The sequence below is a fragment of the Gordonia sp. Z-3 genome (assembly GCF_036233855.1).
GTDB classification, from domain to species: Bacteria; Actinomycetota; Actinomycetes; order Mycobacteriales; family Mycobacteriaceae; genus Gordonia; species Gordonia tangerina.
Genome location: NZ_JAZARS010000007.1, coordinates 57,672 through 114,363, shown reverse-complemented (window position 1 = coordinate 114,363; position 56,692 = coordinate 57,672). Strand labels below are relative to the sequence as shown.

The window sequence follows — 56,692 nt, the reverse complement described above, 5'->3', positions numbered from 1 at the left end:
ACCGATGTGGACCTGGTGGGCTCACAGCTGCGCATCGCGTCGGGTGAATCGCTGGACGATCTCGGATTGTCGCAGGACACTCTGGCGATTCGGGGTGCGGCGATGCAGTGCCGGATCACCACCGAGGACCCGGCCAACGGGTTCCGGCCCGACGTCGGACGCATCACCGCCTACCGCAGTCCGGGTGGTGCCGGGGTGCGTCTGGACGGCGGTGCGGTGCTCGGTGCCGAGGTGACCGGCCACTTCGACTCGATGCTGGTGAAACTCACGTGTCGCGGTCGGGATTTCGCGACCGCGGCGCGCCGTGCGCGGCGTGCGGTGGCCGAGTTCCGGATTCGTGGAGTGGCCACCAACATCCCGTTCCTGCAGGCGGTGCTCGATGATGTCGACTTCCGCGAGGGCCGGGTGACGACGTCGTTCATCGAGGACCGTCCGTGGCTGCTGACCTCGCGCAGCTCGGCCGACCGCGGCACCAAGATCCTGTCGTACCTGGCCGATGTGACGGTCAACAAGCCGCACGGCGAACGTCCGACGAAGGTGTATCCGCGTGACAAGCTGCCCACGCTGGATCGCGCCACCCTCGCCTCACCGCCGGACGGTTCGCGTCAGCGGTTGTTGGAGTTGGGGCCGGCCGGGTTTGCCGCGGATCTACGGGATTCGAAACGACTTGCCGTCACCGACACCACTTTCCGGGACGCTCATCAATCGTTGCTGGCCACCCGGGTCCGTACGACCGGGTTGATGGCGGTGGCGCCCTATGTGGCGGCGATGACCCCCCAGTTGTTGTCGCTGGAATGCTGGGGTGGGGCCACCTACGACGTGGCGTTGCGGTTCCTGAAGGAAGACCCGTGGGATCGGTTGGCGCAGTTGCGTGAAGCGGTACCCAACATCTGTTTGCAGATGTTGCTGCGGGGCGCCAACACCGTCGGCTACACCCCGTACCCGACCAAGGTGACCACCGCGTTCGTCGCCGAGGCCACCGCAACCGGTATCGACATCTTCCGGATCTTCGACGCGCTCAACAACATCGAGCAGATGCGTCCGGCCATCGACGCGGTACGCGAGACCGGCACGGCGGTCGCCGAGGTCGCCATGTCCTACACCGGTGACCTGGCCAACCCGAACGAGGACCTCTACACCCTCGACTACTACCTGCGGTTGGCCGAACAGATCGTCGATGCCGGCGCGCACGTGTTGGCGATCAAGGACATGGCCGGGCTGTTGCGGGCGCCGGCGGCGACGAAGCTGGTGTCGGCATTGCGCAGCAACTTCGATCTGCCGGTGCATGTGCACACTCACGACACCCCCGGCGGGCAGCTCGCCACCTATCTGGCGGCGTGGGAGGCCGGGGCGTCGGCCGTGGACGGCGCCAGTGCGGCGTTGGCCGGTACCACCAGCCAGCCGGCGTTGTCGGCGATCGTGGCCGCCGCTGCTCATTCCGAGCGTGACACCGGCCTCGATCTGCAGGCCGTCTGCGACCTCGAGCCGTACTGGGAGGCGCTACGCAAGGTGTACGCGCCGTTCGAGTCCGGACTGCCCGCGCCGACCGGACGGGTCTACACCCACGAGATCCCCGGTGGGCAGTTGTCGAACCTGCGACAGCAGGCCATCGCCCTCGGACTGGGCAACCGGTTCGAGGCCGTTGAAGAGGCCTACGCCGCCGCCGACCGCATGCTGGGTCGAGTGATCAAGGTGACCCCGTCGTCGAAGGTCGTCGGCGATCTCGCGTTGGCGTTGGTCGGCCGCGGCATCACCGCCGACGAGTTCGCCGCCAACCCGCAGGGCTACGACATCCCCGACTCGGTGATCGGTTTCCTGCGTGGCGAACTCGGCGATCCCGCTGGCGGCTGGCCCGAACCGCTACGCTCACTGGCGTTGGAGGGCCGCGCCGAGGCGGCGGCCACCGCCGAGTTGTCCGACGACGATTCGCAGGCGCTCGACACCCCCGGCCAGAAACGCCAGCACACTCTCAACCGGTTGCTGTTCCCCGGCCCCACCAAGGAATTCGACGACCACCAGGAGACCTACGGCGACACCTCCCGGCTGTCGGCGAACCAGTTCTTCTACGGGCTGCGTTACGGCGAGGAACACCGCGTCGAGCTCGAACCCGGTGTCGACTTGCTGATCGGGCTCGAAGCGATCAGCGAACCCGACGAGAAGGGCATGCGCACCGTCATGTGCATCCTCAACGGACAACTACGTCCGGTGCAGGTGCGTGACCGTTCCGTCGATGCCGAGGTCGCCGCGGCCGAGAAGGCCGATCGCGGCAATCCGCACCACATCGGCGCACCGTTCGCCGGAGTCGTGTCGCTGAGTGTGGACGTCGGCGACGAGGTCGCCGCCGGCGCTGCCATCGGCACCATCGAGGCGATGAAGATGGAAGCCACCATCACTGCGCCCGTCGGCGGCAAGGTCGTCCGCGTCGCCATCGGCCAGGTCACCCAGGTCACCCCGGGCGATCTGCTCGTCGAAATCGGGTAGCGGGGTCACGCCCGCGACAGTTCCCCATGTGAATCGGTATCCACATGGGGAACTGTCAATTACGGGGGTGATTTCCGGCGTATCTGTCAGTCCTCCGTGTGGTTGGCTTGGCCGTCGACGACGAGATCTGCAAGGTGCCTGCTCGCGGCGACCAGCCGGGCGTTGGGTTCGTCGACGGAGTCGACCCACGCGGCGGCATCGGCAAGGCCCTTGCCGGCGGCGCGGTGGCGACGTAGCAGCCGTTCGCGTCGGAGGGGACCCGGCGCGTCGATGTAGTAGAGGCGGCGTAGCAGTGGACGCACCGCGGACCATGGCGGGTTGTCGAGAGCAAGGTAGTTGCCCTCCACGACAATCACCCGGGCAGTGGGTGCGACGACGAGCCGCGCGGCGATCGGTTCGCCCATGACATGGTCGAAGTCGGGGCAGTACACCGGTCGGTCGCCGCACGCGGTGATCCGTTCGAGCAGCGTGACGAAGCCGTCGGCATCGAAGGTATCCGGTGCGCCTTTGCGGTCGCCGCGGCCGACGTCGGCGAGCACGCGGTCGGATAGATGAAACCCGTCCATCGGGACGTATGCGACCGTGTCGGGTCCGCGTCGGGCTCCGAGGATGTCGATCACCGCGCGCGTGATCGTGGTCTTACCGCCGCCGGGCGGGCCGGTGATGCCGACGAGTACCCGCTCCGTTCCGGACAGGAGGCCGGCGATGTCGTCGGCGACTGCGGCGGCGGGTCCGTCAACGGCGTCGGGCATGCGATCGACGGTAGTCGCCATCAGTAACGCGGGTCGGGGCGGACAGCGCGAGCCGTCCCGGTTCCCGCGGGCCGTCGACGGTCCGCGGGAGCCGAGACGACCCGCGCGAGGCTAGCTCGACCGCCCGAACCAGCTGACGTCGTCGTTGCCGATGAGGTCGGGGACCGTCCAGCCGTCCAGGTCGTACTCGGACAGGCACTGTTCGGCGAGACCCTTCATGGATTCCACACCACCACGGTTCTGCGCGGCGAACAGCAACTCTGCCTTCACATTCTCGTGGTTGCCCGAGTAGTTGCGTTCGTAGAGTTCGTGCCGGCCGCCGAATTCGGAACCGATCGAATCCCACAGTGCCTTCATCACCTTCACCCGATCGACCGCGGTGATGCCGTTGGAACCGCGGACGTACTTGTCGAGGTACGGGCGCACGTCGGGGCTCTTGAAGTCGGCGGCGCTCGACGGCAGATAGATCAGGCCCGATGCGACGTCCTGCTCGATGATCTCCTTGATACGCGGGTAGCCCTGCATCATGAACATCCGGTAGGTGAGGCCGTATTCGAGGCGCGGGATCACGGTGTCGCCGATCCACGGTTCGGGGTTGTGGGCCATCGCGTCGGTGAGCGTCCAGAACAGGTTGCGCCAGCCGATCACCTCACCGACCCGGGTCTGCACGCCGCGAAAGCCGCCGGAACCGGTGGCGTCGAGTGCCTTCATCAGCAACCCGGCGATGAAGTCGAGTTTCACCGCGAGACGGGTGCAGCCCTGGAAGGTGAAGCGCGGCAGGAAGCCGGACTGTGGGAAGAAGGCGTTGATGCGCTCGACGTCGCCGTACATGAAGACGTTCTCCCAGGGCACGAGCACCTTGTCGAAGACGAAGATGGTGTCGTTCTCGTCCATCCGGCTCGACAGCGGGTAGTCGTACGGGCTGCCCATGACCGCGGCCTGTTCGGTGTAGGAGGTCCGGCAGATGAGTTTGATGCCGGGTGCGTCCATCGGCACGGTGCAGATGAGCGCGAATTCCTTCTTGCGGATCGGCAGCCCGTAGTGGGCGATGAAGTTGTAGTTGGTGATGGCCGAGCCGGTGGCGACGACCTTCGCTCCCGAGACGATCAGCCCCGCGTCGGTTTCCTTCTCCACCTTCATGAACACGTCGCCGACCTCGTCGGGCGGCAACTGACGATCCACCGGCGGATTGATGATGGCGTGGTTCCAGTACAGGACCTTTTCCTGTGACTCGCGATACCAGCGTTCGGCGTTGGCCTCGAACGGTGCATAGAGATCCTTGTTGGCATGCAGGGTGCCCAGGAAGCTGGCCTTGTAGTCGGGGGAGCGTCCCATCCAGCCGTAGGTCATCCGTGCCCATTCGGCGATCGCATCACGTTCTTTGACCAGATCTGCCGAGCTCGTGGGCGCCTTGAAGAACGGCATCGTCACGCCGCCGTTGCCGGTGTCGGTGGGCGCGGTCACCTTGTCGCGGGTGGCCGGATCGTGCATCGAGTCGTAGAGGCGAGCCGTCATCCGGATCGGGTTGCGGAAGGCTGGGTGGGTGGTCACATCTTTCACGCGCTCGCCGTGTAGCCAGATCTCGCGCCCGTCCTTGAGTGACTCGATGTACTCGTCGCCGGTCATCGGCCGGGAGGCGAAATTGCGCGTCTTGTTGGCCGCACTGTCGGCTGCCGGGTTGGTGGTCGGTGCGTCGGTGTCGGGCCGCTCGTCGAGAGTGGTCATGATTGATACCTCTTTCTGATCGATCGATCGTGACTGGTTATGAAAACGGTTCAGGCGGTGCGGGTTCCGGCCAGATGAAACGGGGTGAACGTGGTGGTCGAGTCGAACCATCCCGAATGCGGATCGTCGGCGCACAACGTCCACAGTGAGTTCACGCTCGGCTCGCCGAGATCGTGAAAGGTGCTGCGGTAGTACAACAGTGGTGACTTCCCGCTCGACGATGCGTCGACGATCTCGCCGATGAAGATGATGTGGTCGCCGCCGTCGTAGCTACGCCATGGGAGGCAACTGAGGGTGGCGGCGGCGCCCTGCAGGACCGGTGCGGTCGGCCCGTCGTCCCATCGGGGTCCCGGGTCGGCCGGCCTGCCGGCGAAATGCATTGCGATGTCGAGTTGATCGGCTGCCATGATGTTCACCGCGAATGGTGCATCGGTGAGGTACCCGCAGGCCTTGGACTTGCGCGTCAGGGTGACCTGGCAGAGGCGAGGTTCGAGCGAGACGGCCGTGAATGCGGTGACGGTTGCGCCGTGCGGCTCACCGTCGGCGTTTGTGCAGGTGATCACCGTGACGCCGCTGGCGAACTGGCCGAAGATGTTCTGTAGCGCCGTGCGTTCCATGTGACTACTCCTTTCGATGATCGCTAATGTGAGGTAGAACATATTTCGACGTCGGCCCCTTGACGATCCGCTGAACGCGACAGCGATCCGGAATGCGCGGCGAGGTCGTGAGGAGTGTCGATGAGTCAGCTGCAACAGCTTTCAATACCGGGTGATCCGGATTGGGATGCAGCGTCGGATGCGGTGTCCGCAGCCTATTTCCCACACGTGCTGCGGCCCCGTGTCGCCCGCAGCACAGCGACCGAGGCCGATGTCGCGGTCACGGTGCTCGGCCCGCTGCGTATCGCGCGGATCGGATGGGGCGCGGAGGTATCGATTCACTCCGACCATCCCGGCGCCTACGGCATCAACGTCCCGCTCAACGGTGTGCTCGAGACGTCGGTCGCCGGACATTCGGTGGTGTCGACCAGCGGGTCGGCGACGGTCAATCCGCCCGACACCCCCACCGACATCACCCGCTGGTCGAGCACTTGCACGATCGTCGGCGTCAAGATCGACCGCGACTTCCTGCACCACGAGATGTGTCGGGTGACCGGGCAACCCGACACGTCCATACCCGATCAGCTCGATCTTCGTTCACCCGAAGGCGCGAGTTGGTTCCGTCTGGTGCAGTCGATCGCCGGACAGCCCGCCGACGACCCGCTACTGGCCAACCCGTTGGTCGCCGAACAACTCGCCGGATCGTTGACCGATGCGTTTCTCTTGGCGGCCGTCCCCGACGATCGGGGCGATCATCTGCTGCCTCGACCGCGGATCGTGACCCGAGTGCTCGACGCCCTGCGCGCCGACCCGGCACGGCCCTGGACGGCCGCGGACATGGCCGAGTCGGCCGGGGTGAGCGTGCGTCGCCTTCAGGAGGGCTTTCGGCAATACGTGGGGAAGACGCCGCGTGAATGTCTCACCGAGATCCGACTCGCTGCGGTTCACGACGACCTCATGCGCGGAACGTCGGCGTCGGTGACCGACGCCGCGATGAAGGCGGGTTTCACCCACACCGGACGGTTCGCCGCCGCGTTCCGACAGCGATACGGCGTCTCGCCGTCCCAACTACTCACCGACCGCTGAGCGCGCGACCGGTGGGGGAGTTCTGGACGCAGTTTCGAGTTCCGGCCAGGAGCCCGAACTGCGGCCAGAGCCTGCAGGTGCGGCCGGCACCGGGTCAGCTACCCCGATATGTCGAGTAGGCGTACGGGCTCAGCAGCAGCGGCACGTGGTGGTGGCGCTGCGGATCGCCGACCTCGAAGCAGATGTCGACCTCGGGGTAGAAGCCGGTGAGCTGCTGATCGGCGAACCAGCTGCCGGTGTCGAAGACGAGATGGTGGATGCCGGCGATGAGCGCGTCGGTGTTGACCTGCGCGATCCGGCCGTCACCGTCGGTGACGCCGGCAGCGAGTTCGGTGCCGGAGGCATCCTGCAGGGACACCGCGACGCCGACGGCGGGTGCGCCGCTGACGGCATCGAGGACGTGGGTCGACAAACCGGTCACGCCTGGGCCTCCTCGTCGAGGTAGATGCTTGCCGGTGTCAGCATACGGATCAGTCGGCTGCGGTTGATCTTGGCGAGTTCCATGCGCATCACCCGACGTTCGGTCTCGGGGTCATTGCTCATGCGCTGCTTGAGGATGTCGAGGAGCTCCGCGGCGGGGCGGCCGTTGGCGAACACCAGGTAGACGTGACCGAACCTCTCCTCGTAGGCCGCGTTGAGTTCCTTGATCTCGGCCAGCACATCGGCGTCGGCGCCGGTGACCCCGGACTGTTCGCGTTTCGACGACGGATTGTCGGCCCGGTCGCCGATCCGCGGGTGTCCGGCCAACGCGTCGTCGAGATCCTTCTCGGTGAGCTCGGCCATGATCAGGTCGGCGTACTCGAGCAGCGCCTCGTCGTCGGAGAACGGCCGGGCCGACGCCACGCGCACTGCCCAGATCCGGGAGCTGCAGCATTCGAAGAGCTGATTGATGGCCTGGCGTTCGGACAATTCGTTGAAACTGGACAATCCTCGCCAATCGACACGACGCATGCGCCCCAGCCTAAGAGAGTTCCGGTTGTCGGGTGAATCGGGCCGACGTGAACGGGTTGGCGTCAGCGACGAGATCGTCGAAGCGGTAGTTCGCGATCTTGGCGATCTCGATCAACGCGAACGACTTCTCGCTCGTCTCCGAGTTGTCCATGCGTGCCCAGCCGTTTCGCAGGACCCGGTCGTAGCGTTCGGTCTCGCGGGCACAGATGACGAGCGGGAACCCGAAATGCTCCTGGTAGGCGGCAGCCAGATTCACCACATTCTCGTGCTCGGTCTCCTCGAGGTGAGACAGCCCCTTGTGGTCGACAGCAACCAGCTCGCCGGTCTCCTCGTCCTCGGCGCCCAGATCCGGGAAGGCGCGGATGAGCGCCAACTGTTCCTCGTCGCTGCCGGTGAGCATCGCCTCCTGGAACGCGCTGCGCAGGTCGTGGACGTCCTCGAACGGCTTCTGATCCCAGGCCCGGTCGAGCACCCAGTCGACGTTCTGTACGACGCCGCCGAAGGTGTCCCGGAACTGCTCCTTGGACATCGTGTTGACCTCGTCAAGGGTGATCGCGCCGCCACCGGCCACCGCGGGCCCACGGCCACCCACGTGGAAAAACAACAGATTCAACAGGATGGCGGTGATCGCGCCCATGGTGATCCCGGTGGAGAACGGGATCTGCAAGAAGATGTTCGGCATCGCCTCGTCCACTCCGGGCAGCGCAGGCACGTCGACCTGCTCACCGGACTTCTCGATCACGGTGGTCGGGGCGGCTGACTGGGAGAACTGCACATACAGCGCGACGGCCAGCGACGTCGCCGAGATGATCAGGTTGCGATGATCGGTGAAATCGACCGAGGTGAGTGTCTGGATGCCGACAATCGCGACGGTGGCGAACATGATCAACGCGGCACCGCCGAGGACCGGCGCAGGAATCGACTCGACCACCTTCGCCAGCTTGGGCAGCACCCCCAGAATGATCATGATGACGCCCGCGCAGGCGACCACCCAGCGACTCTTGACGCCGGTGAGCCGGACCAGACCGACGTTCTCGGAGAAGGCCGTATACGGGAACGAGTTGAACGAGCCGCCGATCATGGTGGCCAAGCCGTCGGCGCGCACGGTGGCCGCGACGTCCTCTTTTTTGATGCGCTTGCCGACGATCTCGCCGGTCGCGAAGACCGACCCGGTCGATTCCACCGCGACAACGAGGAGCACCACGATCAGTGAGACGATTGCGACGATGTCCCACTGCGGCCAGCCGAACGCGAAGGGCGGGGTGAAGCCCAGCCACGACGCCTCGCCGACCGAAGAGAACGAGGCGTCGCCGAGGAGCCACGCGATGAAGGTGCCGACCGTGAGGCCGAGGAGCACCGCGATCGTCGCCATGAACCCGCGGAAGAAGCGTTGCATCAACACGATCAGCAGGATGGTGCCCAGTGCATAGCAGACCCAACGCCAGTTGGCGGAGTCGTGTAGATGGGTGGCGGGATCGCTCACCGCGTCGCCGGCGCCCACCGGGATGAGACAGATACCGATGATGGTGATCAGGGTGCCGGTCACCACCGGCGGCAGGAATCGGATCAGCTTGGCGAAGAACGGCGCGATCAGAAAGGTGAACACGCCGGCCGCGATGACCGCGCCGTAGACGGTCTGCAGCCCGACACGTCCGCCGCCGTGATTGTTGGCGATCTGGATGACCGGCGCCAGGGTCGCGAAGGTGATTCCTTGCAGCAGTGGCAGCCGGACGCCGATCTTCCAGAATCCGACGGCTTGTAGCAGCGAGGCGATGCCGCAGGTGAACAGGTCGGCGGTGATCAGCATCGTCAGCGCTTCGTCGTCGAGGTCGATGGCGCGTGCGATGAGCAGGGGGACGAGGACAGCGCCGGCGTAGAAGGCCACCACGTGCTGGGCACCGAGCGCCACCAGTTTCCCGGGTGGGGGTACCTGGTCGACCGGATGCACCCGGCGTTTGCGCTGCGGTGCCCCGATGGGGGCGCTGGAATCGGTTGCCATTGGCCTCATCACCTAGAGTTCGTAGCCCTGCCGTGAACGATCGCCGCGCACAGCAGATAAATAGTGAACCTCGATGCGGATTCCCGCTCGGCGGTGGATCGTATATTTCGACGTGGTAAAAGGTGCGGAACGGACAGGAGGCCAGTGCGGTGGCGATGACGGGACCCGAGAGCCGTGACCTGCCGGACACGTCTGCGAGTCGCGTCGGTGCGGTGTGTGGCGTGGTGCTCGCAGCCGGCGCCGGAAGTCGCTACGGAATGCCGAAAATCCTTGCACACCAAGGTCAGTGGCTCGCGATCGCGGTGCGGGCGCTGCGCGACGGGGGGTGCGACGAGGTGGTGGTGGCGATGGGGGCGAGCACTGTCGAACCACCCGGCGGGGCATCGGTGCTCCACGTCGACGACTGGGCGACGGGTCTGTCGGCGACAGTGCGCGCCGCCGCGGGGTGGGTGGCACAGCGGCGGGATCCCGCCGCGATGGTTTTACATGTTGTTGACACACCCGATGTGGGGCCGGAGGTCACCGGCCGCGTCGTCGACGCGGCGCAGCGTCGGCGGGATGTGGTGGCACGCGCGGTGTTCGACGGACGGCCGGGCCACCCGGTGTACATCGGGTCCGACCATCTCGACCCGCTCGGTGCTCATCTGCAGGGTGACGTCGGGGCGGGACGGTATCTGGCGACCGTCGCGGGTCTGCGCACCGTGGAGTGCGGCGACCTGGCCACGGGCCGCGACCGCGACCTGCCGGACTGATCTCGCTCTCAGAGCCCGGGTAGGCCGTCCGGCACGGTGTGTGGCAGGGCCACGTCGAGTACGCCCGCGGCGAAGCGGGTCACCGGGCCGCCGGCGGCACGCAACGCGGCATCGTATCCGGCGCGTGCGCGACCGCAGTAGTGGGTGGGCTGACCGTGGGTGACGTCGAGTCCGATGACGGCGATCGTCTCGCCCGTGGTGGGGATGCAGATGCCCCACACGAACAGATTCTCCGATTCCCATCCACGCGCGACGACCTCGGTGTATCCGAGCGGATCGGGCACACCGAGGTCGTCGAGTGCGGGGACGTCGGAGATCCGTTCATCGGCACGCAGCGCGCGCAGATACCAGGCTCCGGCGTTGATCTCGACCGGTTCCATGACCGGTGCGTCGCTACTTCAGTTCGAGCAGCACGGTGCCCTGGGTGACGGCGGCGCCGGCCTCGATCGCGAGTCCGGTGACCACACCGTCCTTGTGGGCGGTGACGGGGTTCTCCATCTTCATGGCCTCGAGCACGACGACGAGTTCGCCGGCGGAGACCTGCTGGCCCTCCTCCACGGCGACCTTCACGACGGTGCCCTGCATGGGCGCTGCCACGGCGTCACCGGAGACGGCGGCATTGCCACCCTTTTTGCGGGACCGGGCCTTCGGCTTCTTGCGGACCACGCCGTTGGCGCTGCTGCCACCGCCGCCGAGCGCGAGATCACCCGGCAGCGAAACCTCGACGCGTCGGCCGCCGACCTCGACGACGACGTTCTGGCGCGGCAGCGACTCGTCGTCCTCGATCGGCTCACCACCGGTGTATGGCTCGATCGGGTTGTCCCAGTCGGTTTCGATCCACTTGGTGTAGACATCGAAGGTCTCGACGCCGTTCTCGTCGGTGTGGCCGTGGAAGGCCGGGTTCTCGACGATATGGCGGTGGAACGGGATGACCGTGGCCAGGCCCTCGACTTCGAACTCGGCGAGCGCGCGCGCCGAGCGCTCGAGCGCCTGCTCGCGGGTCTCGCCGGTGACGATGAGCTTGGCGAGCATCGAGTCGAACTGTCCGCCGATCACGTCGCCGGCAACGACGCCGGAGTCGACGCGCACGCCGGGACCGGTCGGCTCCTTGTACACCGTGACCGGCCCGGGGGCGGGCAGGAAGTTGCGGCCGGCGTCCTCGCCGTTGATGCGGAACTCGAAGGAGTGCCCGCGCGGCGTCGGATCCTCGGAGATCTCCAGCTTCTCGCCGTTGGCGATGCGGAACTGCTGACGAACCAGGTCGATACCGGAGGTCTCCTCGGTGACCGGGTGCTCCACCTGCAGACGGGTGTTGACCTCGAGGAAGGACACCAGGCCGTCGCTACCGACGAGGAACTCGACCGTGCCTGCACCGTAGTAGCCCGCCTCGCGGCAGATGGCCTTGGCCGACTCGTGGATCTTGGTGCGCTGCTCGTCGGTGAGGAACGGCGCGGGGGCCTCCTCGACCAGCTTCTGGAAGCGACGCTGCAGCGAGCAGTCGCGGGTGCCGGCGACGATCACGTTGCCATGCTGGTCGGCGATCACCTGGGCCTCGACGTGACGGGCCTTGTCCAGGTAGCGCTCGACGAAGCACTCGCCGCGACCGAAGGCGGCGACGGCCTCGCGGGTGGCCGACTCGAACAGGTGCGGGATCTCGTCGATGGTGTAGGCCACCTTCATACCGCGTCCACCGCCGCCGAAAGCCGCCTTGATCGCGACCGGTACGCCGTGTTCCTCGGCGAACGCGACGACCTCGTCGGCGTCCTTGACCGGGTCCTTGGTGCCCGGCGCCATCGGTGCGTCGGCCTTGAGCGCGATGTGGCGGGCGGTGACCTTGTCGCCGAGGTCGCGGATGGACTGCGGCGACGGGCCGATCCAGATCAATCCCGCGTCCAGCACAGCCTGCGCGAAGTCGGCGTTCTCGGAGAGGAAGCCGTAGCCGGGATGGATGGCGTCGGCGCCCGACTTGGCCGCGGCGTCGAGGATCTTGTCGAACACGAGGTAGGACTCGGCCGAGGTCTGGCCGCCGAGCGCGAACGCCTCGTCGGCGAGCTTCACGAACAGCGCGTCGGCGTCGGGTTCGGCGTACACGGCGACGCTGGCCAGACCGGCGTCCCGAGCGGCCCGGATCACTCGCACCGCGATCTCGCCACGATTGGCGATGAGGACCTTGGAAATACTGTTCGCAGAGCTACTTGGCACTTGTTCTCCTGGGCGTCGTGACGCTCGGTGGAGCGGCACTTGGTCGTTATGAATCACATCACGCGTCTGGGGTTTCACCCGTCCGGCCGATCGTGACGGCCCTCGGAGTGAGGCACGACACTCGAGTCTAAGTGTCACGCGTTCAGGGCAATACCCTAGCCCACCGATCAAGCGATCGGTCGCCCCCTCCGGTTACTCGTCGGTACGAAAAGTGCTCGCGTCGCCGAGCTCCCGGATCAACCGGGCGAAATCGTGCAGGTAGGCCTGGACGGGACCGACGGGACCGGTGTCCGTGTCGCCGGGTTCGGCGGCCGGAGTGGGATAGTTCACGTCGGCGCCCGGGACGTTCTGACTATCAGGCGACGCTGCGGGTTCCGGTGGGAAGCGGGCCGACACCCGCATGCCGCCGGGTGTCCGATTGATCCAGATATAGACCTCGTGGGGTGCATAACTGTGGCTGCGCAACACCTTCGCCCGGCCCGCGTCGGCCTCGGCCGCCCCCGGGGCATATCGCGTGTCGATGAACGAGATCACGAACAAGGGTTCGCCGCTGTGGCCGAGGAGTTCGGCGACCCGCAGGAACGGCAGCCCGGCGCCCTGGCGGGACCGTTTGAGTTCGGCGGTCGCCCGTGTGACCGCCTGATCGAAGGTCGGTGAATCGGAGACGTCGAGGGTGAACGGGGCCACCGCAACGAACCAGCCCAGCGCGGTGAGCCAGCGAGCGTCGTCGCGGGTGTGGCGGGGGAGCACGCAGCGGAACTCGTCGTCGCCGGTGCGATCGTGATGCACCAGGGCGCACGCCGCGAGCACGCCTGCGGTCAGCGTGCCGCCGGCCTGCGAGCAGACCGCGGTGAATCTGTTGGCGGCCGCGTCGTCGAGGATCAGGCCGTACAGCGATTGCTGGGCGACGGCGGATTCGTCGCTCGGATCGGGGGCGGGTGACTCCAGCTCGGCGCGGTCGATGGTCGCGGCCTCGGAATCGGCGGTGAAGGCCGGCATGCCGCCGTGGCCGGCGCGCAGGAAATCCGTCCACGTCCGTACCGCTGGGTGGTCGCCACCGGTCTGGTCGGCCATTCGGCGTTCCTGGGCGCTGAAGTCGACGTAGCTGCCGACGGGCGCCAGTTCGGGTTGCTCCTGACGCCGTGCTGCGCGGTAGAGGGTGACGAGTTCGTGTTGCGCCATGATCAGCGAGTAGCCGTCGACGAGCGAATGGTCGGCGGCGAACAGCAGGGTGAACGAGTCCTCCCGGCCGACGGTGGCGAACATGTAGGCCGGCCAATGCAGCGGCGCCGTCGCACGGTCGAAGGCGCCGGCGATCTGTTCGACCAGCGGACCCGACTCGGTGTACCAGCCGATGCGGCCCATCTTGAGCTTGACGGTGCCGGGCTCTGTGCTGAGTCGTTGAAGGCCGTCACCGCGGATGATGACGTGGCTGCGCAACACCTCGTGTCGGTCGATCCACTGCAGCAGGGTGGTCCGGATGGCCGGGATCGACAGCGGTTCGGCGAATTCGATGGCCAGACCCAGCCAGGATTCCCGGCCGCCCTCGCGTCGGGTGCGCAGCCGATAGTCGAACGCCGACCGCAGATGCTGCTCGTGATTGTGCGACGTGAGGCGGGAATCGCGGCTCCAGGAACCCAGGCCACCCGAGACATACGGCATCCACTCGACGAGTCCGCCAGGCTCCACCGACTCGTCGCGGATCTGGACGAACTTCATGTCGAACTGGTGGGGGTGCCGGGTCCGTCCCCGGCCTGACGTCGCACCTGTCCTTTGATCCGGGCGAGCATGCCCGCCATACCCCGCAGTCGCAGCGGACTGACCGCCGAGCCCAGCCCCAGATCGTGATAGAAGTCCGCCGGCACCGCGAGGATCTCGTCGGCGGGCGCGCCGTCGAGGCCCTGATACAGGATCGAGGCGAAACCTCGGGTGGTCGGAGCCTCTGCCGGCGCCGTCAGGTACAGCCGCACATGATCAGTGTCGGCGGCGTCCACCGACAGGAATACCGGCGACTGACACTCCGGCACCGGCTCCATCGCGTCCTGTTGGAGGTGGGACGGGAGATCGGGCAGTTCACGCGAGAACTCCAGCAGTAACGTCACCTTGTCGGCATCGCCGAGTGCGCCGAAGTCGTCGACGATCTCGGCGAGAGCAGCCGGCAGTGTCATGTCGTCGCCGGGGCGGCGCCCGGCTCGGGGCCGATGGCGATGGGCACCCGCACCGCGTTACCCCATTCGGTCCACGACCCGTCGTAGTTGCGCACCTTGTCGTAGCCGAGCAGATGGGTCAGCACGAACCAGGTGTGGCTCGACCGCTCGCCGATGCGGCAGTACGCGATGGTCGGGGTTGACGGATCGAGGTCGGCGTAGATCTCCTCGAGTTCCTTACGGCCGCGGAAGCGGCTGTCCGGTGCGGCGGCCTTGGCCCACGGGATGGAGATGGCGGTGGGGATGTGGCCCCCGCGTAGCGCACCCTCCTCTGGGTAGTCCGGCATGTGCGTGCGTTCGCCGGTGTACTCCTGCGGGGAGCGCACGTCGACGAGCGGTTGGGTACCGAGCGCCTCGAGCACCTCCGGCGCGAATGCGCGGATTCGGGAGTCATCACGCTCGACGACGGGGTAGTCCGATCGCGGGTACTCGGGCACATCGAAGGACGTGTCGCGATCCTCCGACATCCAGGCGTCGCGGCCACCGTCGAGCAGCCGGACGTCCTCGTGGCCGAACAGCGTGAACACCCACAGCGCGTAGGCGGCCCACCAATTGCTCTTGTCGCCGTAGATCACCACGGTGTCGTCGCGTTCGATCCCCTTGCTACGCATGAGCTCAGCGAACTGTTCACCGTTGATGTAGTCGCGGGTCACCGGATCGTTGAGATGAAGATGCCAGTCGATCTTCTGCGCGGTCGGGATGTGACCGATGTCGAAGAGCAGGACATCCTCGTCCGACTCGACGATCTTGAGTCCCTTCGCACCGAGATGCGCCGACAGCCACTGGGTGCTGACCAGACGCTCCGGATGCGCGTACTCGGCGAATGCCGGATTCGGATCGGTCTCCACGCTCAACTGCGGTCCCTTCAATCTGTGGTCGCCGATGCGGCATCGGGCGGTCTGACGGACACGGCGATCCGGTGTCTGGCAATGAGCCTACCCACTGCCGAAGTCGCGTGGCGTGCCGACTCACGGTCGTGTCGGCGAGCTGAGAGCTCAGCCGACGCGGTGCCCTTCCATGGACAACTCGCCCAGCCGATGTGACACGGCGTCAAGGACATCGTCGAGGGTGTGTGATCACGACGACGACCCTGGACACTGATGCCGGAATCCGTGCACTTGCCACGACATGCAGGTGTGTCGGCCCAGATCAGTTGTCCGATTTGCCAGTTGGGTCCGACAGCCACAAGTCGACGACCGACACCCCCACCTCGCCGAGCAGACGACGAACGGTCGGCAGGCCGATCCCGAGCACCGATGACGGATCGCCGTCGACGGAGTCCACGAACCAGCCGCCGAGCCCATCGAGGGTGAAGGCGCCGGCCACCGAGAGGGGTTCGCCGGTGGCGACGTAGGCATCGATCGTCGCGTCGTCGACGTCGGCGAATCTGATGGTCGTCGACGCCGCGGCGTGCGCGGAGGCGGCCACCAGGCCGTCGTGGATGCGGGTGACACAGTGCCCGGTGATGAGTTCGGCCGAGCGGTTGCGCATGGTGCGCCACTGGCTCTGCGCGACCTGTGCGGTGTGCGGTTTGCCGCTCAGCCGGCCGTCGAAGAACAGCATCGAGTCACAGGTGAGGACCACCACATCGGAGGCGTCGCAGTCGGCGAGGACATCGGCCACCACGGCGTCGGCCTTGGCCTGCGCCAACCGGACGACGATGTCCTCGGGTGGAAACGCCGCCATGGTGGTCAGCAGGGCGTCCTCGTCGACGTCGGAGACGATCACCCGCGGGTCGAGTCCCGCGTCGCGCAGCACCCGGAGGCGGGCCGGCGACGCCGACCCGAGCACCACCTCCGGTGCGCTCACCACCTCAGATTGGTGAAGCTGCCCGGTGCGCCCCAGATCGGCCGCAGCCGGTCCTCAGGGCGTCCCCAGTCGTCGCGTGGCCCGGCGTCGGCGATGCCGCCACCGGAGGACCCGGCGGCGGAGGCGACGACCGCGACGAGGGCGGCGAGTTCCTCATCGGTCGGGTTACCCCGGACGACGCGCAAAAACGGTGCGGACTGTGTCTGCGTTTCGGCGTCGGCGCCGGTCTCGATGTCGCTCACAGCGGAATGTTCCCATGCTTCTTCGGCGGCAGCGTGACCATCTTGCGCTCGAGCAGGCGCAGCGCGGTCGCCACCTGGCCACGGGTGTGGCTGGGCGGGATCACCGCGTCGACGTAGCCACGTTCGGCGGCGACGTACGGATTGACCAGAGTGTCCTCGTACTCCTGCTGCAGTTCGAGGCGCAGTGCGTCGACGTCCTCGCCGTTCGCCGCAGCTTCCTTCAGCTTGCCGCGGTAGACGAATCCGACCGCGCCGGAGGCGCCCATGACCGCGATCTGGGCCGTCGGCCAGGCCAGATTGACGTCGGCGCCCATGTGCTTGGACCCCATCACGTCGTAGGCGCCGCCGTAGGCCTTGCGCGTGATGATGGTGATCTTGCCGACGGTGGCCTCGCCGTAGGCGTACAGCAGCTTGGCGCCGCGGCGGATGATGCCGTTGTATTCCTGGTCGGTGCCGGGCAGGAAGCCGGGCACGTCGACCAGGGTGACGATCGGGATGTTGAAAGCGTCACACGTGCGGACGAACCGGGCGGCCTTCTCCGACCCCTTGATGTCGAGGCAGCCGGCGAACTGGGTCGGCTGGTTTGCGACGATGCCGACGCTGCGGCCGTCCACCCGGCCGAATCCGACGATCACGTTGGTCGCGTACTCGGCCTGCACCTCGAGGAACTCGTCGTCGTCGAGGATGCGCCGGATGACCTCGTGCATGTCGTAGGGCTGGTTCGGCGAATCAGGGATCAGCGTGTCGAGTTCGAGGTCCTCATCGGTGAGGGTGTCCTCGATCGAGCCGGCAGCCGGCTGGTCCACCGGCAGGCGCGGGGCCTCGGCCCGGTTGTTGCTGGGCAGGTAGCCGAGCAACTCCTTGACGTACCCGAGCGCGTCTTCCTCGTCGGATGCCACGTAGCTCGCGGTACCCGACTTCGTCATGTGGGTGTTGGCGCCACCGAGGTCCTCCATGGTGACGTCCTCGCCGGTGACCGTCTTGATGACGTCCGGGCCAGTGATGAACATCTGACTGGTCTTGTCGACCATCACGACGAAGTCGGTCAGGGCGGGGGAGTAGACGTGGCCGCCGGCCGCAGCGCCGAGGATCAGCGAGATCTGAGGGATCACGCCGGAAGCGCGGACGTTGCGGTGGAAGATCTCGCCGTACAGGCCCAGGGAGACCACACCCTCCTGAATACGTGCGCCGGCACCGTCGTTGATGCCGATCAGCGGCCGTCCGGTCTTGATCGCCAGGTCCATCACCTTCACGATCTTCTCGCCGTACACCTCGCCGAGGCTGCCGCCGAAGACGGTGGCGTCCTGGGAGAAGATGCACACCTCGCGGCCGTCGATGGTGCCGTAGCCGGTCACCACTCCATCGCCTACCGGGCGGCGCTCGGCCAGTCCGAAGTTGGTGCTGCGATGCCGGGCCAGCGCATCGAGTTCCACGAACGAGCCCTCGTCGAGGAGGTGAGTGATCCGCTCGCGCGCGGTGAGCTTGCCCCGCTCGTGGATTTTGTCCACCACGGCCTCGCCCACGGGGTGCTTGGCCTCATCGAGGCGGTTACGCAGATCGGCGAGTTTTCCCGCCGTCGTGTGGATGTCGGGGGCGGAGCCGTCCTCGCGCGAAGCAGTCGTCATGGACACCGATGCTAACGACCCGGGTGTGAGCCACGTCAAGCGGATCAACGTGAGATATGCCTCAGGTTCCCGAGCGATCGGTCGGGGAACGCGGATATGGCGTTGACCTGCACCTGTGGCGCGGTAGCGTCATCACCTATGAGTAACCATGCCGCCGATCTCGATGCCGATCGACTCCTCGAACTCCTGTCCGGTACCCGTTGGCGAGCGGTGGAGGTGGTGGCATCGACCGGCTCCACCAACGCAGACCTGGTCACACAGGCGGCTTCCGGCGACGTCGACGGCACGGTGCGGTTGACCACCGATCAGACGGCCGGGCGCGGCCGCCACTCCCGGGTGTGGTCCGCGCCGGCGGGGAGTCAGCTGGCCATGTCTGCGGCGGTCGCGGTGGGGTCCGAGACCGAGCATCTGGGTTGGTTGTCGTTGCTCGCCGGACTGGCGGCGGTCGACGCGATCGATGAGGTGGCGGGTCGACGGCCAAAGCTGAAATGGCCCAACGATGTCCTGATCGACGACCGGAAGGTGGCCGGCATCCTGGCCGAGTACACGAACACACCTCGCGGGGGTCTCGCGGTGATCGGGATCGGGATCAACACCTACATGTCGGCCGAGGACCTGCCGGTGCCGACAGCGACGTCCTTGCAGATCAGCACCGGAACCGAGGTCGCGCACACCGAACTGGCGGCGGCATTCCTGCGTGGGCTCGGGGATCTGTTGACCCACTGGCCCGACGACCTGGACCGACTGAGCGCTGCCTATCGCGATCGCAGCGACACCGTCGGCAGGCGGGTACGGCTGGTGATGCCCGGTGACCAGACAGTGACCGGCACCGCGGTCGGCGTGGACGCGATGGGTCGGATCGTCGTCGACGCCGAGGGCCGCCAGGTGGTCGCGGCGGCCGGCGACGTCACCCACCTGCGGCCGCTCGACGACTGAGACCTCGCGCGTCGGTCGTCTGGCTGCTTCAGCTGTCCTGGATGCTCTTGTGTCCCATGGCGGGGATCAGCGAGATGATCGGTAGCCCGATGATCAGATGGAGAATGGCGGTGGCGATGCCGACCGACAGTTCCGCGGACAGGATCAGCGGGATGATCACCGCCGCGGCGATCAGCAGACCGACGATCCAGCGGAAGAACTGATTCGGCGACGGGGTCACCATCTGCAGCACGTACCACAGCGCGCCGGCCGCGAGTGCGCACAGGAACGCAACCACCGCGAACCAGAACTCGTCACGCGCCAACGGATTCCACACCCCGAACCGGCCCGCTTCGTTTACCCGCTGCACGATCGCGCGGATGATCCACGCGGCCAGCCATGCGGCCAGGCCGGTCACGACACCGGTCATCACCACACCGCCGACGAACATTGTCGGATTGACGTTGGGTCCCAGCCGCGGTTTCTGGCGTCCGGCGTCGGCGGGCTGATACGGGTCCGCCGCATACGAGTAGGTCGGATCCGAGTGATCGGATCTCGGGGCGGGCTGCTGGCTGTAGGCCCGGGACTCGGGGTACCCGGGTTCATAACGCGCGGTCCGTGGATCGCGCGGGTCACGTGGATCGTGGTAGCTCATGTCTGTCGGACCTCGAGACTTCTCGTCACCTGCACGGCTTCACCGGAAGTGTACCCACGCCCGGTCGGAGTTCGGCCGTCCCGTGCTCGCCGGACATTAAGCTTTAGGCCATGTCCTATCCACGGGAGAACCTCGCCCCGGGCGAGGAGATCGTGCTGCATCGGCATCCCCACTGGAAGTGTCTGATCGGCCCGTTCCTACTGTTCCTGGTGGTCACGGCCGCGGTCGGGCTGCTGGGCGGCGTGATCACCGGTGCCGACCTCGGTTCCACCACTCGACTGATCCTGTTGGGCATCGTCGGCGTGCTGTGGCTCGCGGCATTGGGTTGGTTCTTCGTCCGGCCGCTCGTGTCGTGGGGGTCGACGCATTTCGTCCTCACCGACCGGCGGGTGATCTTCCGCAACGGCATCATCACCCGATCGGGGATCGACATCCCGGTGCGCCGCATCAACACCGTCGAGTTTCGGCACGGTCCCATCGACCGGCTGCTGCGCACCGGCACCCTGATCATCGAGTCGGCGTCGGACGAACCGTTGGCTTTCGACGACATCCCGCAGGTCGAGCGTGTGCATGCGCTGCTGTACCACGAGGTACTCGACGTGGCCGAGAACGAGCCGTTCACCGACGGATACGACGGTGAGGCGGCCGACGACATGCCGCAACGTCGGCACGACGAGGGGAGCAGGCGATGACCGACGTGCTGTTGGCCGAGGATGACGCCGCGATCGCGGAGCCGCTGGCCCGGGCACTCACCCGCGAGGGGTACGGCTGCGAGGTCGTCACCGACGGCGCGCAAGCACTCGATCAAGCCCTGGACAGTCGGTTCGAACTGTTGATCCTGGATCTCGGGCTGCCCGAGATCGACGGGCTCGAGGTGTGCCGCCGGGTGCGCTCGGAACGGCCGACGCTGGCGGTGCTGATGTTGACCGCGCGCACCGACGAGGTGGACTTCGTGGTGGGCCTCGACGCCGGCGCCGACGACTACGTCGGCAAACCGTTCCGGCTCGCGGAGCTGCTCGCACGGGTCCGGGCACTGCTCCGTCGTCAGCAGAGCGCCGACGTGGTGCTCGACGGGGGCGATATCCAACTCGACACCCGCGGACGGCGGGTACTGGCCAACGGTGCCGACGTCGTGCTGGCCAATCGCGAGTTCGATCTGCTGCGTTTCCTGATGGAACGCTCCGGGCAGGTGGTCAGCCGTGACGAGATCCTCACCGAGGTGTGGGGGTCGGCGGATCTGCGCTCGTCGAAGACCCTGGACATGCACATCTCCTGGTTACGGCGCAAGATCGGCGACGACCAGTACGACCGCCCGAGGCACATCGTGACGGTGCGCGGCGTCGGCTTCCGATTCGACCCCTGACTCGGGTGACCCGCGATGCGCCGCCGGATTCTGAACACGATGATCGCCATGTGTCTGGCGGTCGGCCTGCTGCTGGGTGTACCGCTCAGCGTGATCGCCTGGTGGTGGGTGTCGGACAACGCGCATCAGACGCTCGACGGGCGCCTCAAACTGATCTCCGATCAGTTGATCCGCCAAGAGGGTGAGGCCGGCAGCCTCGCGCCCGGGCAGCTGGATGTCGACGCCTTCCGGCTGCTGATCCCCGAGAACGGTCGACTGACCGTGCGCTACCCGGTCGACGGTGGTGCCGACGCGATGGTGGTGATCGGCGATCGGATCGACGGAGCGGCGATGGGTGACTCGATCGGACTCGGCAACGCGGGGTCACTGCTGCTGGAGATCCCGCTCGAGCAGGTGCGCGACGACCAGTTGGTGGCCGTGGGGATCGTGTTGCTGGTGGTGGCCAGTTCGATCGCGGCCGGCACCATCGTCGCGGCAGTGACCGCCGGAAGGATCGCCGATCCGCTCATCGACCTCGCCGACCGGGCCGCGGCCATGGCACGGGGCGACTTCCGCTCGGAATGGAAGTCCTACGGCATCGGTGAACTCGATCGGGTCTCGCGCGCACTGGGTGATGCGAACGCCGAGATCGCGCTGCGGCTGGAACGGGAGGGCGAGATCGTCGGCGACGTCTCACATCAGCTGCGTAGCCGTCTCACCGCCATCCAGTTGCGCCTCGACGAGTTGTCGATGCATCCCGACCCGTCAGTGGTCGGCGAGGCGGAGGCGGCGTTGGAGCAGGTGGAGCGACTATCCAGAGAGCTCGACGAGATGGTCGCGGCGTCGCGGAACGACCCGGCGGTGCCCGACGACATCGACGTGGCGGAGCTGGTGAACACGCTGATCGGCGATTTCCGTGCGTCCTTCGAGGCGGCCGGACGCACCATCTCGGCGCGGTTCGACGGTCGGGCGACCGCGGTGAGTGCGCGGCCCGGACGCCTACGCGAGGCGTTGAGTGTCCTGGTGGACAATGCGTTGCAGCATGGTGGCGGGACGTGTCACATCCAGGTCGACGATCTGCCGTCGGGCGAGATGTTGCGCGTGTCGGTCTCCGATGAGGGCGACGGTGTTCCCGACCCGTTGGTCGGTCACATCTTCCGGCGGGGATTCTCTGCGGGCCGGGGTAATGGGGTGGGATTGTCGCTGGCACGGGCCTTGGTGGAGGCCGACGGCGGGCGCCTCGACCTCACGTCACGTCGGCCCGCGGTGTTCTCCCTGGTGATTCCGTCGACCCACGGCAGCCGCCTCGGCGGCGCGGTCGACGGTGATCCGCCGACCGGGGAGACCGAGATCAGGCGTGACCGAGTTCCTCATCGATGAGTTCGGCGTCGCTCGGATGCAGGTCGGTGGAGCCCGCGTCCCCACCGCGCAATTGTTCGACCGGGAAGGCGAATTTGCGCAGCGCCCAGAAACGGAACGCCATCTGCAACAGGTTGCCGATCAAGAAGCCCAGGACGAAGTCGAGTACCACCAGCTCGGTGGTGGTGACATTGCTGCGCAGCTCGAAGACGTTGTTGGCCACCCATAGTGGTGCCGCGGCCAGGATCACGCCGATTCCGCTGATCGCGAAGAACAGCAGCGCCTCGTGATGGCGTTCGCGGCCACCACGGTTCTTGAACGCCCACTCCCGGTTGAGGATGTAGCTCAGGATCGTGGCCAGGGTCCCCGAGATGATGCGGGCCACCACCGGCTTCGGTTCCAACACGGTGAAGGTCAGCGCGTAGAAGATGACCAGGTCGAAGACGAACGTGGTGCCCCCGACGAGAGCGAACTTGATCAGCTCGTGGTGTTGCATCGCGAGCCGACGAACCGGCTCGGGGAGTCGAGCCACGAGCTCGTCGATGAAGGGCACAAGATCCGAGTGTACGAAATCAAACCGAAGAGTAACTTCGCCGGTCGGTCATGCGCACGACGTGGCGAACGTGCCACGATGTTCGGCGTGACATCCAGCATGCCAACCGTGACGATGATCGGCGGTGGTCAGCTCGCCCGTATGACCCATCAGGCGGCCATTGCGCTCGGACAGTGTCTGCGCGTGTTGGCGTCGAGCGAGACCGATCCTGCCGCCCAGGTCAGCGCCGACATCGTTCTCGGCTCACACAACGAGCTCGCCGACCTCCGCCGCGCCGCGCAGGGCGCCGCCGCCCTCACTTTCGACCACGAAGGTGTGCCGCTGAGCCATCTGCAGGCGCTCGAGGCCGAGGGCGTGGCGGTGCGCCCGCCGTCGGCGGCGCTGCACTTCGCGCAGGACAAGCTCGCGATGCGGGTGCGGCTGGCTGAGCTGGGCTTGCCGGTCCCGGACTTCGCCGACCTGACCGACGCCGGCTCGGATGCGCGCGCACGGTTCGTCGAGTTCGGACAGACCCACGGTTGGTCGATCGTGCTCAAGGCGATCCGCGGGGGCTACGACGGGCGTGGTGTCTGGCTGCTCGACAACCGTGACGAAGCGCTGTCGGTGTTCGACGAACAATTCGGTGCCGGGGTCGGTCTGATCGCCGAGCAGAAGGTCGCGATGCGTCGCGAGTTGTCGGCGATGATCGGACGATCCCCGTTCGGGCAGGGCGCCGCGTGGCCGGTGGTGGAGACGATTCAGCGCAAGGGGCAGTGCGCCGTGGTGTTGGCACCGGCGCCGGATCTGTCCGACGAGGTCGCCGAGCAGGCGCAGCAGATGGCGCTGCGGTTGGCCGAGGCACTCGGCGTCGTCGGGGTGATGGCGATGGAACTCTTCGAGACACTCGACGGTGAGCTGCTGGTCAACGAACTCGCGATGCGGCCACACAACAGCGGGCACTGGACCATGGACGGTGCGGTGACCTCTCAGTTCGAGCAGCATCTGCGGGCCGTGCTCGACTACCCGCTCGGGGACACTGCGGCGCGGGCGCCGGTGATCGTGATGGCCAATATCCTGGGTGCCGAAACGGCGCCGGAGATGACGATGGACGAGCGTCTGCATCACCTGTTGGCCCGCATGCCCGATGCCAAGGTGCATCTGTACGGTAAGGGCGAACGGCCCGACCGCAAGGTCGGGCACGTCAACATTGTCGGTGGCGATACCGATTCGCCCGCGAACGTGCGGGAACGTGCGGAACGCGCCGCGCACTGGATGTCTCACGCCGAGTGGACCGATGGATGGGATGCGCACGCATGACCGAGACCGAACCCCACGACGCGGGGTATCACGAACCGATCCGGCCGCGGGTCGGATTGATCATGGGCAGCGATTCGGACTGGCCCACCATGGAAGCCGCCGCCGAGGCGTTGGCCGAGTTCGAGGTGCCCTTCGAGGTCGGTGTGGTGTCGGCGCATCGCACGCCGCAGCGCATGCTCGACTACGCCTCTGGCGCAGCCGATCGCGGGATCTCGGTGATCATCGCGGGCGCGGGCGGTGCGGCGCATCTGCCCGGGATGGTCGCCTCGGCTACCCCGCTGCCGGTGATCGGCGTGCCGGTGCAGCTGCGCACCCTCGATGGTCTGGACTCGTTGCTTTCGATCGTGCAGATGCCGGCGGGTGTGCCGGTGGCCACCGTGTCCATCGGTGGGGCGCGCAACGCGGGGCTTCTGGCGGTGCGGATCCTGGCCTCGTCGGACGCCGGATTGCGTTCGCGCATGGTCGATTTCCAGCAAGGGCTCCAGGCCATGGTGCTGGAGAAGGACGAGGCGCTGCGCACCAAGCTGCTCGGGGACGACTGAGCGGTCACCGACGGCCACAAGTGCCGTAGATCGGTGTCGCCAGGTGACTCAGATCTACGGCACATTCCTGTCCGCAGCTCTAGTGGCGCAACTTCTCGGCGAAGAAGTCGAGCACCTGCTCGCGTGCGTCATACGTGGGCTGCCCCGGCTCGTCGATGAGGTCTTCGGTCAGCACCGAATGTGGCTGCGGCAACATGGAATCCGGGTTGGCCGAGGAGTCGGGTAGCTCGACGGCCAGGAACGCGTCACCGAGTTGTTCCCGGAGGAAGTCGAAGCGCGACCGCGGGGCCAGACGATCACCCTCGAACCGTAGGCCCATCACCTGCAGCCCGGCGGCGCACCGACTCTTCACCCGCGCCAGGTCGGCGTCGCTGAGATCGATGGACCGGTTGCGTGCCGGTATCACACCGAACGGTAAGGACGGCTGGGACAGCACCGGGGCAAGCAGACGGTCGTCGGTGGCCATTGCCAGTGCGAAGCCGCCGGTGAAGCACATCCCGACGGCGCCGACACCGGGTCCGCCGCACCGATCGTGTTCCTGGGCCGCGAGTCCACGCAACCAGTCGGCGATCGGTGAGGTCTTTCCGGTGGCCAGCACGGTGAACTCCCGGCTGATGCACGCCCGGGTGATCGTCTCGGCCATGTACCGTGTGGATCGGACGCGGCCGAGCGCGTCGGGCCGCGGATCTCGGCCGTCGACACCGAACAGTGAGGGCATGACCGCGGTGAGTCCGCGTGCCGCCACCTTTCGGGCGAAGTCGGCGACTTTTGGGCTGATGCCGGGCATCTCGGCGATGACGATGACCGCTGGGCCCTCACCCTTGGCATACACCGTCTTCGTGGCCGTTCCGACGGTGACATCGCGGGTGGTGAAATCGTCGAGAGCATCGTCGGGCACCGCGGTCACCCTTCGACGAGAGTGCCGATGAGGACGGACTCGAACATGCGGGCCGGGATGCGCGCACCGGACGCCACATCCGGTGAGTCCGACGGGATGATGCGCGGCCGAACCACCTTGTAATGCTTGGATTTGCGCACCAAACCGAATTCATTGGCAGCCTGCACGTTGCGTACCCAGTCGGTGTGGCGTCCGTAGGTCAGCACGATCGAGAGCCGGTCGTCGTCGACCCAGGCGAGCACCGGGATCGAGTACTCCTTTCCAGACTTGCGCCCCACGTGTTCCACCATCGCCCACGGCGCCAGCCGCGGAGCCCATTGGCGCTGGATCGGATTGGTCACCTTCTTGTTGAATCGCGCAACTGCCTTGGGGATCTTCATGCCTACGAGGATGCCCCACGCGAGCGGATTTGAGGACCCTCTTCGGACGAATCCGCACGCGTCAGCGCAGTGTGATGTCCGCACGTTCGGTGTCGGCGAGTCCGGCCAACCGGTCGTCGTCGGGATGCGACACGGTGACGAGAGAGGCGCCAACGGCCAGCGGCGCAACGAGATTGCCGATGACGCCGCGAGCATCGTGCCACCGGCGGGCGGTGAGGACACGTGTCCCGGCCGAGACGCCGTCGGCGGCTGCGGCGCGCCGTGCGGTGGCGAGCACCGTGGCGGTGTCGTCGTCGTCGAGCACCGGTCCGGCGGGCACACCGGTGGGGGAGTACTGGTCGCCGTGGACGCGTACCGCGGTCGCGAAGTCGGTGACCCCAACGGGCAGGTCGCGCACGCCCATCGCGAACGGGTCTAGTGAGGCGACGAGCAGCTCATCGACATCGTCGTGAGCGTCGATGCGTTGCGCCGACGTCACGGCGACGCCGACAGCGCCGGTGTCGCCGGAGCTGCCCGGCAAGCGGACGCGCGCACCGGCCCACCACGCGCCGAGCAGGATCGCTGCGGTCTGCCAATGCTCCGGAAGGTCGACAACGACCTCGTCGCCGGGCGCGAGGCCGAGTTCGTCGACAAAGAAGTTCGCCGACTTCGCGGCCCAATTCCCCAGGGTGGCACCAGAAAGCTCGGTACGTTCACCGCTTCGGTGGTCGTAGTAGGTCAGCAACGGTTGCGACCAGTCGGCGACGGCGGCGAATACGGCGGCAGTGATGGTGGTGTCGGTCATCGATCAGTTCACACAGGTCGGGCCGTCGGTGCCGGCCGTGATGGGTGGGCGGTTGTTGCCGACGCGCTCGCTGGCCGGGACGTTGTCGACCTGGGTTCCGGTGTCGAGGATCGAACCCGGGCCCTCGTAGGTGTTGGTGAGCACGGCCTTCAGATGCTTCTCCGGTAGTGAGGAATCCACGCGCACCTCGGCGCCGCCGAGATCCTTGGCCAGTTGGCGGGCCCCGGCGTCCTCGGCGTGGGTGTACACGACCGTGTCGCGGTCGTCGGCACTGCCGCTGAGGGTGTCGCCGGACTGGAACCCCTTGGTGGTCAAGATATTGGCGACGTTCGATGCGAGACCGTCGATAGTGCCAGCGTTGACCACGTCGACAGTGTAGTCGGCGCGTTCCGGTGTGCCGTCGTCCTGCTTGCGGTTGAGGAGGTTGTCGGTGAAGGTCCGCACCTGGTTGGGGTCGACCTCGACGACGCTCTGCTGGCCGTCCTCGCTCCACCCTTGCTCGGTGACCACCGGGATGGTGGCGAACTTGACGCGTCCGCCGCTGAGGTCCTTGAGTTGTTCGGCGAGTTTCACGACATCCCAGTTGTCGTCGATCACGACCGACCGGGAGACCGCCCGCTGCAGTTCGGACAGCTTGCCAGGGTCGGCGAGCATGTTGGCCGACAGCATCTTGTTGGCCAGCGAGGCCATGAACACCTGCTGCCGAGTGATGCGATCGAGGTCGCCGCGCGGCAGCCCGTGGCGTTGCCGGACGAAACTGAGTGCCTTGGGGCCGTTGAGGGTTTGTTCGCCGGCGCGGAACCGTGCCCCCGAATACGGTTCGTTGACCGCGTCTTTCAGGCAGACGTCGACGCCGCCCACGGCATTGGTCAGCAGCACGAAGCCGAGCAGACCCACCTCGGCGTAGTGGTCGACGTGCACGCCGGTCAGGCCGGTCACGCTGTCGATGAGGGCCTTGCGTCCGGCCTGCGTGCCGTCGTTCTCGGCCGCCGCGGGCGTCGCACCGGCCTCGACCGCGCGCTGGCGCACACCCTCCTTGGTGGTGCCGTATGCCGCATTGATCTTCGACATCCCGATGCCGGGAACCTCGACGTAGGAGTCGCGAGGGATCGAGATCGCCGTCGCCGACGATCCGTCGTTCGGGATCCGGATCAACAGGATGGTGTCGGTGTTGGTGGCGACTTCCTCGCCCGAGCGCAAGAGTTTGAGTTCGTCCGCCGACAGCGGATTGCCCTTGGCATCGGTGCGTGAATCGGTGCCGACGAGCAGGATGTCGACCGCGCCGTCGTCGGCGCCGCCGAGACCCAGGCCACCCAACTGGGTGATGTTGGAGTTGAGATTGTTTACGTTGTTCCACGCGTAGCCGGTGCACAACAGCACCGACACCGAGAGCAGCGCGACGAGCCCACGACCGATGCCGGCCCGGCTGGTCTTGGCCCGCCAGGACGGGCGCGACGGCGGGGTCGGGCCGGTTCCGTCTGGACGCGGTTCGCGGGGGCGCCGATTGGAACCCGATGTCGCGGTCGCTGCTGCTGCCGGCCGATCCGGTCGGTCTCGCCGTTCGGGCTGCGCCGCCCGACGTCGAGAGCGCGGGTGTCGGGGGTCGGAGGGGCCGCCACCACGTTGATCGGCCTCGGCTGCCGGGCGTCGTCGCCGCCGCGGTGAATCTGTGGCGCCGTCGGTGTGGATTTCGTCGGATGCGGTCGAGACGACGTCGGGCCGGCGGCCCCGGACACCTCGGCCCGCGGGAGGTGAGGACACGGGTCGCCGGCGTGGCGGAGGTGCCGACACATCATCAGGGCTCGGTCGGCGGCGCTTCGGCTGCCCGGACGCGCGCGGGTCGACGCGGTCCTCCGGAGAGGGCCTGCGGCGGCGTTGCTCGGGTCCCGACCCCGGGGCCTGTTCCGGCGGCCGCCGGCGAGGTGTGCGTGGCTGCTCCCGGCCACCTGTCATCCTCCGGTCATCAGCCGGCGCCCCCTCTGGCCTCTTTCGGTCGGTTGGCTTCCGGTCCGTCGATGACATGGGACGTGGCGTGGACTCGTCGGGGCGTGTGCGACCACCGTGACGTCGGCGTGCATCACCAGGTCGAGACTCCACGAGCGGGTCATCACCTTTCGTCGTCGGTCACCACGGCTCTGCTTGCCTGCCGGTCACTGTTGGGTGTGACGCATGTGTGTGCAGATGTCGGTGATGTTGGCGTTTCAGATGTTGCAGTTCTGACGCCAGGCTATTGAAGTGGCGTAGGAAATCCGGGAACGCCACGCCGTATCAGTCCCGCGAGACTCACATCACCGACCGCCATCGCGTCCCGGCGGCCCGCGTGCGGCACGATGGCAGCCATGAGTCCGACGTTCTTCGTCATCGGTGCGACCGGACAGCTCGGCACCGCGCTGCGGGCCGACGCGGATGCGCCCGCCAACATACGTGCGCTGGGGTCGGCTGACGTCGACATCGCCGACGCGGCGTCGGTGTCCACGGCGTTGTCCGATCTGGGGCCGGGTGATGTGGTGCTCAACTGTGCGGCCTACACCGACGTAGACGGTGCGGAGTCCGACACCGCCCGCGCCTACGCGATCAATCGCGACGGACCGGCGAATCTCGCGCGAGCAACGCGTGCGGCGGGGGCCTGGCTGATCCACGTCTCGACCGACTACGTCTTCGCCGGCGCGGCGGCGACCACCACCGCCCCACGCCGCGCGCAGCCGTACCAACCCGGCGACGTCACGGGTACCCCGGAGACGGTGTACGGCGCGTCCAAACTCGCCGGCGAGCAACTCGCCGTCGAGCTCGATCCGGCCACCACGATCGTGCGGACCGCGTGGGTCTACACCGGCGGTCCGAACAGTCGTGACTTCGTCGGCACCATGCGGCGCCTGGAGTCGTCCCGCGACACGGTGTCGGTGGTCGACGACCAGACCGGATCGCCCACCTACGCCGCAGATCTGGCGGCCGGGCTCTGGGAACTCGCGGCGCGCGGCCGCGACCGGAGGGTGGCCGGCGCGGTGCTGCACGCCACCAATTCCGGCAGCGTCACCTGGTTCGCCGTGGCACGCGCGGTGTTCGCCGAGGTGGGGGCCGATCCGGACCGGGTGCATCCGTGCACCACCGCGCAGTTCCCTCGTCCCGCGCCGCGACCGGCGTACTCAGTGTTGTCGCCGACCGCGTGGGCCGAGGCGGGCCTGGCCCCATTGCGTGACTGGCGGGCAGCCCTGCATGCCGCCGTGACGCTCGATCACGCTTCGGTGGACTGACACGTGTCGCAGCCGCGCAGGACATCCGTCAACGTTGGTTACCCTTACCCGGTGACCGCTGAGTTGGCCGTCGTGACGGTGACGTATTCGTCGGGGAGGCATCTCTCGACCTTCCTGGAGAGTTTGGCGAAGGCCACGTCGGCGCCACCGCCGCGAGTCGTCATCGCCGACAACGGTTCCACCGATGGCGCGCCGGAGACGGCAGCCCGCGAACACGACAACGTGACGCTGGTCCACACCGGCGGCAACATCGGCTATGGCGGCGGCATCAATCGGGCCGTCGCCGAACTCGACCCGTCCGTCGAGTTCATCGCAGTGGCCAACCCCGACGTCGAGTGGTCGCCCGGCTCGCTCGACGAACTCCTCGCGGCGGCCCGACGGTGGCCCCGTGCCGGTTCGCTTGGTCCGCTGATCCGCGAACCGGACGGCTCGGTCTACCCATCCGCGCGCCGGGTACCCGATTTGATCTCCGGCGCCGGACACGCCGTTTTCGGCTCGATCTGGAAGTCGAATCCGTGGACGACGGCCTATCGCGCCGACAACGCCGAGCCCAGCGAACGGTCCGTCGGGTGGCTGTCGGGGTCGTGCCTGCTGGTGCGGAGGGCGGCGTTCGACTCGGTGCAGGGCTTCGACTCCCGGTACTTCATGTACATGGAGGACGTGGATCTCGGCGACCGGCTCGGTCGGGCCGGTTGGCTCAACGTCTACGTGCCCGGCGCGGAGGTCGTGCACACCAAGGGGCATGCGGCCGGACGTGATCCGGACGCCATGTTGCCCGCCCATCACCGCAGCGCGTACCGCTTTCAGGCAGACCGACACCCCGGGGTGTTGCAGGCGCCGGTGCGGCTCGCGTTGCGGATCGGACTCGCACTGCGTTCGCGGGTCGCGGTCATCGCGGCCCGCAGGTCTGGGGAACGACACCGAGGAGGAAGCCATGACCAGTGACAACTCAGTCGACGCGCCGTCGGGAGGCGACGGCGTGCAGGCCGTGGTCCTCGTCGGCGGGAAAGGCACGCGGTTACGTCCGCTGACATTGTCGGCACCCAAGCCGATGCTGCCGACGGCCGGCGTGCCGTTCCTCACGCATCTGCTCTCCCGCATCAGGGAAGCCGGCATCGTCGACGTGGTGCTGGGCACCTCCTTCCAGGCCCACGTGTTCTCCGAGTACTACGGCGACGGATCGAAGCTCGGACTGAACCTGACCTATGTCACCGAAACCGAGCCGCTCGGCACCGGTGGGGCCATCCGCAACGTGCTCGACCAACTCACCGCCGACACCATCCTCGTGTTCAACGGTGACGTCCTCGGCGGCACCGACGTCCGTGAGGTCCTTGCCACACATCGGCGCAGTGGGGCCGACGTCACCATGCACCTGGTGTCGGTGAGCGATCCGCGCGCCTTCGGCTGCGTGCCCACCGACGACACCGGCCGGGTCACCGACTTCCTGGAGAAGACCCAGGACCCGCCGACCGATCAGATCAACGCCGGTACCTACGTTTTCCGGCGTGCGGTGATCGAGGAGATCGAACCGGGCCGACCGGTGTCGGTGGAGCGCGAGGTGTTTCCCAAGCTGCTCGCCGACGGTCGGCACATCCAGGCTCACGCCGACCACGCCTACTGGCGGGACATGGGGACGCCGGAAGACTTCGTCCGTGGGTCGGCCGACCTCGTCCGCGGCATCGCCCCATCGCCGGCGCTCGGTGACCGCCGAGGTGAATCGCTCGTGCACGAAGGTGCCGGCGTGGCACCCGGCGCGGTGCTGATCGGCGGCACGGTGGTCGGTCGCGGCGCCGAGATCGGTCCGCGCGCCCGCCTCGACGGCGCCGTCATCTTCGACGGGGCGGTCGTCGAGGCCGGGGCAGTGGTGGAACGCAGCATCGTCGGCTTCGGTGCCCGGCTGGGTCCCCGGGCGCTCGTCCGCGACACCGTGATCGGTGATGGTGCCGACGTCGGTGCCCGTTGCGAACTACTCCGCGGCGCCCGCGTGTGGCCGGGGGTCCAGCTGCCCGACAACGGAGTTCGGTTCTCGACCGACGTCTGATCGACAGGACCGAGGGGCGACTCTAGCGGGCTTTGGCGGCCGCCAGCACACCCGCCCCGAGCGGGATCACCACCGGCAGTAGGCGCTCGTCGTCGGCGATCAGCAATGCGGCCTCGCGTGCGGCGACCGCGGCGGGCTCCGTGCGGGTGGGGTCGGCGACGGCGCCACCCGCGGTCGCATTGTGCACCACCACCACGCCGCCGGGCCGCAGCATGCGCACCGCCTCGGTCACGTGCCGGGGGTGGTCGATCAGTGGCCCGTCGACGAAGACCAGGTCATAGGACTCGTCGGCGAGTCGCGGCAGCACGTCGCGCGGGGTGCCGTTGATCAGCCGAGTGCGGCCCGAGGCGATGTCGGCGCCGGCGAACGACTGGCGGGCTGCGCGATGATGCTCGGGCTCCGGGTCGATGGTGGTCAGCACACCGTCCGAGGCCATGCCGTTGAGCAACCACAATCCGCTCACCCCGACCCCGGTCCCGATCTCGACGACCGCATGGGCGTCGCAGCTGCGCGCCAACAGCGCCAGCAACGCACCCACCGCCGGCGCGACGGCCGCGGCACCCAGCTCGTCGGCCCGGGCGCGGGCCGCCAGCAAGGCGTCGTCCTCGACGATCGCAGATTCGGCATAGTCGATCAGCGTGTTGCCCGCCGAGGCGGCCGCATCGTCGGCGCCTCCTTCTGAATCCGTCACCCTTCGAGGTTATGTCCCCGCGTGGCCTTTCCGTGCGCGGCGCGCCACTCGTGGTACAGAACGGCGTGGTCAGGCCCCATTTGTCGACCGGCCAGACATCCTCAGCGAAACCTCAGGTCTCTCATACGGCGACCACAACACGATGGGAGAGGGTTTCAATCAGCGATGTCCTCGCCCGGCGGAATAGTTTGGCGAGGGTCCTGGTTTACCATCGTGAACATCCGTCATCCGATGCGATGACCGGGGAAGGGAACTGGCCACTCAACATGACTGATCCCCTGGGGTCTGCAGACGTCGTCCCCGCCGGCACTGCCGGCTTCGACGCAACCGGCGACGGCAATCTGATGCCGTCATGGGACGAACTGGTGCGCGAACACGCCGATCGTGTGTACCGGCTCGCCTATCGGCTGTCCGGCAATCAGCATGATGCCGAAGACCTCACGCAGGAGACGTTCATCCGGGTCTTCCGGTCCCTGTCCAACTACAAGCCCGGCACATTCGAGGGCTGGCTGCACCGCATCACCACCAACCTGTTCCTGGACATGGTGCGCCGGCGGAGCAAGATCCGGATGGAAGCCCTGCCCGAGGAGTACGACCGGGTGCCCGCGGACACCCCCGATCCGCAGCAGATCTTCCACGACGCCAACCTCGACCCCGACTTGCAGGACGCGCTCGACGCGTTGCCGCCCGAGTTCCGCGCCGCCGTGGTGCTCTGCGACATCGAGGGGTTGTCCTACGAAGAGATCTCCGCGACGCTCGGTGTGAAACTGGGTACGGTGCGCAGCCGCATCCATCGTGGCCGCCAGGCGATCCGTGACCACCTCAATGCCCGCGGTCACACCAGCAGTCGCTCGGTCGCCGTCGGTTCCTCCTAGCGGCCTCGTCCCTGACACCTGCGGACGCCAGGCATCTGCAGATCCCGGGAACCGCGGCCGCCCGGGCTTCGTTGTCATCTTCGGATAGGCTGGGTGGCCGCGCGTTGTCACACTCCGCGCGATTGCCATCGGAGTATCGGTGGCGGCGCCGCCGATCAGCAGGTGACGTGAGGCACAGGGCGAGAGAGGTGAACGTCAGATGGAGATGAGCCGAGGAAGGCCAACCTCGGGGCAACCGGACTCGCGGCAACCGGGATGGGGCATCGATGGCCCGCTTCCCACATCCGATCTCCGACGACGCCGACGATCCTCATGGAACCCCGCCACCTGGACTCCGGTGACCGCCTCGTTGGCGCCCAATCGCGACTATCGAGCGCCGGGAACGGCCGGGGGACGCCGATTCGCCTCCACCGAGCATCTCGCCGCGGAGGCCGTCGCCGCCTTTGTCGACGCCGAACTCGGGATGACAGCTCACCTGCGCGCCACGCAACATCTCGCGCAGTGTCGCGAATGCATGGCCGCGGTCGACGCGCAGGTGACCGCTCGCACCCGGCTGCGGGCCGCCGGCGACGTGTCCATGCCCGCCGGGCTGCTCGGTCAGCTGAGCCAGATCCCCACTCGCGAGATCGACGTCACCGCCATGTCGTCGGATACACCGACCGATCGCGTCGGTTTCGATCCGGCCGACGGCGGATCGGCGCGGCCGAATATGCCCACCGATGCCTTCGAATCGGGTTCGACGCGTGCGCGGATGAGCCGTTGGCGGGGCCGCTGACAGGTGGACGGTAGTAGGGACGACGCAGTCGATCAGGCGAACAGGGCCGCCGAGGACGCCACGACTGAGCAGACGGCCGGCGCGCAGCCGACGAACGACGCGCTCAGCGAAGCCGACGACTCCGTGTGGGGCGACGACGCCACCGGCGACATATACGGCGAGACCACCCACACATCGGCCGGCGGCCCATCCGGTCCGCATCGCGCCGCGGTCTCACCCCAGACTGCAGCGGTGTTCGGCCGGCCCGACGGGGTGGCGGGTTCCTTCACGGAGTCACCCGAGTCGCCCAACGATCGGCCGGTCCCGGAGATCTCCGCGCCGGATCCGGTACTCGCAGAGGCGTTCGGCCGTCCGGCCGGGGAGACCGAGACCCTGCAGCGTGATCCGCTTGCGTCCTATGGCCGGGACGAGGCTCCGTCGGCCCCGCCGGATCCCTGGCGTGACCCGGAGTCCAGGGTGGCCCTGGCCGATCCGGCGCTCACCGCACCGACGAGCGCCGAGCCGACCGAAGCCGGACCCAGGCTCGGTATCCGGGACATCCTCTTCGGCCGACGTGTGAGTTGGCATGTGCTCGCGACACTGGCGGTGCTGGCATTGTTGGTGGGCCTGGTCGGGGGCCTGATGGGTCGATGGACGGCCGAGGTCGTCTCACCACTCAACTCCGACTCCGTACGGCTGTCCACCGGCGAGTCCGACGATGACGCCGAACCCCGGTCTCCGGTCGCGAATGTTGCGCGGGCGGTGGAGAAGTCGGTGGTGGCACTCGATGTCCGGACCTCGAGTTCGGTGGGCACCGGATCCGGCTTCGTGATCGACGAGAACGGCTACATCGTGACCAACAACCACGTCATCGCGATGGCCGCCAACGACCGCAACGCGAAACTCGAAGCCGTCTTCTTCGACCGTCGGCGGGTGCCCGCGCGCATCGTCGGCCGTGACACCAAGACCGACCTGGCCGTGGTCAAGGTGGACAATGTCGACAACCTGACGGTGTCGACGATCGGCAATTCCGACGATCTGCAGATCGGGCAGGAAGTCGTCGCCTTCGGCTCGCCGTTGGGTCTCGACCGTACCGTGACCAGTGGCATCGTCAGCGCCTTGCACCGTCCGGTGCCGCTGCGACCCGATGCGGAATCCGACACCGACGCCGTGATCGATGCCATCCAGACCGATGCGGCGATCAACCCGGGTAACTCCGGCGGCCCGCTGGTCGACGACGACGCCGAGGTGGTGGGTATCAACACCGCCGGACTGGTGCCCGGCGGCGGGTCGATCGGCCTCGGCTTCGCGATCCCGATCAACCAGGTGGTGCCGATCGCGCAGACGTTGATCCGCAACGGCGAGGTCCGTCATCCGCAGATCGGTGTCAACGCCAGTTCGGTGCGCAACGACCGGGTGTTGGGGGCACAGGTGCGCAACGTGGTCGCCGGCGGACCGGCCGACCAGGCCGGTGTGCGCGAGGACGACGTGATCACCTCGTTCAACGAGCGGACCATCGAGAGTGCCGACGAATTGACCGTGGCGGTCCGCACCGCGAAGATCGACGACACGGTGCCCTTCACATACTGGCGTAACGGGCGGACCTTCACCGGTACGATGACGCCCGCCAGTGATTGACCAGACCGCCTGACGGTACGGCAGCGGGCACGAGCGATGGGGAAGCACAATGTTCAGCAGCATCGGTTGGGGTGAGATCGCCGTACTGCTGGCCGCCGGTCTCATCATCCTCGGGCCGGAACGGCTCCCGGGTGCAGTGTCCTGGACGATGAAGTCGTTGCGGCAGGTCCGTGATTACGCGACCGGCGCCACCGACCAACTCAAGAACGAACTCGGCCCCGAGTTCGACGACCTGCGCAAGCCGTTGTCCGATCTCAACGAACTGCGCGGCATGACTCCGCGCGCCGTGGTCACCAAACACCTGCTCGACGGCGACGACTCGGTGTTCAACCTCGGACTCGACGCGACCACGGTGGACCGCACCACCACCGAGACCCCGCAGATCAAACCGGTCTCCCGGCCGCTGCCGGATCCTGTCACCGATGCCAGGTCATCGACGGACGGTGACGCAGACTCATCGGCGCCGACGGTGCGCGGTCACCGCGTCAGCGACTGGGACGCCACCTGAGCCGTCTGTTGCCGGTCAGGCGTGCCGAGTGGTGTCGATACCGAGACTCATCCCGGCGAGCCCACGGCGCCGGACCGCCAGTTTTTCGGCGATGGCACGCAACGCCGACCCCGACGTCGAGTCCGGGGACGAGAGCACAACCGGCACACCGGAGTCGCCGCCTTCGCGCAAGGTCGTCTCCAGCGGAACCTGTCCCAGCAGCTCGACCTGGGCGCCGACCGCTCGGGTGAGCCGTTCGGCGACCTTCTCCCCGCCACCGGACCCGAACGGCTCCATCCGGGAGCCGTCCGGCAGCTCCATCCAGGACATGTTCTCCACCACGCCCAAGATCTTCTGGCGGGTCTGCAACGCGATGGCACCGGCACGCTCGGCGACTTCGGCGGCGGCCTGCTGCGGCGTCGTCACCACCAGGATCTCCGCCCCGGGGATGAGCTGAGCGATCGAGATGGCCACATCGCCGGTGCCGGGTGGCAGATCGAGCAGCAGGACGTCGAGGTCGCCCCAGTAGACATCGGCGAGGAACTGTTGCAGTGCGCGATGCAGCATGGGGCCACGCCAGGTCACCGGGGTGTTGCCGTCGGTGAACTGGCCGATCGAGATGAACCGTACGCCGTGACTCTGCGGCGGCATGATCATCCGCTCGACCTGGGTCGGCTTGGCATCGCTGCCCAGCATGCGGGGTACCGAGTGCCCATAGATGTCGGCGTCGAGGACACCCACGCTGAGACCGCGTTCAGCGAGTGCAACGGCGAGATTGACCGTCACGCTCGACTTGCCGACGCCGCCCTTGCCGGAGGCGACCGCGTAGACGCGGGTCAGCGAGCCGGGCTGCGCAAACGGGATCACCGGCTCGGCCTTGTCGCCTCGAAGCTTCTTGCGGAGCTCGGTGCGCTGTTCGTCGTCCATCACGCCGAGCTCGACGCGGACCGTACCGACGTCGGGCACGTCGGCCACTGCGCTTTCCACCCGGCCGCTGATCTCGGTACGCATCGGGCAGCCCGAGGTGGTCAACAGGACGACGATGTCGACACTCGCATCGTCGTTGACCGCGACGGACCCGACCATCCCCAGGTCGGTGATGGGTTTGCCGATTTCGGGATCATTGACCTTGCTGAGCGCGGCGCGAACCGCCGATTCGGTGGGTACAACTCCGGTAGTCATCACCTGCCAGCTTAACTGTCGGGCAGACGGGCATCGGCAGACGTCCACGTCCACCGGTCGGATACCGCAGGGCGGTCGGTCAGCGGGGCGCTCCGGGGGCAGGGGTGGTGCTCGGAGCGCCGGGCTTGCGGTTGGTGCCCGAATCGCGCGGGCCTGCCGGTTGCTGCGGCGCGGTCTTGGGTCGTAGTTCGGGCGGCAGCAGTTCCGGCGGCACCAGATCCGGTGGCAGACACAGCTGGCCGAGACAGGTCGGTGCCGGCGTCGTCGTCGACGGCGGGCTCGACGGGGCAGACGAACGCTCGCTCGGGGTGGATGGCGTCGAGGACGTCTTCGACGACGACGACTTCTTCGGCTTGCGCTTGGGTTCCGGGATGGGATTGGTCGGCATGACGCCGGTGGCGTAGGCGCCTGCCCAGCTCAGTACGTTCGCCACGTACTCCATCGAATGGTTGTAGCGCAGCACCGCCGACACCTTGTTCTTTTCGGCCATGATGTCGCTGACGCCCGCACACAGGTAACGCCCGGCCGAGTACGTCGCGTCGAAGACGTTGTTCGGATCCGACTTGCCGTCGCCGTTGGCGTCGGAGCCCCAGCTGGCCCACGTACTGGGGATGAACTGCATCGGGCCCATCGCGCGGTCATGGGTCGCATCGCCGTCGATCCGACCGCCGTCGGTGTCTCGGATGACGGCGTTGCCGGCCAGTGAGCCGTCCAGGACGGGTCCGGCGATCGGATTTATGGTGGTGCCGTACTGATCCACCGAACCGTTTGATGCGTGATTGGACTCGATGCGTCCGATACCCGCGAGCAGGAACCAGGGCAGTCGGCACTGGGGAGATTCCGCGGCAACCCGGTTGGCGGCCAACTTGTATGCCTGCAGGACGACTCCCGGGATGCCGAGCGGACCGCTCGGCAGGGCCGCGGTGATCCGGAACTGCGGCGCCACGGCCGGCTCGGCCGCCTTGGGGGGCGGGGCGAAGCCGAGCAAGGTCACCGGCGCGCCGGGAACGATCTCGGCTGAGGTCGGGGGAGCGGCTGCGGCGACGGCTTCGGATTGGGCGGAGATCGCACCACCGGATGCGCTCGACGTCGCCGCACCGAGGAGCATCGCGCCCACCAACAGGCCGCCGCTTCCGACCGTCAGGGCGCGACGAGGTACGTGTGCGCGCCGCGGGCCCCGGGCGCGACGGAAAGGACCCGGGCTCATCGGCGCAACCTCGGTGACGCCGCCCCGTTCATCGTCGGCGTCCGCATCTGCGTCACCGATATCGCCTGCCTGTCCACACCCACTCCGATGGTCCACCGCTCATGCATGTCCGCCCCGAACCCTCGCGGCTTGGTGTCGGCATCGACCCTGTGTGTGCCGGGTGTCCCGGACGTCTCCCCGGGGCCGGCCGACGTGTGACCCACGATACATATGGGTCGACCGCCCCAATACCGGAACCCGACAATTCTTGGCCACGCCCATCTGATCGGTGGGTGAACGGTCGGGCGTTACCGACGCGCGTCGTTCCGAGCGCCGCTGTCGGTCTGCTCGCCGTCCTCCTCGTCGGCCGACGGCGCCAAGCGTTCGGTGAGTTCGGTCAGCAGGTCATCGAGTTCGCGGCGCAGGTAGTCGCGGGTGACGGTGTCGCCGACCGCGAGCCGCACCGCGGCGAGTTCGCGTGCGAGGAACTCGGTGTCGGCCTTGGTCTGCGCCGCGCGCATGCGGTCCTCGTCGAGCGCGACCTTGTCGCGGTTCTCCTGACGGTTCTGCGCGAGCAGGATGAGCGGCGCCGCATACGCCGCCTGCGTGGAGAATGCCAGGTTGAGCAGGATGAACGGGTAGGGATCCCACCGCCAGGACACCGCCACCAGGTTCAGGGCGATCCACACGATGACCACCACGGTCTGGATGGCCAGGTAGCGTCCGGTACCCAGGAACCGGGCGATCCGTTCGGCGTGGACGCCGACCACGTCGGAGTCCAGATTGAACGAGAATCGCCGGCCCCCGCGGGGTGTGTCGAGGCGGCGACCGCTCTGTTCGGGGCTCACGCACCTGCTCCTGCGGTGTCGGCGCCGGTGATCCGGGGGATGGGTCCGGTGTCGTCGGTGTCGGTCTCCCGCCAGTCACGGGGCAATATCTCGTCGAGCAGGTCGTCGACGCTGACGGCTCCGACCAGGTGACCTTGGTCGTCGACGACGGGCCCGCACACCATGTTGTAGGTCGCGAAGTACCGGGTGACGGTCTCCAGTGAGTCCTCGGGGTGCAGCCGGGACAGATCGGTGTCGATGATCCCGCCGACGAGGTGGGCGGGGGGTTCGCGTAGCAACGCCTGCACGTGCGCGCAGCCGAGATACTTGCCGGTCGGTGTCGACGTCGGCGGGCGGACCACGAACACCAGACTCGCCGCCGCCGGGGTGACATCCGGATCGCGTACGCGGGCAAGCGCTTCGGCGACGGTGGTGGAGGCGGTGACGATGATCGGCTCGGGGGTCATCAAACCGCCCGCGGTGTCGGGGGAGTGGGTCAGCAGGCGGCGGACGGGCTCGGAGTCCTCCGGGTCCATGCGTTCGAGCAGCGACTCGGCCTCTGCGTCGGGGAGCTCGCCGAGCAGGTCGGCCGCGTCGTCGGGATCCATCGCCTCCAGCACGTCGGCGGCACGCTCGGGCTCGAGATTCTTCAGCACTTCGGTCTGGTCGTCGGGTGGCAGTTCCTGGAGCACGTCGGCGAGGCGCTCGTCGTCGAGGGCGGCCGCGATCTCGTCCCGGCGCTTGCCGGGGAGCTCACGCAGCGCGTTGGCGACGTCGGCGGCCCGCATGCCCTCGAACTGTTGCAGCGCTTGAGCAACGCCCTGGCCGGGCAGGTTGAGGTCGGTCGGGGTGAGTCCGTGCACGTGGGTCCAGTCCACCACGTGGGTCTCCCCGCGCCGCCGCAATCCCCGACGCCCGGTGCGAACCGCCACCCGCGACACCACCCAGTCGCGGGTGCGGGTGCGTTCGATGCCCAGGTCGACCACGGTCACGTCGATGCCCGCCAAGTCGGTCAGGTCCGGATCATCAACGCGGACACGGGAATCCAAAATCTGACCGACTGCCAACGCCTCGCCCGGGCGTAGGTGGAGCCGACGGAGACTGACCGTTCCGGTGTTGAGTGTGACCGCCTGGGGCTCGATGGCGGTGACCCGCAGCATGGGGACGAAGATCCGTCGTCGGGTGGTGAGTTCGACCGCCAGGCCGAGCGCACGCGGCTGTTGTCCGGTCAGGCGGACCGCGACGACGACATCACGCACCCGGCCGATCGACTCGCCATCGGGTCCGAGCACGGCCAATCCGACCAACCTGGCCACGTACACCTTGCTCACCACCGCCATGGGAGTAAGGGTAGTGGTATCGGGATGCGCCCTGCGCGCGTCCCGACCCGCCGCAGTGCCTCCGCGGCGGGGCCGATCCTGCCCGCCGCGGTGCCGAATGAGTGTGTCGCGGGCGCCTGACGAACGCGCGCCGCAGGCGCCGAAGAAAGAAGGACGCGAGATGACGAACCCGATGCGCCCCGGTCGCGAGACCCCGGGTCTGCCGACGCCGCCGACGGGATGGCCGATCGGTTCCTATGGCACCTACGCCGAGGCGCAGCGCGCCGTCGACCACCTTTCCGACCAGAACTTCACCGTGCAGGATGTGACGATCGTCGGCGTTGACCTGATGCAGGTCGAGCGCGTCATCGGGCGTCTGACCTGGGGAAAGGTGATCGGCGGTGGCATTGTCTCCGGTGCCTGGCTGGGCTTGTTCTTCGGTCTTCTCGTGTCGTTGGTGGTAACCGGCGCCGGCTTCGCGCCGATCGTGTTCGGCTTGATCGGCGGCATCATCTTCGGTCTGATCTCGACGACCATCCCGTACGCCGCGACCCGGGGGCAACGCGACTTCGCGTCCACCATGCAGCTCGTCGCGGGCCGCTACGACGTGCTCTGCGACCCCCGTACCGCCGAGCGGGCGCGGGACATGCTCAGCCGCCTGTCCAACTGACCCGACCCGGTGGGAAATGGGCGCGGGCCAGATCACGATTCTCCTACGTTCTGGCACGCCCTTACCGAATGTGTTGCATGTCACGAACTGTGACGGCTAACGTAGCGCCTCAGACGCTGACCGGTGCGGCCTCGAAGTCTTGCACCGCGAACGACATCGAGGAGGCTGCGTGCGGTTCCGGGCTGGCAGTTCCGAATCCGGTCTATCGACAACCCATCCGAGGCGGCAGCGCGGGCTGCGGCGAAAACTGGTGGTGGCGGCGGCCGCGCTGGCGACTGCGCTACCCATCGTGACCGCCTGCGGCTCGGGCTACACGCCACGGGTGATCAACATCTATCCACCCGCCGACGGCGCGTCGTTCATCGACAAGGTCGGGCAGAAGTGCTCGGCCGAATCCGACGGCGCCTACCAGATCGTCACCACCCCGCTGCCCAAGTCCGCCGACGACCAACGTCTGCAGCTGGCACGGCGGCTCGCAGGCAATGACCACGGTCTGGACCTGATGGGCATGGACGTGGTGTGGACCGCCGAATTCGCTGACGCGGGATGGATGGTCCCGGTGCCCGATGACCTGGCCGCCGACGTGGAGCGCGACACCCTGGGGGGCCCGCTGGAGACCGCGACGTGGAAGACCGACGATGACGCGGAGAAACGGCTCTACGGAATCCCCACCTGGACCAACACCCAGTTGCTCTGGTACCGGCCGGACGTGTTGCGTGAGTACCTGAACAAGAACCGTCCACCGACCACGTGGGACGAGATGCTCGCCGACACCCAGGCGGTGCTGGCCAAAGGCGGGCCGAGCTACATCATGGTGCAGGGTCGTCAATACGAGGGCCTCATGGTGTGGTTCAACTCGGTGCTGGCCAGTGCCGGTGGGGAAATCGTCGATCCCGACGATCCGAGCAAACAGACACTCAACGACACCCCGGCCCATCGTGAGGCAACGCTGCGGGCCCTTCGGACACTCAAGGCCGTGGCCACCGCGCCCGGACACGACCCGTCGCTGACCAACTCCGACGAGTCGGCGGCCCGTCTGGGTATGGAGAGCGGCAACGCCCTCTACCAGGTCAACTGGCCGTTCGTCTTCTCATCCATGCGCAGCAATGCCGCGGCGGGCGACGTGCCGTTCTTTCCGGAGATGACGGAGTTCGGACCGATGTTCGCCGATCCGGACAATCCGCCTGCGGACAGCGATCTCGCTCCGGTCAATCGGGTGGTGCGAACCAAGTTCGACTTCGCGCCCTATCCAGGTGTGAGTCCGGATATGCAGACCAAGACGACACTCGGCGGTATCAACATCGCAGTGGCCAGTACCTCGCAACAGCAGGACCTGGCATTCGAGGCCGCGGCCTGCCTGACCAATCGTGATGCGCAGCGCGTGTATTCGATCGAGGGCGGCACCCCGCCCACGATCGCGTCCATCTACGACGACCCGGACTTCCAGGACGCCTACCCGATGGGCGACGACATTCGAGACCAACTCAGCGATCAGACCGCGGCGTTGCGTCCGGCATCGCCGGATTACCAGGCCATCTCGACACTGGTCACCGCCACGCTGAGTCCGGTCGGAGCGTGGGATCCGGAGACGATGGTCGATGAACTCGCCGACCAGGTCCAACGCGCGATTGACGGGGAGGGGCTGATCCCATGACCACGGGAGACAACGACGATCCGCGGACCCGGCCGGGTCGGCATTCGATGCCCGACGACGCGACCCCGCGTGAGCCCTCGGTTCGGCCGCCCGAGGTGACGCGCCGTCCGGACTCGGGCGCACCGGCATCGGGGGGCTGGGTCCCGCCGCAATCGGGTGCCGCGGCAGGCCGTGCGCCGGAGTTCCCGGCAGCGGCCTCCACCGCGCCGCAGGGTGCGGTCGCGACGGCGACCCGTGACCCGGCAGAGCCGTCGCGGCGCAAGAGTGCGATCAGTGAAGGCAAATCCGCCGAGCGTCGGCTGGCGTTCTGGCTGGTGGCGCCGGCCGCGCTGATGATGCTGCTGGTGACCGGGTACCCGATCATCTACGCGTTCTGGTTGTCGCTGAACAAGATGAGCCTGTCGGCGCCAGGCGAGCGCGAGTTCGTCTGGTTCAGCAACTATCTGACGGTCCTGAGTTCGGATTACTGGTGGACCTCCTTCTTCGTGACACTGGGCATCACCGTGGTGTCGGTGGCCATCGAGCTCGTGCTGGGTATGGCGATCGCGCTCGTCATGCATCGCACCATCTTCGGGCGCGGCACCATCCGGACGGTGGTGCTGATCCCGTACGGCATCGTGACGGTCGCCGCTGCCTTCAGCTGGTACTACGCATGGACGCCGGAGACCGGGTATCTCGCCAACCTGTTGCCCGACGGCAGTGCACCGTTGACCGAACAGTGGCCTTCTCTGGCCATCATCGTGCTGGCCGAGGTGTGGAAGACGACGCCGTTCATGGCACTGCTGCTGCTGGCCGGTTTGGCGCTGGTACCCGACGATCTGCTCAAAGCCGCCCAGGTGGACGGCGCAGGAGCGTGGACGCGGCTGTGGCGCATCATCATCCCCTTGATGAAACCCGCCATCCTGGTGGCCCTGTTGTTCCGCACCCTGGATGCGTTCCGGATCTTCGACAACATCTACGTGTTGACCAGAGGGTCCAACAACACCTATTCGGTGTCGATGTTGGGTTACGACAACCTGTTCAAGGCATTCAACCTCGGAATCGGTTCGGCCATCAGCATCCTGATCTTCATCTGTGTGGCGCTCATCGCGTTCATCTTCGTCAAGGGCTTCGGCACCGCCGCGCCCGGCTCTGACAACGAGGGGAGGTAGGGCCGGACATGTCGCAGAGTGTGTCCAATCGGGTCTGGTGGACCGTCGCCAACGTTCTGGTGGTGCTGTACGCCGTCATCCCGCTGCTCTGGATCATCAGCCTGTCCTTCAAGCCGCCGGGCAGTATCAAGGACGGCAACTTCATCCCGCAGCAGTGGACCTGGGACAACTACAAGGGAATCTTCGAGACCAGCGCGTTCACCAGTGCGCTGCGCAACTCCATCGGTATCGGCCTGATCACCACGCTGATCGCGGTGATCCTCGGCACGATGGCCGCCTATGCCGTTGCCCGGCTGGACTTCCCGGGTAAGCGCCTGCTCATCGGTGCCGCCCTCCTCATCGCCATGTTCCCGCAGATCTCGCTGGTGACACCGTTGTTCAACATCGAGCGCAGTATCGGCCTGTTCGACACCTGGCCCGGCCTGATCCTGCCGTACATCACCTTCGCGCTCCCGCTGGCGATCTACACGCTGTCGGCGTTCTTCCGGGAGATCCCCTGGGAGCTGGAGAAAGCGGCGAAGATGGACGGAGCCACGCCGTGGCAGGCGTTCCGTAAGGTGATCGCTCCGCTGGCCGCACCGGGTGTCGTGACCGCCGCCATCCTGGTGTTCATCTTCGCCTGGAATGACCTGCTGCTGGCGCTGTCGTTGACTTCCACCGAGCGGGCCATCACCGCGCCGGTGGCGATTGCGAACTTCACCGGCGACTCACAGTTCGAGGAACCGACCGGGTCGATCGCTGCGGCCGCCGTGGTCATCACGATTCCGATCATCATCTTCGTCCTCTTCTTCCAACGTCGAATCGTTGCCGGCCTGACCTCCGGCGCCGTGAAGGGATAACCCGTGGCCGAGATCACCCTGAGCAAGGTAACCAAGCAGTACCCCGACGGGTCGACGGCGGTCCACGGGGTCGACATCGACATCGCCGACGGCGAGTTCATCATTCTGGTCGGGCCCTCCGGATGTGGAAAGTCGACCACCCTGAACATGATCGCAGGACTCGAGGACATCACGTCCGGCGAGCTGCGGATCGGCGGGGAGCGGGTCAACGAGCGCGCGCCCAAGGACCGCGACATCGCGATGGTCTTTCAGAGCTATGCGCTCTACCCGCACATGTCGGTACGGGAGAACATCGCCTTCCCGCTGACATTGGCGAAGATGAACAAGTCCGAGATCGCCGCCAAGGTCGACGAGGCCGCCAAGATCCTCGACCTCGGACCGTATCTCGACCGCAAGCCCGCGAACCTCTCCGGTGGGCAGCGTCAGCGCGTGGCGATGGGCCGTGCGATCGTCCGCTCGCCCAAGGCATTCCTGATGGACGAGCCGTTGTCGAACCTCGATGCCAAGCTGCGCGTGCAGATGCGTACCGAGATCGCGCGACTGCAGAACCGGCTGAACACCACCACCGTCTATGTCACCCACGACCAGACCGAGGCGATGACTCTCGGCGATCGGGTGGTGGTGTTGCGCGGCGGATACGTGCAACAGATCGGTACCCCGCAGGAACTCTACAACGAGCCGGCCAACCTGTTCGTCGCTGGATTCATCGGCTCTCCCGCGATGAACTTCCTGCCCGGGCGGCTCGGTTCCGACTCCATCGAAACGCCGATCGGCTCGATCTCCGTTCCCGATCACCAACAGGTGGTCGCCAATGCCCAACGCGCGCAGAGCAATGGCGAGGTACTCATCGGCATCCGGCCCGAGCATCTCGAGGATGCCGCACTCGTCGAGACCTCGGTGCGGGAGAAGGGCGCGACCTTCACTGCATCCGTGGATGTCATCGAGAACATGGGGTCGGACAACTACGTCTACTTCTCGGTGGACACCCCGCACGCGACGAGTGACGCGCTCAGCGAGTTGTCCGCCGACGCGGGCGGTGTGGACATCGGTGGCGGGCAAATGATCGCGCGGGTGTCCCCGGAGTCGTCGATCAGTCGCGGCAGCAACGCCGAACTCTATTACGACACCTCGCGTGTCGCGGTATTCGACCAGTCCTCCGGCGCGAACCTGCGTCTCGCCTGAGGGGGAGTCACTCTCACCGCTCAGCAGGTAGCTTCACCTGGTCGGTGAGGAGCGAGCGTGCGGCGTCACGAAGGGCATTCACCGGCGCCGACGATGCCCCTGTTCGTGCAGCTTGCGGATGATCTCGTCATCCCAGATGTGCTTGCGCACCAGGCGATACCGTTCACACGCGAGCCACATGTACAGTTCCGCGTCGCTCTCGAGGTCGGTGCGGATCTCGGCTCGGCGCGCCATCCGCACCACCGGTAGGAACTCCTCGCCGAACCAGCGGCGGGCCACCTCGGCTCGCCCGAGGTACTCGCCGAGTTCCTGGCTGAGGCGAAATCCCCACGCCTCCACGTTCTCCGCGAGTTCTGCATAGTCGAACGGGTCGGCGAGCCTGATCGCCTCGGCCTGCGCGCTGGGCAGTGGAACCCGCGACAGGAACAGCCGCCGATGATCCTTGAGCAGTAGGTCCGAGGTGACGTTGATGCCGTCGGCGGAGATGCGGGTGTGGATCTCGGTCACATACGCGTCGATGGTGCGGAAGTGCCGGGCGATGGCGATGGACACACGGTGATGGCCGTCGAGGACGAAGTGCATCGACCCCACCCGGTACAACTGCACCGGCGGCACCGATTCGCCACGGCGCTGCGCCGCGGCCAGTCGCTGCCAACGCTCCCGGATCCGGGACGACGTGGGTCGGAAGTACCGATCGAAATCCCTGGTACGGTCCACGCTTCCGACGATCGTGCTGACCTCGACCTGTTGTAGGCCCAACGCCGTCTCGCCCACGCGGCCGAGTGCGGCGACGACCTCGTCGAACGGCAACACGGTGTTGACGTCGGCCGGTTGACGCGTGAACCACGCCATCAGCCGCGACATCTCGGCATGCCTGCGCATGCGGGTGAAGTCGTTCTCGGCGTCGGCGTCGGGAAAACCGGTGTCACGAGCCATGTCGTCGCCTCACGACCTGGAACTCCCGGCTGCCCGGCTCGATGTCGAACTCGCAGTAGCCCACGACATTCATGGAGATCGTGTCGTCGCCGATCATCTTGTCGGCCGGCCGCATTCCGTACGGATGCACATGCCCGTGCACCAACAGGGTGGGGCGCAACGTCCGCACGAGGCCGTGATAGCAGTCGAAACCGCGATGTGGGGCGTCGTCGCCGTCGCCGACTCCCCGTGCCGGGCTGTGGGTCAACAGAATGTCGGGCGTCGGCCGCGAGCAGGTCAACCGCCAGGATCGCAGCCGCTGATGGACATCGGTGTACTGGTTGGGGCCGCTGTTGTAACGCCGACAGCCGCCGAGCCCGCTGATCCGCAGACCCGCGACCGTAGTGGTGCGGCCGTCGACGTTGATCGCGCCACGTGGCCCGGGTTCGGCGGCTGGTAACCCGGCACGGACCCAGCCCGCGCGTGCCTGCCGGTAGCCCGACAGATCCCGATCGTGATTGCCGGGTACGAAGACGCACGGCGCGTCGCAAAGCGTGGCGAGCACCTCCAGGTACTCGAACGGAAGGTCGCCGGCACCGAGGATGACGTCGGGCCGACCTTCGATACCCACACCGAAGGTCAGCGACTCCACGACCTCGTCGGCCACCGCCAGCACACGAACCACGCCTGTCAGGTTACGGGGCCGGTCAGCGCGGCGACTACGGTTGGAGCCGTGAGCGATGCAGTCACCGACCGGATCAGTGAGTTCCTCGGCGAGCGTATGTCCACGCAACCGCAACGTGCCTCGGTCACCTTCCTGGGAGTGGAGCCGATCGAGGTACTGCGGTTTGCCGGCGGCGACGATGTCGTCTACGTGACCCTCGGTTGCGCCCGGCATCCGATGAGCGAACCCAGCGATCTCCACGCCGACCCCGTCACGGGGCCACGCGCCGAGGTCGTGGTGCGATTGCACGCGTCGACCCCGTTGCCCGGCCTGCACAAGCGGATGGCGACGGTGGCCGCGGCGCCGGCCGTCGAAGGCCTCATCCTGGCCCCTGATGCCCTCGTCGACCTGTCCGAACCGGTCTGGGACGGGGCGGCACCGACGGCGCTGCTCCTCGAGCTCGACGATCTCGGCGACCTGGTGTTACCGGAGCCGATGGATCCGGTTCGATTCCTGCGTGCCGTGCCTATCACCGCGAACGAGGCCGCATGGGTACGGCTCAAGGGCGCCGATGCCCTGCGTGAGGCCTGGCGTGAAGCCGGAATCGACGTGATGTCGCCGGAGCGAGCCGCCGCGAAGCTCTGAGCGGTCCTAGGAGGAAAACGCCGGTCGGCGTCCGGCGCTACAGCCAGTGGTGTCGGCGGAAAATCACCCACAACGCGGAGCACGCGACGAGCAGTCCGACGATCACCGTCGGATAACCCCAGCGTTCGTCGAGTTCTGGCATGTACTCGAAGTTCATGCCATAGATCCCGGCCACGAGGGTCGGCACGGCCGCGATCGCGACCCACGACGAGATCTTGCGCATGTCGGTGTTCTGCTGGATACCCACCTTCGCCGCCGCGGCACCGAGCAATGAGGTGAGAACCTCGTCGTACTCCACGACCCGGTCGATGACAGTGGTGAGATGGTCGGCGACGTCACGGAAGTGCCGCCTGATCTCCTTTGGCACCATCGGATTGTCAGCGGTGAGCCGGGCCAACGGCCCGGTCAGCGGGGTCACTGCGCGTCGCAACTCCAGAACCTCGCGTTTGAGCAGGTAGACGGGGTCGATGTTGAGGGAGCGCTGGGTCCCGAACACCGAGCTCTCGATGGCGACGATGTCGGTTTCCATCCGATCGGTGACCGCGAGATAGCTGTCCACGACGAGGTCGGAGATCGCGTGCAGCACCGCGGTCGGTCCCAACGCCAGTCGTGTGGGCCGGGCCTCCAGCCGCCGACGCAATCCGGACAGGTGCGTGTGATCGCCGTGGCGGACGGTGATGACGAAATCCGGACCGACGAAGATCATGATCTCGCCGGTCTCGACGACCTCACTGGCCTTGTCCATCGACTCGTGCTCCACGTACTTCACCGTGCGCAACACCAGGAACTGGGTGTCGTCGTAGACCTCGAGCTTCGGTCGCTGGTGGGCGTTGACGGCGTCTTCCACCACCAACTCGTGCAGCCCGAAGACCCGCCCGACGTCCTGCATCTGTTCGTCGTCGGGGGAATGCAGGCCGAGCCAGACGTACCCCTCGCCACTCGCGCGCACCTCGTGCAGCGCTTCGCGGTAGGACACCCGCCCGGGGCGGCGATCGCCGTTCACGTAGACGGCACAGTCGACCACCGCGCGGGCCGCGGGCACCGGGATACGCGGCAGCGGACGCTTGTCACGGCGCGGCGTGACGAATCCGCCGGGCCGCAGATGCGGCATCGAGGGCACGAGGTGGATGCTACTCGTAGGATCACCGCGTGCCCTTCGACGTGACCGTCTACACCACCACTTTGATCACGCTGATCGTGATCATGGATCCGCCCGGCCAGGTACCGGTGTTCCTCAGCCTGGTGGGCCACCGATCGGCGGAGTACCGGCGCCGCGCCGCCTGGCAGGCTCCGCTGGTCAGTCTGCTGGTGATCAGTGTGTTCGCGATCGGTGGCAAGGCGATCCTGAACTATCTGCACATCGGGATCCCGTCCCTACAGGGTGCGGGCGGGCTGCTGTTGCTGCTGGTGGCGCTGCAGTTGCTGACCGGACTGGGCTCTGCGGGCAAACCCGAGGCCAGCGACGATGTCAACGTGGCATTGGTGCCACTGGGGACCCCGCTGCTGGCCGGACCGGGCGCCATCGCAGCGGTGATCGTGGCGGTGAGCGCCGAAGCGGGTAACGCCGGGGGCTATGTGGCGATCGCCGCGGCCATCATCAGCGTCCACTTGATCGTCATGATCGTGCTGCGCTATTCGACGATCCTGATCCGCCTGCTCGGCATCGGCGGTATCACGTTGTTGGCGAAGATCGCGGGTCTGTTGCTCGCCGCCATCGCGGTCCAATTGATCGCCGACTCCGTCGCCGGGTTCGTCGCCGCGGGCGGCTAACGTGGGGCGCGTGATGAAGCGCGCACTGACGGCTGTTCTGACGGTCTGTGCCCTTGCGGCGACCCTCCTGGCGTGCTCTGAGGACACCTCGCCGGGCCGAGAGGTGACGTTGGGCGCACCGGACTCATCGGCGATGATCGTGATGGCCCAGGTCTATGCCGGCGCACTCCGACATGCGGGTAGCCCGGTGTCGACAGAAATACACACCGGTGACTACCGGCAACTCCTCGACGAGATGGACACACTCGACGTCGACCTGTTCCCGGCATTCAGCGGAAACCTGCTCAGCCGGCTCGCGCCGCAGCTCGAGCCACGAACCGCCGAGGAGGTCTACACCGATCTCAACCGGTCACTCCCGCAGGGGGTGTCGGTGGGTGACGCGACGATGGTGACCGCCACACCGCAGGTCTTCGTCGCTGCTTCGACGGCCGACGACGGGCAGGTGAGCGACCTCGCCGACTGCGGCCGGCTGCCCGCCGACCTGCCGGTGGTGATGATCGGTGCGCCACAGCAGGGTGTGGTGGCGGCGTTCGCTGCGGCCGGATGTCGCTTCGGTCCGGTGCAATCGGTGGACTCGGTGTCTGCGGCCGCCGACCGGATCGCCTCGGGGCAGGCGGTCGGCGTCCTGACCCCGCTCGACGTCGCGGGTGACGACGCGGAGGGGTCGGTCGGTGACATTCGTGCGCTGCGGGTGTCGGTGCCCGACGCCACCACATCGGCGACAGCCTCGGCCGCGCCGTCGGCGACGGCCGTCGTCGACGTGGGGCCGCGACCCGAGGAACTGGTGCCGGTCTATCGCAGCGCGGCTCTCACCCTCGACGAGGTCAAGACGATGAATGTGGTCGCCGGCGAGATGACCACGGCGGATCTGGCAACGCTGGCCCGCGCCGTGGACACCGGCGCAGACCCGGCCGAACTCGCGGGCGAGTGGTTGGCCGAACACGGTCTGTGAACCGGTCCGGCCAACCGCCTGGTCAGCGGGCCTTGGACAACGCCCAGCCGGCGATCCGGGCGACGACGCCCTGATAGCCCGAGGCGACGACGCGGACCCAGAGGTCGAGCAGTTTGGCGTCGGTACCGACGAGCACGCGGGCGCGGTTGCGGCGGACGCCGCTGATGATGACATCGGCGGCGTCGGCCGACGTCATCCGGGCGAGGTAGCGGTCGAAGAACTCGGCAGTGGACTTCTGGTTGTGCTCACCGGACGTGGTGGCGTTGCGCGCGATCGCGGTCTTGATACCGCCGGGGTGCACGCAGGTGACCTTCACCGGGTGCTTGGCGACGATCATCTCTTGGTTGAGGGCCTCGGTGAAGCCGCGGACTGCGAACTTCGCCGAGTTGTAGGCGGCCTGCCCGGGTTCGGACAGTAGCCCGAACAGCGACGAGGTGTTGACGATGTGGCCGTCTCCGGACGCGATGATGTGTGGCAGGAAAGCCTTGGTGCCGTTGACGACTCCCCAGTAGTCGACGTCCATCACCCGCTCGATGTCCTTGAACTCGGTGCGCTCGATCTCCCCGTGATGGGCGATGCCGGCATTGTTGAAGATGACGTTGACGATGCCGTAATGGGCCACCACGGTGTCCGCGTACTCCAGCACGGCCTCCCGCTCGGCGACGTTGAGCAATTGCGCGTGCACGGGTGCACCCGTCTCGGCGACCAGCTTCTCGGTGACCGCCAGGCCTTCCGGGTTGAGGTCGGAGATGGCGAGTTTGGCGCCCATCCGGCCCAGCTTCACCGCGAGGTCGCGGCCCATTCCCGAACCGGCGCCGGTGATGACGACGACCTTGTCACGAAAGTCCTTCATGGTGTGTCTCCTTCGACGGCATTCAGGCGGTGACCGAGGCCGGCCGCTTGTCGGTGGTGTCTGTGGTTGCCGGGGCGTTGCGAGTGCGCTCCACATCGTAGGCGGCGATGTCGAAACGCTTGGTGACTCGTCGGAAGTTGAACGTGAAGCCGGGCCACAGCGTGGTGATGTTGCCGTGGTGATCCTTGTACCAGGACGCACATCCGCCGTTGACCCACACACTGTTGCGCAGGCTGTGCTGGATCTCCGCGTTATAGGCGCGCTGAGCGTCGAACTTGACGTCTGTGCGTGTGATGCCCTGCTGGCGAACCGTTTTCACGTAGTCGACCAAGTAGTTCAGCTGCGACTCGATCATGTACACCATCGAGGTGTGGCCCAGACCCGTGGACGGGCCGATCATCAGCATCATGTTGGGGAACCCGTTGACGAACGAGCCCTTGTAGCCCTGCATGCCGATCTCGTCCCAGACCCCGGCCAGGCTGCGGCCGTCGGTGCCGATGATCTTGCCGAACACCGGGGAGTCGGTGACGTGGAACCCGGTGGCCACCACGATGACGTCGACGTCGCGCACACGGCCGTCGGCGGTGCGGATGCCCGACTCGGTGACGCCCGCGATCGGATCGGTGACCAGGTCGACGTTGGATCGGGCGATCGCCGGGTACCAGTCGTTGGAGCGCAGAATCCGCTTGCAGCCGACCTGGAAGGTGGGGGTCACTTTTCGCTTGAGCTCGCGGTCGCGGATGGACCGGGCGATGTTGGCGCGGCAGATGAGCTCGACCGGTTTGAGTGACTTGGGGGAGTAGGTGAGTCCGAACGCGGTGACCTCGTTGGCCGCGTAGACGACGCCGCGCATCGCCGTCTGGAACCCCGGCACGTTCTCGAACGCCCAGTGCTCTGCTGCGGTGTACGGACGTTCCGTCCGCGGCACGATCCACGGTGCGGTGCGCTGGTAGACGTCGAGGCGGCCGGCGACCTTGGCCAGTTCGGGCACGAGCTGGATCGCCGACGCGCCGGTGCCGATCACCGCCACCCGCTTACCGGTGAAGTCGTAATCGTTGTCCCACCGAGCCGAGTGCACGATCTTGCCGTCAAAGTCGTCGAATCCGTCGATGTCGGGCAGGTTGGGCTCGCACAGCGGGCCGACCGCGCCGACCATGATCTCGGCGCGCACCTGCTCGGTCTGCCCCTCGCGGACGACGTCGAGAATCCAGCGTTGCTGGTCCTCATGCCATTCGGCGCGCTCGACCTCGGTACCGAAGCGGGTGTGGCTGCGCACCCCGTGTTCATCGGCGACACCGTTGATGTACCGGTGGATCTCCGGTTGATGTGAGTACGAGCGCGACCACCGCGGGTTGTGCGCGAATGAGTAGGAGTAGAGCTGCGACGGGACGTCGCAAGCGGCCCCCGGGTAGGTGTTGTCGCGCCAGGTGCCGCCGAAGTCGGCCCCGCGATCCAGGATCACGAAATCGTCGACACCGTTCTGCTTGAGCTTGATGGCTGCGCCCAGGCCGGAGAAGCCTGCCCCGACGATGGCGATCTGTACATCGATCATTGTCATGGTCTCACCGTAGCGTTCTACTGAATGAGCGTCAATAGTTTGTTGAACTCTGATCAATAGCGGCCTACGGTGGAGTGGACCAGCACGAATGCGCGGAAACGAACGCAGGAGAGGACACGTAAGCTGTGACGGTGACTCGAGGTTCTGCGACACAACGTCCCGCCGAGACGGCGAAACGGACCCGGATGAGTCCGGAGGCACGGCGCGACCAGTTCATCGACCTCGGCCTGCAGATGGTGCGCGATCGTCCGCTGGAACTGGTGTCGATCGACGCCATCGCCGAGGCCGCAGGCGTCTCCCGCGCACTGCTGTTCCACTATTTCGCCTCCAAACAGGAGTTCCACGTCGCGATCGCTCGGGCGCAGGCCGACGAGATGCTCGAGTGCACCGCGCCCGATGAGTCCCTCGGTGATCCGCTGGCGATGCTGTCGGGCTCGATGTCGGCGTTCATCGACTACGTCAGCACCAATCGCGAGGCGTATATGGCTTTCATGCGCGGGTCGTCGAGCGCGGACCCTGCCATGCGCGAGGTGTTCGACGGAACTCGCGCGGTGATGTCGGCGCGCATTCTCGACCACGCGCCCGCCCTGGGCATCGACGTCACACCGGTGGTGGAGATGACTGTGCAGGGCTGGATCTCGTTCGTGGAGGAGACGACCATCAGCTGGCTGACCGAACCGGTGGTCACCCGGGAGGAACTGCTCGGCGTCATCACCGCCTCGCTCCCGGCGTTGGCCTCCGTCGTCCAGCACCCCTGATCGCCGACAGAACCCCATATCTCGCCGACAGAACCCGGATTCGCGCCGACTGAACCCTCGGCCCTACCGCGGGCTGTGGATAACGGCGCGAATTGTCCCCAGGCGCACGATTGATGTCGTTGTGGAAGCGCCGGTGCCCTGCAATGTCCTCATGGCACGCAATTCACCGAATGGCGACAAGTACCTTGTCCGACGCAAGAAGGCCGTGGCGTCCACTGAAATGTCGGCGGAGCAGTTCGCTGTCGCGTTCACACGGTTGCATGGTGACAGCTACGTCGAACGATCGGCTGTTCTCGCGCCCCGTGAGAGGATCATCGCGACTGCACGGACTGCGCCCGACGACGTGGTCGTCGGTGGGATCGCTGCGAAAGTCATGCACGGCGGCACATGGCATGACGGGGATTTCACGGTCGAGCTGATCCGCGCTCCTGACGCCGGCAACAAGCGAGGGCGCGGACGGGCGGTTCATCGCACAGACCTCGAGCCCGATGATGTCGTGGACATCGATGGTGTGAGGGTGACGTCGGTGTTACGAACTGCCCTCGACATTGGTCGGGTACCGCCGGAATGGCGCGCGCTCGGTCATCTCGACGACCTCGCATCAGCGACGCCAACTGCGTGCGCTGATTCCGATGATCGACGGCAGATCGGAATCACCGCCCGAGAGCTGGCTCCGACTCCTGGTGTTCCGAGCCGATCTTCCGACACCGGATCTGCAGGTCGAGGTGGTCGATCCGGTTGATGGGCACGTCTTCGCGCGGATCGACCTCGCCTACGAGCAACTCAAGATAGCGATCGAGTACGACGGTGAGGACTTTCACTCGACGCCTGCACAGAAGGCCCATGATGAGGCCCGTGACGCCAAGCTGAGGGCACTCGGATGGATTGTCATACGTATCAATGCTGAACGGATGCGCACCGATCAGTGGGAAATCGTCATGGAGATCGAGAAGGCTCTGCGTGTGCGTGGCGGGTACTTCTGACCACCAGCCTCGGCGAGCGATTCCGCCGCCGCAATTGTGGGTTCTGTCGGCGGAATTTGGGGTTCTGTCGGCGTGAAACAGGGTTCTGTCGGCGAAGACGCAGCCACCCCACTTCGTTGCGGAAGTGGGGTGGCTGCCGTTCGGTTAACCGCCGCGAGGTGCGGTCAGGAGGCCGTCACATCAGGAGAAGCACTCGTCGAGGATCTCCTGCTGCTCCACGGCGTGCACCTTGCTCGAGCCCGACGACGGTGCCGACATGGCCCGACGCGAGATGCGCCGAAGACCGCTGAGCACGTCCGGCAGCACCTCGGGCAGCCACAGGCCCAGGAACGGCCACGGACCCTGGTTGGCCGGCTCTTCCTGGACCCAGCGGAAGTCCTCGGCGTTCGGGTACTGCTCGAGGGTGTTGCGCAGACGGCGGTGCGGCACCGGGTACAGCTGCTCGATGCGCACGACAGCGACATCTTCGCGCTTCTCCTTGTCGCGGCGCGCGGCGAGTTCGTAGTAGAGCTTGCCGCTCACCAGCAGCACTCGCTTGACCTTGCTGCGATCGGCGCCACCGAGGAACCTCGGGTCGTCGAGTACCGAGCGGAACTTGTCGTCGGTGAACTCCTCGATGGGGCTGACCGCATTCTTGTTGCGCAGCATCGACTTCGGGGTGAACACGATCAACGGACGGCTGATGCCGTCGAGCAC

The 56,692-nt window shown here is 67.0% G+C and carries 57 protein-coding genes (2 of these 57 only partly in view); 26 read left to right on the top strand and 31 right to left on the bottom strand.

Features of this window, described 5'->3' with window-relative positions:
- A protein-coding gene (locus VX037_RS09995) for a pyruvate carboxylase (RefSeq protein ID WP_235723866.1) crosses the window boundary here: on the top strand, positions 1-2,481 show its 3' portion. 909 nt of this gene lie to the left of the window's left edge; 2,481 of the gene's 3,390 nt are visible here — the last part of the coding sequence; its start codon lies off the left edge, out of view; it ends in the stop codon at positions 2,479-2,481.
- A gap of 86 nt (positions 2,482-2,567) precedes the next feature.
- Here the strand turns inward: VX037_RS09995 and VX037_RS09990 are convergent, their stop codons facing one another.
- The 3 genes from VX037_RS09990 to VX037_RS09980 form a co-directional block, all read right to left on the bottom strand.
- Complete coding sequence (locus tag VX037_RS09990; RefSeq protein ID WP_328714099.1) at positions 2,568-3,233, bottom strand: nucleoside/nucleotide kinase family protein; 666 nt, start codon at positions 3,231-3,233, stop codon at positions 2,568-2,570.
- A 111-nt stretch (positions 3,234-3,344) separates the two neighbouring features.
- Positions 3,345-4,958 carry a 4-hydroxyphenylacetate 3-hydroxylase family protein gene (locus VX037_RS09985; RefSeq protein WP_287016216.1) on the bottom strand — a complete coding sequence of 538 codons (1,614 nt, stop codon included), beginning with the start codon at positions 4,956-4,958 and terminating at the stop codon, positions 3,345-3,347.
- A gap of 50 nt (positions 4,959-5,008) precedes the next feature.
- Positions 5,009-5,575, bottom strand: a complete 567-nt coding sequence (locus tag VX037_RS09980) for a flavin reductase family protein (protein WP_235723864.1) — start codon at positions 5,573-5,575, stop codon at positions 5,009-5,011.
- Between the two features lie 120 nt (positions 5,576-5,695).
- Between VX037_RS09980 and VX037_RS09975 the strand changes: the two genes are divergently transcribed.
- Positions 5,696-6,640: an AraC family transcriptional regulator gene (locus tag VX037_RS09975; protein ID WP_235723863.1), complete on the top strand. Its 945-nt coding sequence runs from the start codon at positions 5,696-5,698 to the stop codon at positions 6,638-6,640.
- Between the two features lie 94 nt (positions 6,641-6,734).
- On the opposite strand, the gene uraH is transcribed toward VX037_RS09975, so the two are convergent.
- The 3 genes from uraH to uraD (VX037_RS09960) are packed head-to-tail and all read right to left on the bottom strand — an operon-like array spanning position 6,735 to position 9,590.
- Positions 6,735-7,061, bottom strand: a complete 327-nt coding sequence (uraH, locus tag VX037_RS09970; RefSeq protein WP_235723862.1) for a hydroxyisourate hydrolase — start codon at positions 7,059-7,061, stop codon at positions 6,735-6,737.
- Positions 7,058-7,591 (bottom strand): 2-oxo-4-hydroxy-4-carboxy-5-ureidoimidazoline decarboxylase, encoded by a 534-nt coding sequence (gene uraD, locus VX037_RS09965; protein WP_287016219.1) that lies wholly within the window; start codon positions 7,589-7,591, stop codon positions 7,058-7,060. Before uraD (VX037_RS09965) ends, uraH begins: the two co-directional genes overlap by 4 nt.
- Before the next feature lie 10 nt (positions 7,592-7,601).
- Positions 7,602-9,590 carry a 2-oxo-4-hydroxy-4-carboxy-5-ureidoimidazoline decarboxylase gene (uraD, locus tag VX037_RS09960; RefSeq protein ID WP_235723860.1) on the bottom strand — a complete coding sequence of 663 codons (1,989 nt, stop codon included), beginning with the start codon at positions 9,588-9,590 and terminating at the stop codon, positions 7,602-7,604.
- A 155-nt stretch (positions 9,591-9,745) separates the two neighbouring features.
- On the opposite strand from uraD (VX037_RS09960), the gene VX037_RS09955 reads away from it, so the two are divergent.
- A complete protein-coding gene (locus VX037_RS09955; protein WP_287016265.1) occupies positions 9,746-10,342 on the top strand; it encodes a nucleotidyltransferase family protein in 597 nt (198 codons plus the stop codon).
- 8 nt (positions 10,343-10,350) lie between these two features.
- Here VX037_RS09955 and VX037_RS09950 read toward each other — a convergent pair whose 3' ends face one another.
- From VX037_RS09950 to VX037_RS09915, 8 genes are all read right to left on the bottom strand, one after another.
- A complete protein-coding gene (locus tag VX037_RS09950; protein WP_235723859.1) occupies positions 10,351-10,722 on the bottom strand; it encodes a hypothetical protein in 372 nt (123 codons plus the stop codon).
- A gap of 13 nt (positions 10,723-10,735) precedes the next feature.
- Entirely contained in the window at positions 10,736-12,544 is a 1,809-nt protein-coding gene (locus VX037_RS09945; RefSeq protein WP_287016220.1) for an acetyl/propionyl/methylcrotonyl-CoA carboxylase subunit alpha, read from the bottom strand.
- Positions 12,545-12,736: 192 nt separating this feature from the next.
- A complete protein-coding gene (locus VX037_RS09940) occupies positions 12,737-14,263 on the bottom strand; it encodes a condensation domain-containing protein (RefSeq protein WP_287016221.1) in 1,527 nt (508 codons plus the stop codon).
- A complete protein-coding gene (locus VX037_RS09935; RefSeq protein ID WP_287016222.1) occupies positions 14,260-14,712 on the bottom strand; it encodes a SufE family protein in 453 nt (150 codons plus the stop codon). The genes VX037_RS09940 and VX037_RS09935 overlap by 4 nt, the downstream gene beginning before the upstream one ends.
- Positions 14,709-15,605 (bottom strand): sulfurtransferase, encoded by an 897-nt coding sequence (locus VX037_RS09930; protein ID WP_235723855.1) that lies wholly within the window; start codon positions 15,603-15,605, stop codon positions 14,709-14,711. Before VX037_RS09930 ends, VX037_RS09935 begins: the two co-directional genes overlap by 4 nt.
- A 295-nt stretch (positions 15,606-15,900) precedes the next feature.
- Positions 15,901-16,560: a Maf family protein gene (locus tag VX037_RS09925; protein WP_372475010.1), complete on the bottom strand. Its 660-nt coding sequence runs from the start codon at positions 16,558-16,560 to the stop codon at positions 15,901-15,903.
- A complete protein-coding gene (locus VX037_RS09920) occupies positions 16,557-16,802 on the bottom strand; it encodes an acyl-CoA carboxylase subunit epsilon (protein ID WP_235723853.1) in 246 nt (81 codons plus the stop codon). Before VX037_RS09920 ends, VX037_RS09925 begins: the two co-directional genes overlap by 4 nt.
- Positions 16,799-18,427, bottom strand: a complete 1,629-nt coding sequence (locus VX037_RS09915; RefSeq protein WP_235723852.1) for an acyl-CoA carboxylase subunit beta — start codon at positions 18,425-18,427, stop codon at positions 16,799-16,801. The genes VX037_RS09920 and VX037_RS09915 overlap by 4 nt, the downstream gene beginning before the upstream one ends.
- A gap of 138 nt (positions 18,428-18,565) precedes the next feature.
- Here VX037_RS09915 and VX037_RS09910 point away from each other — a divergent pair, with 138 nt between their 5' ends.
- A complete protein-coding gene (locus tag VX037_RS09910; RefSeq protein WP_328714098.1) occupies positions 18,566-19,363 on the top strand; it encodes a biotin--[acetyl-CoA-carboxylase] ligase in 798 nt (265 codons plus the stop codon).
- Positions 19,364-19,391: 28 nt separating this feature from the next.
- On the opposite strand, the gene VX037_RS09905 is transcribed toward VX037_RS09910, so the two are convergent.
- Positions 19,392-19,997: a DUF6069 family protein gene (locus VX037_RS09905; protein WP_235723850.1), complete on the bottom strand. Its 606-nt coding sequence runs from the start codon at positions 19,995-19,997 to the stop codon at positions 19,392-19,394.
- Positions 19,998-20,107: 110 nt separating this feature from the next.
- Between VX037_RS09905 and VX037_RS09900 the strand changes: the two genes are divergently transcribed.
- From VX037_RS09900 to VX037_RS09890, 3 genes are read left to right on the top strand one after another with little or no spacing between them, the layout of a single operon-like run.
- Positions 20,108-20,689: a PH domain-containing protein gene (locus VX037_RS09900; RefSeq protein WP_235723849.1), complete on the top strand. Its 582-nt coding sequence runs from the start codon at positions 20,108-20,110 to the stop codon at positions 20,687-20,689.
- Positions 20,686-21,360, top strand: coding sequence for a response regulator transcription factor (locus VX037_RS09895; protein WP_235723848.1), 675 nt, complete (start codon positions 20,686-20,688; stop codon positions 21,358-21,360). The genes VX037_RS09900 and VX037_RS09895 overlap by 4 nt, the downstream gene beginning before the upstream one ends.
- Before the next feature lie 15 nt (positions 21,361-21,375).
- Positions 21,376-22,719, top strand: a complete 1,344-nt coding sequence (locus tag VX037_RS09890) for a sensor histidine kinase (protein ID WP_287016224.1) — start codon at positions 21,376-21,378, stop codon at positions 22,717-22,719.
- On the opposite strand, the gene VX037_RS09885 is transcribed toward VX037_RS09890, so the two are convergent.
- Positions 22,691-23,251, bottom strand: a complete 561-nt coding sequence (locus tag VX037_RS09885) for a GtrA family protein (protein WP_287016225.1) — start codon at positions 23,249-23,251, stop codon at positions 22,691-22,693. The two genes, VX037_RS09890 and VX037_RS09885, sit on opposite strands and share 29 nt — an antisense overlap.
- Positions 23,252-23,329: 78 nt before the next feature.
- Here VX037_RS09885 and VX037_RS09880 point away from each other — a divergent pair, with 78 nt between their 5' ends.
- Both VX037_RS09880 and purE read left to right on the top strand, forming a co-directional pair.
- Positions 23,330-24,547 carry a 5-(carboxyamino)imidazole ribonucleotide synthase gene (locus tag VX037_RS09880; RefSeq protein WP_442903654.1) on the top strand — a complete coding sequence of 406 codons (1,218 nt, stop codon included), beginning with the start codon at positions 23,330-23,332 and terminating at the stop codon, positions 24,545-24,547.
- Positions 24,544-25,089, top strand: coding sequence for a 5-(carboxyamino)imidazole ribonucleotide mutase (gene purE, locus VX037_RS09875; RefSeq protein WP_287016226.1), 546 nt, complete (start codon positions 24,544-24,546; stop codon positions 25,087-25,089). The genes VX037_RS09880 and purE overlap by 4 nt, the downstream gene beginning before the upstream one ends.
- A gap of 79 nt (positions 25,090-25,168) precedes the next feature.
- Here purE and VX037_RS09870 read toward each other — a convergent pair whose 3' ends face one another.
- From VX037_RS09870 to VX037_RS09855, 4 genes are all read right to left on the bottom strand, one after another.
- Entirely contained in the window at positions 25,169-25,987 is an 819-nt protein-coding gene (locus tag VX037_RS09870; protein WP_287016227.1) for a dienelactone hydrolase family protein, read from the bottom strand.
- Positions 25,988-25,992: 5 nt separating this feature from the next.
- A complete protein-coding gene (locus VX037_RS09865) occupies positions 25,993-26,367 on the bottom strand; it encodes a nitroreductase family deazaflavin-dependent oxidoreductase (RefSeq protein ID WP_235723843.1) in 375 nt (124 codons plus the stop codon).
- A 61-nt stretch (positions 26,368-26,428) separates the two neighbouring features.
- Positions 26,429-27,151, bottom strand: coding sequence for a TIGR03089 family protein (locus VX037_RS09860; protein WP_287016228.1), 723 nt, complete (start codon positions 27,149-27,151; stop codon positions 26,429-26,431).
- Between the two features lie 3 nt (positions 27,152-27,154).
- The gene (locus tag VX037_RS09855) at positions 27,155-29,104 is read right to left on the bottom strand and encodes an LCP family protein (RefSeq protein WP_266062042.1); all 1,950 of its coding nucleotides are present in this window, start codon (positions 29,102-29,104) and stop codon (positions 27,155-27,157) included.
- A gap of 377 nt (positions 29,105-29,481) precedes the next feature.
- Here VX037_RS09855 and rfbD point away from each other — a divergent pair, with 377 nt between their 5' ends.
- Genes rfbD through VX037_RS09840 form a run of 3 tightly spaced genes read left to right on the top strand, consistent with a single transcriptional unit; the run spans position 29,482 to position 32,443 of the window.
- Positions 29,482-30,402 carry a dTDP-4-dehydrorhamnose reductase gene (gene rfbD / locus VX037_RS09850; RefSeq protein WP_287016229.1) on the top strand — a complete coding sequence of 307 codons (921 nt, stop codon included), beginning with the start codon at positions 29,482-29,484 and terminating at the stop codon, positions 30,400-30,402.
- A gap of 51 nt (positions 30,403-30,453) precedes the next feature.
- Complete coding sequence (locus VX037_RS09845; RefSeq protein WP_235723839.1) at positions 30,454-31,347, top strand: glycosyltransferase family 2 protein; 894 nt, start codon at positions 30,454-30,456, stop codon at positions 31,345-31,347.
- Entirely contained in the window at positions 31,337-32,443 is a 1,107-nt protein-coding gene (locus VX037_RS09840) for an NDP-sugar synthase (protein ID WP_328714096.1), read from the top strand. Before VX037_RS09845 ends, VX037_RS09840 begins: the two co-directional genes overlap by 11 nt.
- A gap of 22 nt (positions 32,444-32,465) precedes the next feature.
- Here the strand turns inward: VX037_RS09840 and VX037_RS09835 are convergent, their stop codons facing one another.
- Positions 32,466-33,134, bottom strand: a complete 669-nt coding sequence (locus tag VX037_RS09835) for an O-methyltransferase (RefSeq protein ID WP_235723837.1) — start codon at positions 33,132-33,134, stop codon at positions 32,466-32,468.
- 266 nt (positions 33,135-33,400) lie between these two features.
- Here VX037_RS09835 and sigE point away from each other — a divergent pair, with 266 nt between their 5' ends.
- The 4 genes from sigE (at position 33,401) to tatB (ending at position 36,909) form a co-directional block, all read left to right on the top strand.
- Positions 33,401-34,009 carry an RNA polymerase sigma factor SigE gene (gene sigE / locus VX037_RS09830; RefSeq protein ID WP_235723836.1) on the top strand — a complete coding sequence of 203 codons (609 nt, stop codon included), beginning with the start codon at positions 33,401-33,403 and terminating at the stop codon, positions 34,007-34,009.
- A 199-nt stretch (positions 34,010-34,208) separates the two neighbouring features.
- Positions 34,209-34,784, top strand: coding sequence for a hypothetical protein (locus tag VX037_RS09825; protein WP_235723835.1), 576 nt, complete (start codon positions 34,209-34,211; stop codon positions 34,782-34,784).
- Between the two features lie 150 nt (positions 34,785-34,934).
- Positions 34,935-36,401, top strand: a complete 1,467-nt coding sequence (locus tag VX037_RS09820; RefSeq protein WP_328714163.1) for a S1C family serine protease — start codon at positions 34,935-34,937, stop codon at positions 36,399-36,401.
- Between the two features lie 49 nt (positions 36,402-36,450).
- Positions 36,451-36,909 carry a Sec-independent protein translocase protein TatB gene (gene tatB, locus VX037_RS09815; RefSeq protein ID WP_235723834.1) on the top strand — a complete coding sequence of 153 codons (459 nt, stop codon included), beginning with the start codon at positions 36,451-36,453 and terminating at the stop codon, positions 36,907-36,909.
- A 15-nt stretch (positions 36,910-36,924) separates the two neighbouring features.
- Here the strand turns inward: tatB and VX037_RS09810 are convergent, their stop codons facing one another.
- From VX037_RS09810 to VX037_RS09795, 4 genes are all read right to left on the bottom strand, one after another.
- A complete protein-coding gene (locus VX037_RS09810; RefSeq protein WP_266062050.1) occupies positions 36,925-38,070 on the bottom strand; it encodes an Mrp/NBP35 family ATP-binding protein in 1,146 nt (381 codons plus the stop codon).
- Positions 38,071-38,149: 79 nt separating this feature from the next.
- On the bottom strand, positions 38,150-39,277 hold the full coding sequence (locus VX037_RS09805; RefSeq protein ID WP_235723832.1) for a lytic transglycosylase domain-containing protein: 1,128 nt from the start codon (positions 39,275-39,277) through the stop codon (positions 38,150-38,152).
- Positions 39,278-39,564: 287 nt separating this feature from the next.
- Positions 39,565-40,104 carry a DUF1003 domain-containing protein gene (locus VX037_RS09800; protein WP_235723831.1) on the bottom strand — a complete coding sequence of 180 codons (540 nt, stop codon included), beginning with the start codon at positions 40,102-40,104 and terminating at the stop codon, positions 39,565-39,567.
- Complete coding sequence (locus VX037_RS09795) at positions 40,101-41,423, bottom strand: magnesium transporter MgtE N-terminal domain-containing protein (protein ID WP_235723830.1); 1,323 nt, start codon at positions 41,421-41,423, stop codon at positions 40,101-40,103. Before VX037_RS09795 ends, VX037_RS09800 begins: the two co-directional genes overlap by 4 nt.
- A 160-nt stretch (positions 41,424-41,583) precedes the next feature.
- On the opposite strand from VX037_RS09795, the gene VX037_RS09790 reads away from it, so the two are divergent.
- The 5 genes from VX037_RS09790 to VX037_RS09770 all read left to right on the top strand — a co-directional run bounded on the left by VX037_RS09790 (position 41,584) and on the right by VX037_RS09770 (position 46,898).
- Complete coding sequence (locus VX037_RS09790) at positions 41,584-42,072, top strand: general stress protein (RefSeq protein WP_235723829.1); 489 nt, start codon at positions 41,584-41,586, stop codon at positions 42,070-42,072.
- A gap of 169 nt (positions 42,073-42,241) precedes the next feature.
- On the top strand, positions 42,242-43,726 hold the full coding sequence (locus VX037_RS09785) for an ABC transporter substrate-binding protein (protein WP_287016231.1): 1,485 nt from the start codon (positions 42,242-42,244) through the stop codon (positions 43,724-43,726).
- Positions 43,723-44,877 (top strand): ABC transporter permease subunit, encoded by a 1,155-nt coding sequence (locus tag VX037_RS09780; RefSeq protein ID WP_235723828.1) that lies wholly within the window; start codon positions 43,723-43,725, stop codon positions 44,875-44,877. Before VX037_RS09785 ends, VX037_RS09780 begins: the two co-directional genes overlap by 4 nt.
- A gap of 8 nt (positions 44,878-44,885) precedes the next feature.
- Complete coding sequence (locus VX037_RS09775) at positions 44,886-45,716, top strand: carbohydrate ABC transporter permease (RefSeq protein WP_235723827.1); 831 nt, start codon at positions 44,886-44,888, stop codon at positions 45,714-45,716.
- 3 nt (positions 45,717-45,719) lie between these two features.
- Positions 45,720-46,898, top strand: a complete 1,179-nt coding sequence (locus tag VX037_RS09770) for an ABC transporter ATP-binding protein (RefSeq protein ID WP_235723826.1) — start codon at positions 45,720-45,722, stop codon at positions 46,896-46,898.
- Between the two features lie 78 nt (positions 46,899-46,976).
- Here VX037_RS09770 and VX037_RS09765 read toward each other — a convergent pair whose 3' ends face one another.
- Together VX037_RS09765 and VX037_RS09760 are read right to left on the bottom strand one after the other, a co-directional pair.
- Positions 46,977-47,834, bottom strand: a complete 858-nt coding sequence (locus VX037_RS09765) for a chromosome partitioning protein ParB (RefSeq protein ID WP_235723825.1) — start codon at positions 47,832-47,834, stop codon at positions 46,977-46,979.
- A complete protein-coding gene (locus tag VX037_RS09760; protein WP_287016232.1) occupies positions 47,824-48,498 on the bottom strand; it encodes a metallophosphoesterase family protein in 675 nt (224 codons plus the stop codon). Before VX037_RS09760 ends, VX037_RS09765 begins: the two co-directional genes overlap by 11 nt.
- A gap of 48 nt (positions 48,499-48,546) precedes the next feature.
- Between VX037_RS09760 and VX037_RS09755 the strand changes: the two genes are divergently transcribed.
- On the top strand, positions 48,547-49,122 hold the full coding sequence (locus tag VX037_RS09755) for a suppressor of fused domain protein (protein WP_287016233.1): 576 nt from the start codon (positions 48,547-48,549) through the stop codon (positions 49,120-49,122).
- 37 nt (positions 49,123-49,159) lie between these two features.
- On the opposite strand, the gene VX037_RS09750 is transcribed toward VX037_RS09755, so the two are convergent.
- The gene (locus VX037_RS09750; RefSeq protein WP_328714162.1) at positions 49,160-50,233 is read right to left on the bottom strand and encodes a magnesium and cobalt transport protein CorA; all 1,074 of its coding nucleotides are present in this window, start codon (positions 50,231-50,233) and stop codon (positions 49,160-49,162) included.
- Positions 50,234-50,271: 38 nt separating this feature from the next.
- On the opposite strand from VX037_RS09750, the gene VX037_RS09745 reads away from it, so the two are divergent.
- Positions 50,272-50,892, top strand: a complete 621-nt coding sequence (locus tag VX037_RS09745) for a MarC family protein (RefSeq protein ID WP_235723822.1) — start codon at positions 50,272-50,274, stop codon at positions 50,890-50,892.
- 13 nt (positions 50,893-50,905) lie between these two features.
- Positions 50,906-51,844 (top strand): glycine betaine ABC transporter substrate-binding protein, encoded by a 939-nt coding sequence (locus VX037_RS09740; RefSeq protein WP_287016268.1) that lies wholly within the window; start codon positions 50,906-50,908, stop codon positions 51,842-51,844.
- A 22-nt stretch (positions 51,845-51,866) separates the two neighbouring features.
- Here the strand turns inward: VX037_RS09740 and VX037_RS09735 are convergent, their stop codons facing one another.
- Both VX037_RS09735 and VX037_RS09730 read right to left on the bottom strand, forming a co-directional pair.
- Complete coding sequence (locus VX037_RS09735; protein ID WP_287016234.1) at positions 51,867-52,697, bottom strand: SDR family NAD(P)-dependent oxidoreductase; 831 nt, start codon at positions 52,695-52,697, stop codon at positions 51,867-51,869.
- Between the two features lie 22 nt (positions 52,698-52,719).
- Entirely contained in the window at positions 52,720-54,255 is a 1,536-nt protein-coding gene (locus VX037_RS09730; protein WP_287016235.1) for a flavin-containing monooxygenase, read from the bottom strand.
- A 185-nt stretch (positions 54,256-54,440) separates the two neighbouring features.
- Here VX037_RS09730 and VX037_RS09725 point away from each other — a divergent pair, with 185 nt between their 5' ends.
- Entirely contained in the window at positions 54,441-55,013 is a 573-nt protein-coding gene (locus VX037_RS09725) for a TetR/AcrR family transcriptional regulator (RefSeq protein WP_287016269.1), read from the top strand.
- Between the two features lie 632 nt (positions 55,014-55,645).
- Complete coding sequence (locus tag VX037_RS09720) at positions 55,646-55,996, top strand: endonuclease domain-containing protein (RefSeq protein ID WP_328714094.1); 351 nt, start codon at positions 55,646-55,648, stop codon at positions 55,994-55,996.
- Between the two features lie 180 nt (positions 55,997-56,176).
- On the opposite strand, the gene VX037_RS09715 is transcribed toward VX037_RS09720, so the two are convergent.
- Positions 56,177-56,692, bottom strand: the 3' portion of a protein-coding gene (locus VX037_RS09715) for a multifunctional oxoglutarate decarboxylase/oxoglutarate dehydrogenase thiamine pyrophosphate-binding subunit/dihydrolipoyllysine-residue succinyltransferase subunit (protein ID WP_442903656.1). 3,246 nt of this gene lie beyond the right edge of the window; 516 of the gene's 3,762 nt are visible here — the last part of the coding sequence; its start codon lies off the right edge, out of view; its stop codon occupies positions 56,177-56,179.

Bases quoted from the DNA above. Each gene is read 5' to 3' on its own strand.
- VX037_RS09990 (WP_328714099.1), bottom strand. From the start codon at position 3,233: ATGCCCGACGCCGTTGACGGACCCGCCGCCGCAGTCGCCGACGACATC.
- VX037_RS09985 (WP_287016216.1), bottom strand. From the start codon at position 4,958: ATGACCACTCTCGACGAGCGGCCCGACACCGACGCACCGACCACCAAC.
- VX037_RS09980 (WP_235723864.1), bottom strand. From the start codon at position 5,575: ATGGAACGCACGGCGCTACAGAACATCTTCGGCCAGTTCGCCAGCGGC.
- VX037_RS09975 (WP_235723863.1), top strand. From the start codon at position 5,696: ATGAGTCAGCTGCAACAGCTTTCAATACCGGGTGATCCGGATTGGGAT.
- uraD (WP_287016219.1), bottom strand. From the start codon at position 7,591: ATGCGTCGTGTCGATTGGCGAGGATTGTCCAGTTTCAACGAATTGTCC.
- uraD (WP_235723860.1), bottom strand. From the start codon at position 9,590: ATGGCAACCGATTCCAGCGCCCCCATCGGGGCACCGCAGCGCAAACGC.
- VX037_RS09955 (WP_287016265.1), top strand. From the start codon at position 9,746: ATGACGGGACCCGAGAGCCGTGACCTGCCGGACACGTCTGCGAGTCGC.
- VX037_RS09950 (WP_235723859.1), bottom strand. From the start codon at position 10,722: ATGGAACCGGTCGAGATCAACGCCGGAGCCTGGTATCTGCGCGCGCTG.
- VX037_RS09940 (WP_287016221.1), bottom strand. From the start codon at position 14,263: ATGAAGTTCGTCCAGATCCGCGACGAGTCGGTGGAGCCTGGCGGACTC.
- VX037_RS09935 (WP_287016222.1), bottom strand. From the start codon at position 14,712: ATGACACTGCCGGCTGCTCTCGCCGAGATCGTCGACGACTTCGGCGCA.
- VX037_RS09915 (WP_235723852.1), bottom strand. From the start codon at position 18,427: ATGACGACTGCTTCGCGCGAGGACGGCTCCGCCCCCGACATCCACACG.
- VX037_RS09910 (WP_328714098.1), top strand. From the start codon at position 18,566: ATGAGTAACCATGCCGCCGATCTCGATGCCGATCGACTCCTCGAACTC.
- VX037_RS09905 (WP_235723850.1), bottom strand. From the start codon at position 19,997: ATGAGCTACCACGATCCACGTGACCCGCGCGATCCACGGACCGCGCGT.
- VX037_RS09900 (WP_235723849.1), top strand. From the start codon at position 20,108: ATGTCCTATCCACGGGAGAACCTCGCCCCGGGCGAGGAGATCGTGCTG.
- VX037_RS09895 (WP_235723848.1), top strand. From the start codon at position 20,686: ATGACCGACGTGCTGTTGGCCGAGGATGACGCCGCGATCGCGGAGCCG.
- VX037_RS09890 (WP_287016224.1), top strand. From the start codon at position 21,376: ATGCGCCGCCGGATTCTGAACACGATGATCGCCATGTGTCTGGCGGTC.
- VX037_RS09880 (WP_442903654.1), top strand. From the start codon at position 23,330: ATGTTCGGCGTGACATCCAGCATGCCAACCGTGACGATGATCGGCGGT.
- purE (WP_287016226.1), top strand. From the start codon at position 24,544: ATGACCGAGACCGAACCCCACGACGCGGGGTATCACGAACCGATCCGG.
- VX037_RS09865 (WP_235723843.1), bottom strand. From the start codon at position 26,367: ATGAAGATCCCCAAGGCAGTTGCGCGATTCAACAAGAAGGTGACCAAT.
- VX037_RS09860 (WP_287016228.1), bottom strand. From the start codon at position 27,151: ATGACCGACACCACCATCACTGCCGCCGTATTCGCCGCCGTCGCCGAC.
- VX037_RS09855 (WP_266062042.1), bottom strand. From the start codon at position 29,104: ATGACAGGTGGCCGGGAGCAGCCACGCACACCTCGCCGGCGGCCGCCG.
- rfbD (WP_287016229.1), top strand. From the start codon at position 29,482: ATGGCAGCCATGAGTCCGACGTTCTTCGTCATCGGTGCGACCGGACAG.
- VX037_RS09840 (WP_328714096.1), top strand. From the start codon at position 31,337: ATGACCAGTGACAACTCAGTCGACGCGCCGTCGGGAGGCGACGGCGTG.
- sigE (WP_235723836.1), top strand. From the start codon at position 33,401: ATGACTGATCCCCTGGGGTCTGCAGACGTCGTCCCCGCCGGCACTGCC.
- VX037_RS09825 (WP_235723835.1), top strand. From the start codon at position 34,209: ATGGAGATGAGCCGAGGAAGGCCAACCTCGGGGCAACCGGACTCGCGG.
- tatB (WP_235723834.1), top strand. From the start codon at position 36,451: ATGTTCAGCAGCATCGGTTGGGGTGAGATCGCCGTACTGCTGGCCGCC.
- VX037_RS09810 (WP_266062050.1), bottom strand. From the start codon at position 38,070: ATGACTACCGGAGTTGTACCCACCGAATCGGCGGTTCGCGCCGCGCTC.
- VX037_RS09805 (WP_235723832.1), bottom strand. From the start codon at position 39,277: ATGAGCCCGGGTCCTTTCCGTCGCGCCCGGGGCCCGCGGCGCGCACAC.
- VX037_RS09795 (WP_235723830.1), bottom strand. From the start codon at position 41,423: ATGGCGGTGGTGAGCAAGGTGTACGTGGCCAGGTTGGTCGGATTGGCC.
- VX037_RS09790 (WP_235723829.1), top strand. From the start codon at position 41,584: ATGACGAACCCGATGCGCCCCGGTCGCGAGACCCCGGGTCTGCCGACG.
- VX037_RS09780 (WP_235723828.1), top strand. From the start codon at position 43,723: ATGACCACGGGAGACAACGACGATCCGCGGACCCGGCCGGGTCGGCAT.
- VX037_RS09775 (WP_235723827.1), top strand. From the start codon at position 44,886: ATGTCGCAGAGTGTGTCCAATCGGGTCTGGTGGACCGTCGCCAACGTT.
- VX037_RS09765 (WP_235723825.1), bottom strand. From the start codon at position 47,834: ATGGCTCGTGACACCGGTTTTCCCGACGCCGACGCCGAGAACGACTTC.
- VX037_RS09750 (WP_328714162.1), bottom strand. From the start codon at position 50,233: ATGCCGCATCTGCGGCCCGGCGGATTCGTCACGCCGCGCCGTGACAAG.
- VX037_RS09740 (WP_287016268.1), top strand. From the start codon at position 50,906: ATGAAGCGCGCACTGACGGCTGTTCTGACGGTCTGTGCCCTTGCGGCG.
- VX037_RS09735 (WP_287016234.1), bottom strand. From the start codon at position 52,697: ATGAAGGACTTTCGTGACAAGGTCGTCGTCATCACCGGCGCCGGTTCG.
- VX037_RS09730 (WP_287016235.1), bottom strand. From the start codon at position 54,255: ATGACAATGATCGATGTACAGATCGCCATCGTCGGGGCAGGCTTCTCC.
- VX037_RS09725 (WP_287016269.1), top strand. From the start codon at position 54,441: ATGAGTCCGGAGGCACGGCGCGACCAGTTCATCGACCTCGGCCTGCAG.
- VX037_RS09720 (WP_328714094.1), top strand. From the start codon at position 55,646: ATGATCGACGGCAGATCGGAATCACCGCCCGAGAGCTGGCTCCGACTC.